Source organism: Croceimicrobium hydrocarbonivorans (assembly GCF_014524565.1).
Classification (GTDB): Bacteria; Bacteroidota; Bacteroidia; order Flavobacteriales; family Schleiferiaceae; genus Croceimicrobium; species Croceimicrobium hydrocarbonivorans.
This window is the reverse complement of record NZ_CP060139.1, coordinates 633,864-691,534: the sequence shown is the minus strand read 5'-3', so window position 1 is coordinate 691,534 and position 57,671 is coordinate 633,864. Positions and strand designations below refer to the sequence as shown.

General features: G+C 43.1%; 49 protein-coding genes and 5 tRNA genes (2 of these 54 cut by a window edge). 38 read left to right on the top strand and 16 right to left on the bottom strand.

Annotated features, from left to right (window positions below; genetic code table 11):
- Nucleotides 1-1,691, top strand: the 3' portion of a protein-coding gene (locus H4K34_RS03130; protein WP_210759376.1) for a M48 family metallopeptidase. The gene continues 343 nt to the left of window position 1, outside the view; the window shows 1,691 of its 2,034 coding nt (coding positions 344-2,034); the start codon falls outside the window, past its left edge; the stop codon is at nucleotides 1,689-1,691.
- Nucleotides 1,692-1,718: 27 nt separating this feature from the next.
- A complete protein-coding gene (locus H4K34_RS03125) occupies nucleotides 1,719-3,293 on the top strand; it encodes a hypothetical protein (protein ID WP_210759375.1) in 1,575 nt (524 codons plus the stop codon).
- Between the two features lie 84 nt (nucleotides 3,294-3,377).
- Here the strand turns inward: H4K34_RS03125 and meaB are convergent, their stop codons facing one another.
- The 8 genes from meaB to H4K34_RS03085 all read right to left on the bottom strand — a co-directional run bounded on the left by meaB (nucleotide 3,378) and on the right by H4K34_RS03085 (nucleotide 15,585).
- A complete protein-coding gene (gene meaB / locus H4K34_RS03120; protein WP_210759374.1) occupies nucleotides 3,378-4,397 on the bottom strand; it encodes a methylmalonyl Co-A mutase-associated GTPase MeaB in 1,020 nt (339 codons plus the stop codon).
- On the bottom strand, nucleotides 4,398-4,706 hold the full coding sequence (locus H4K34_RS03115; RefSeq protein ID WP_210759373.1) for a YbaB/EbfC family nucleoid-associated protein: 309 nt from the start codon (nucleotides 4,704-4,706) through the stop codon (nucleotides 4,398-4,400).
- Nucleotides 4,706-6,850: a methylmalonyl-CoA mutase gene (scpA, locus tag H4K34_RS03110; protein WP_210759372.1), complete on the bottom strand. Its 2,145-nt coding sequence runs from the start codon at nucleotides 6,848-6,850 to the stop codon at nucleotides 4,706-4,708. Before scpA ends, H4K34_RS03115 begins: the two co-directional genes overlap by 1 nt.
- Before the next feature lie 2 nt (nucleotides 6,851-6,852).
- On the bottom strand, nucleotides 6,853-8,238 hold the full coding sequence (locus H4K34_RS03105; protein ID WP_210759371.1) for a methylmalonyl-CoA mutase family protein: 1,386 nt from the start codon (nucleotides 8,236-8,238) through the stop codon (nucleotides 6,853-6,855).
- A 62-nt stretch (nucleotides 8,239-8,300) separates the two neighbouring features.
- Nucleotides 8,301-11,378, bottom strand: coding sequence for a WD40/YVTN/BNR-like repeat-containing protein (locus H4K34_RS03100; RefSeq protein WP_210759370.1), 3,078 nt, complete (start codon nucleotides 11,376-11,378; stop codon nucleotides 8,301-8,303).
- Between the two features lie 62 nt (nucleotides 11,379-11,440).
- Nucleotides 11,441-11,767 carry an FtsB family cell division protein gene (locus tag H4K34_RS03095; RefSeq protein WP_210759369.1) on the bottom strand — a complete coding sequence of 109 codons (327 nt, stop codon included), beginning with the start codon at nucleotides 11,765-11,767 and terminating at the stop codon, nucleotides 11,441-11,443.
- A gap of 201 nt (nucleotides 11,768-11,968) precedes the next feature.
- Entirely contained in the window at nucleotides 11,969-13,747 is a 1,779-nt protein-coding gene (locus H4K34_RS03090) for an ABC transporter ATP-binding protein (RefSeq protein WP_210759368.1), read from the bottom strand.
- A gap of 44 nt (nucleotides 13,748-13,791) precedes the next feature.
- Entirely contained in the window at nucleotides 13,792-15,585 is a 1,794-nt protein-coding gene (locus tag H4K34_RS03085; protein ID WP_210759367.1) for an amino acid carrier protein, read from the bottom strand.
- A gap of 149 nt (nucleotides 15,586-15,734) precedes the next feature.
- Between H4K34_RS03085 and H4K34_RS03080 the strand changes: the two genes are divergently transcribed.
- The 20 genes from H4K34_RS03080 (at nucleotide 15,735) to H4K34_RS02985 (ending at nucleotide 33,045) form a co-directional block, all read left to right on the top strand.
- Entirely contained in the window at nucleotides 15,735-16,823 is a 1,089-nt protein-coding gene (locus tag H4K34_RS03080) for a ComEA family DNA-binding protein (RefSeq protein ID WP_210759366.1), read from the top strand.
- A gap of 8 nt (nucleotides 16,824-16,831) precedes the next feature.
- Nucleotides 16,832-18,001: an acyl-CoA dehydrogenase family protein gene (locus tag H4K34_RS03075; protein ID WP_246452187.1), complete on the top strand. Its 1,170-nt coding sequence runs from the start codon at nucleotides 16,832-16,834 to the stop codon at nucleotides 17,999-18,001.
- A 58-nt stretch (nucleotides 18,002-18,059) separates the two neighbouring features.
- Nucleotides 18,060-18,251, top strand: coding sequence for a 30S ribosomal protein S21 (gene rpsU / locus H4K34_RS03070; RefSeq protein WP_210759365.1), 192 nt, complete (start codon nucleotides 18,060-18,062; stop codon nucleotides 18,249-18,251).
- A gap of 68 nt (nucleotides 18,252-18,319) precedes the next feature.
- A complete protein-coding gene (locus tag H4K34_RS03065) occupies nucleotides 18,320-19,228 on the top strand; it encodes a tyrosine-type recombinase/integrase (RefSeq protein ID WP_210759364.1) in 909 nt (302 codons plus the stop codon).
- On the top strand, nucleotides 19,225-19,530 hold the full coding sequence (gene hpf, locus H4K34_RS03060; protein WP_210759363.1) for a ribosome hibernation-promoting factor, HPF/YfiA family: 306 nt from the start codon (nucleotides 19,225-19,227) through the stop codon (nucleotides 19,528-19,530). The genes H4K34_RS03065 and hpf overlap by 4 nt, the downstream gene beginning before the upstream one ends.
- A 98-nt stretch (nucleotides 19,531-19,628) precedes the next feature.
- Nucleotides 19,629-19,702: transfer RNA gene (locus H4K34_RS03055), tRNA-Thr, on the top strand.
- 49 nt (nucleotides 19,703-19,751) lie between these two features.
- Nucleotides 19,752-19,836 (top strand) — tRNA-Tyr (locus H4K34_RS03050).
- Between the two features lie 19 nt (nucleotides 19,837-19,855).
- Nucleotides 19,856-19,929 (top strand) — tRNA-Gly (locus tag H4K34_RS03045).
- Between the two features lie 67 nt (nucleotides 19,930-19,996).
- Nucleotides 19,997-20,068, top strand: a tRNA-Thr gene (locus tag H4K34_RS03040).
- 67 nt (nucleotides 20,069-20,135) lie between these two features.
- Nucleotides 20,136-21,323: an elongation factor Tu gene (gene tuf, locus H4K34_RS03035; RefSeq protein WP_210759362.1), complete on the top strand. Its 1,188-nt coding sequence runs from the start codon at nucleotides 20,136-20,138 to the stop codon at nucleotides 21,321-21,323.
- A 70-nt stretch (nucleotides 21,324-21,393) separates the two neighbouring features.
- Nucleotides 21,394-21,466 (top strand) — tRNA-Trp (locus tag H4K34_RS03030).
- A 14-nt stretch (nucleotides 21,467-21,480) separates the two neighbouring features.
- Nucleotides 21,481-21,672: a preprotein translocase subunit SecE gene (gene secE, locus H4K34_RS03025; RefSeq protein ID WP_210759361.1), complete on the top strand. Its 192-nt coding sequence runs from the start codon at nucleotides 21,481-21,483 to the stop codon at nucleotides 21,670-21,672.
- A 9-nt stretch (nucleotides 21,673-21,681) separates the two neighbouring features.
- Complete coding sequence (gene nusG / locus H4K34_RS03020; protein WP_210759360.1) at nucleotides 21,682-22,233, top strand: transcription termination/antitermination protein NusG; 552 nt, start codon at nucleotides 21,682-21,684, stop codon at nucleotides 22,231-22,233.
- Between the two features lie 85 nt (nucleotides 22,234-22,318).
- The gene (rplK, locus tag H4K34_RS03015) at nucleotides 22,319-22,756 is read left to right on the top strand and encodes a 50S ribosomal protein L11 (RefSeq protein WP_210759359.1); all 438 of its coding nucleotides are present in this window, start codon (nucleotides 22,319-22,321) and stop codon (nucleotides 22,754-22,756) included.
- A 13-nt stretch (nucleotides 22,757-22,769) separates the two neighbouring features.
- Nucleotides 22,770-23,462, top strand: coding sequence for a 50S ribosomal protein L1 (gene rplA / locus H4K34_RS03010; protein WP_210759358.1), 693 nt, complete (start codon nucleotides 22,770-22,772; stop codon nucleotides 23,460-23,462).
- Between the two features lie 17 nt (nucleotides 23,463-23,479).
- A complete protein-coding gene (gene rplJ, locus H4K34_RS03005; RefSeq protein ID WP_210759357.1) occupies nucleotides 23,480-24,004 on the top strand; it encodes a 50S ribosomal protein L10 in 525 nt (174 codons plus the stop codon).
- 62 nt (nucleotides 24,005-24,066) lie between these two features.
- Nucleotides 24,067-24,444: a 50S ribosomal protein L7/L12 gene (rplL, locus tag H4K34_RS03000; RefSeq protein WP_210759356.1), complete on the top strand. Its 378-nt coding sequence runs from the start codon at nucleotides 24,067-24,069 to the stop codon at nucleotides 24,442-24,444.
- A gap of 128 nt (nucleotides 24,445-24,572) precedes the next feature.
- Nucleotides 24,573-28,367 carry a DNA-directed RNA polymerase subunit beta gene (gene rpoB / locus H4K34_RS02995; protein WP_210759355.1) on the top strand — a complete coding sequence of 1,265 codons (3,795 nt, stop codon included), beginning with the start codon at nucleotides 24,573-24,575 and terminating at the stop codon, nucleotides 28,365-28,367.
- A 25-nt stretch (nucleotides 28,368-28,392) separates the two neighbouring features.
- On the top strand, nucleotides 28,393-32,703 hold the full coding sequence (rpoC, locus tag H4K34_RS02990; protein ID WP_210759354.1) for a DNA-directed RNA polymerase subunit beta': 4,311 nt from the start codon (nucleotides 28,393-28,395) through the stop codon (nucleotides 32,701-32,703).
- 3 nt (nucleotides 32,704-32,706) lie between these two features.
- Nucleotides 32,707-33,045: a DUF3467 domain-containing protein gene (locus H4K34_RS02985; protein WP_210759353.1), complete on the top strand. Its 339-nt coding sequence runs from the start codon at nucleotides 32,707-32,709 to the stop codon at nucleotides 33,043-33,045.
- Nucleotides 33,046-33,131: 86 nt separating this feature from the next.
- On the opposite strand, the gene H4K34_RS02980 is transcribed toward H4K34_RS02985, so the two are convergent.
- The 3 genes from H4K34_RS02980 to H4K34_RS02970 form a co-directional block, all read right to left on the bottom strand.
- Nucleotides 33,132-34,433: a M56 family metallopeptidase gene (locus H4K34_RS02980; protein WP_210759352.1), complete on the bottom strand. Its 1,302-nt coding sequence runs from the start codon at nucleotides 34,431-34,433 to the stop codon at nucleotides 33,132-33,134.
- The gene (locus tag H4K34_RS02975) at nucleotides 34,430-34,804 is read right to left on the bottom strand and encodes a BlaI/MecI/CopY family transcriptional regulator (RefSeq protein WP_210759351.1); all 375 of its coding nucleotides are present in this window, start codon (nucleotides 34,802-34,804) and stop codon (nucleotides 34,430-34,432) included. The genes H4K34_RS02980 and H4K34_RS02975 overlap by 4 nt, the downstream gene beginning before the upstream one ends.
- A 264-nt stretch (nucleotides 34,805-35,068) precedes the next feature.
- Nucleotides 35,069-35,758, bottom strand: a complete 690-nt coding sequence (locus H4K34_RS02970) for a zinc metallopeptidase (protein WP_210759350.1) — start codon at nucleotides 35,756-35,758, stop codon at nucleotides 35,069-35,071.
- 84 nt (nucleotides 35,759-35,842) lie between these two features.
- On the opposite strand from H4K34_RS02970, the gene surE reads away from it, so the two are divergent.
- The 13 genes from surE (at nucleotide 35,843) to H4K34_RS02905 (ending at nucleotide 48,569) form a co-directional block, all read left to right on the top strand.
- The gene (surE, locus tag H4K34_RS02965; protein ID WP_210759349.1) at nucleotides 35,843-36,613 is read left to right on the top strand and encodes a 5'/3'-nucleotidase SurE; all 771 of its coding nucleotides are present in this window, start codon (nucleotides 35,843-35,845) and stop codon (nucleotides 36,611-36,613) included.
- Nucleotides 36,614-36,644: 31 nt separating this feature from the next.
- The gene (locus H4K34_RS02960) at nucleotides 36,645-36,932 is read left to right on the top strand and encodes a hypothetical protein (RefSeq protein WP_210759348.1); all 288 of its coding nucleotides are present in this window, start codon (nucleotides 36,645-36,647) and stop codon (nucleotides 36,930-36,932) included.
- Between the two features lie 66 nt (nucleotides 36,933-36,998).
- A complete protein-coding gene (gene lpxB, locus H4K34_RS02955; RefSeq protein WP_210759347.1) occupies nucleotides 36,999-38,108 on the top strand; it encodes a lipid-A-disaccharide synthase in 1,110 nt (369 codons plus the stop codon).
- Between the two features lie 22 nt (nucleotides 38,109-38,130).
- Entirely contained in the window at nucleotides 38,131-39,273 is a 1,143-nt protein-coding gene (locus H4K34_RS02950; protein WP_210759346.1) for a SpoIID/LytB domain-containing protein, read from the top strand.
- Between the two features lie 213 nt (nucleotides 39,274-39,486).
- Nucleotides 39,487-41,424, top strand: a complete 1,938-nt coding sequence (locus H4K34_RS02945) for a polysaccharide biosynthesis protein (protein ID WP_210759345.1) — start codon at nucleotides 39,487-39,489, stop codon at nucleotides 41,422-41,424.
- Nucleotides 41,421-43,013, top strand: a complete 1,593-nt coding sequence (locus tag H4K34_RS02940) for a hypothetical protein (RefSeq protein ID WP_210759344.1) — start codon at nucleotides 41,421-41,423, stop codon at nucleotides 43,011-43,013. The genes H4K34_RS02945 and H4K34_RS02940 overlap by 4 nt, the downstream gene beginning before the upstream one ends.
- Nucleotides 43,013-43,600, top strand: coding sequence for an exosortase family protein XrtF (xrtF, locus tag H4K34_RS02935; protein ID WP_210759343.1), 588 nt, complete (start codon nucleotides 43,013-43,015; stop codon nucleotides 43,598-43,600). The genes H4K34_RS02940 and xrtF overlap by 1 nt, the downstream gene beginning before the upstream one ends.
- Nucleotides 43,593-44,063: an exosortase F system-associated membrane protein gene (locus H4K34_RS02930; RefSeq protein ID WP_210759342.1), complete on the top strand. Its 471-nt coding sequence runs from the start codon at nucleotides 43,593-43,595 to the stop codon at nucleotides 44,061-44,063. Before xrtF ends, H4K34_RS02930 begins: the two co-directional genes overlap by 8 nt.
- A gap of 98 nt (nucleotides 44,064-44,161) precedes the next feature.
- Nucleotides 44,162-44,848 (top strand): YceI family protein, encoded by a 687-nt coding sequence (locus H4K34_RS02925; RefSeq protein WP_210759341.1) that lies wholly within the window; start codon nucleotides 44,162-44,164, stop codon nucleotides 44,846-44,848.
- 68 nt (nucleotides 44,849-44,916) lie between these two features.
- Nucleotides 44,917-45,615, top strand: coding sequence for a RadC family protein (gene radC, locus H4K34_RS02920; RefSeq protein ID WP_210759340.1), 699 nt, complete (start codon nucleotides 44,917-44,919; stop codon nucleotides 45,613-45,615).
- A 52-nt stretch (nucleotides 45,616-45,667) separates the two neighbouring features.
- Nucleotides 45,668-46,948, top strand: a complete 1,281-nt coding sequence (locus tag H4K34_RS02915) for a polysaccharide deacetylase family protein (protein WP_210759339.1) — start codon at nucleotides 45,668-45,670, stop codon at nucleotides 46,946-46,948.
- The gene (locus tag H4K34_RS02910; RefSeq protein ID WP_210759338.1) at nucleotides 46,945-47,865 is read left to right on the top strand and encodes a GNAT family N-acetyltransferase; all 921 of its coding nucleotides are present in this window, start codon (nucleotides 46,945-46,947) and stop codon (nucleotides 47,863-47,865) included. The genes H4K34_RS02915 and H4K34_RS02910 overlap by 4 nt, the downstream gene beginning before the upstream one ends.
- A complete protein-coding gene (locus H4K34_RS02905) occupies nucleotides 47,862-48,569 on the top strand; it encodes a YjjG family noncanonical pyrimidine nucleotidase (protein ID WP_210759337.1) in 708 nt (235 codons plus the stop codon). The genes H4K34_RS02910 and H4K34_RS02905 overlap by 4 nt, the downstream gene beginning before the upstream one ends.
- On the opposite strand, the gene H4K34_RS02900 is transcribed toward H4K34_RS02905, so the two are convergent.
- Nucleotides 48,514-48,927: a hypothetical protein gene (locus tag H4K34_RS02900; RefSeq protein WP_210759336.1), complete on the bottom strand. Its 414-nt coding sequence runs from the start codon at nucleotides 48,925-48,927 to the stop codon at nucleotides 48,514-48,516. The two genes, H4K34_RS02905 and H4K34_RS02900, sit on opposite strands and share 56 nt — an antisense overlap.
- A 131-nt stretch (nucleotides 48,928-49,058) precedes the next feature.
- Here H4K34_RS02900 and H4K34_RS02895 point away from each other — a divergent pair, with 131 nt between their 5' ends.
- Entirely contained in the window at nucleotides 49,059-52,529 is a 3,471-nt protein-coding gene (locus H4K34_RS02895) for a methylmalonyl-CoA mutase family protein (RefSeq protein ID WP_210759335.1), read from the top strand.
- A 33-nt stretch (nucleotides 52,530-52,562) separates the two neighbouring features.
- Here the strand turns inward: H4K34_RS02895 and H4K34_RS02890 are convergent, their stop codons facing one another.
- Genes H4K34_RS02890 through H4K34_RS02875 form a run of 4 tightly spaced genes read right to left on the bottom strand, consistent with a single transcriptional unit; the run spans nucleotide 52,563 to nucleotide 54,650 of the window.
- Nucleotides 52,563-53,297, bottom strand: coding sequence for a hypothetical protein (locus H4K34_RS02890; RefSeq protein WP_210759334.1), 735 nt, complete (start codon nucleotides 53,295-53,297; stop codon nucleotides 52,563-52,565).
- A gap of 33 nt (nucleotides 53,298-53,330) precedes the next feature.
- Nucleotides 53,331-53,744, bottom strand: a complete 414-nt coding sequence (locus H4K34_RS02885; RefSeq protein ID WP_210759333.1) for a hypothetical protein — start codon at nucleotides 53,742-53,744, stop codon at nucleotides 53,331-53,333.
- Nucleotides 53,741-54,103 (bottom strand): hypothetical protein, encoded by a 363-nt coding sequence (locus tag H4K34_RS02880; protein WP_210759332.1) that lies wholly within the window; start codon nucleotides 54,101-54,103, stop codon nucleotides 53,741-53,743. Before H4K34_RS02880 ends, H4K34_RS02885 begins: the two co-directional genes overlap by 4 nt.
- Nucleotides 54,104-54,155: 52 nt before the next feature.
- Nucleotides 54,156-54,650: a GbsR/MarR family transcriptional regulator gene (locus tag H4K34_RS02875; protein WP_210759331.1), complete on the bottom strand. Its 495-nt coding sequence runs from the start codon at nucleotides 54,648-54,650 to the stop codon at nucleotides 54,156-54,158.
- Nucleotides 54,651-54,781: 131 nt separating this feature from the next.
- Here H4K34_RS02875 and H4K34_RS18135 point away from each other — a divergent pair, with 131 nt between their 5' ends.
- Together H4K34_RS18135 and H4K34_RS02865 are read left to right on the top strand one after the other, a co-directional pair.
- Entirely contained in the window at nucleotides 54,782-56,950 is a 2,169-nt protein-coding gene (locus tag H4K34_RS18135; protein ID WP_210759330.1) for an AAA family ATPase, read from the top strand.
- Between the two features lie 229 nt (nucleotides 56,951-57,179).
- Nucleotides 57,180-57,671 carry the 5' end (the start) of a TonB-dependent receptor gene (locus H4K34_RS02865; RefSeq protein ID WP_210759329.1) on the top strand. The gene runs 2,181 nt beyond the window's last position, so the window shows 492 of its 2,673 coding nt (coding positions 1-492); the start codon lies at nucleotides 57,180-57,182; its stop codon lies off the right edge, out of view.

Sequence of the window (57,671 nt, the reverse complement as noted above, 5' to 3'; positions counted from 1 at the left end):
TCTATCGAAGTTCATCGCCCATTGGTTTTTGCTTGGGAAACGGAATCATAGGTATAGGCCCAAATCTTATAGCCCATTTACAATCAGAGGATGAGTTGGCTTTTGTTATAGCTCATGAGATTGCCCATTATAAGCTGAAGCATAGTTTTGAAAGCTTTGTCCAGAACCGGATAGAAAGAACGGATTTGGATCGAGTGGAGTACCTTGAATCACTGGTTCATCGATCTAAGAATCAGGAACTAGAAGCGGATTCTATCGGAGCAGAAATTTTTCAAGCCGCGGGTTATCAATTAGAAGCTGCGGAGGAATGCCTGGTTCATTTACATGGAACCTATCACCCTTTTGGTCGTTGCCATCTAGATACCGATCTATTTGAGTTAGGTGACTTTCCTAAAGTACCAAGCTATTATTTGGAGGGGGCTAATGATTCTGTCTCTACCGATTATGAGTATGTCGATGATAGTCAATGTCATCCCAATATTCAAAAGCGTATAGGTCAGATTCAGCGTCAGCCCAAAGTGTCAAGTCAATCAAAAACTGCTGCCATAGCTTCATTCGAGGAATTTAAACTTCAATGTTCATTCGAGGCCATACACTGGCAATTATTGGAGCAGGACTATGCTGAGGCATGGTATAATATTGCTTGCTTAAAAGAGCAATTCCCTTCCAACCAATTTTTAATCCGTGGGGAGCTAAGGGCTTTATATGGCTTGGCAGCCTTTAAATCCTCGGCAGCAAATTATTTACAGGAAAAAGAGCCTCGATTAAATCAAGGTCCGGTGCAGGCTTTTTATTTATTCCTTAGAAGAGTCTCATCCAAGCAGTTTACGGCAATAACCCGTCGCAAGATTTTGAATTACCTCGAATTAAATCCCAATGATTTGGAGGCACAAATGATGATGAAAGACTTAAACAGAATGTTTTTCGCGCATAACAACATTCTTGATCCTTACCGAGAATTTTTAAAGCCATTGCCGGATTTGCATTTTGAACCGGATAGTACTTTGAGTCCAAGAAGAAGGGAAATGGCTTTAAAGTATCACTATGTTGATTACTACTTACATCTAATACCAGAGTTGAGGGATAGTGCAGCAATAGAGGCTACAATGCTTGAGGACCAATCTTATCTTGAAAAGGCAAAGCAAGGTTTCTCTGCTAAAAATGTTGAAAAACCAGAGGTTCCCTATCCATTGGATTCGGTTTTAGTTTTGGAACCAAGGATAATCCCCTATTCTAAAGATTTATACCCCGCCGATTTTAGAACCTGCAGAGAAGTAGGGATTAAGGTATATTCATATATGGTTCGGATGAAAGATAAATTTAGTTCCGGCACGGACCCTCTTTTTCGAGCTGATTGGGATACAACTGCATTGCACGAGTACAATTTAGGAACTCAATTTAATGCCTTAATAAGAGAGGCTTATTGGATGCGGAAAACAGGTTTTAGCACTTGTCGGAAGTATGTCCCTGGCAGCATGGATCCACTCAATTATAACTACTTGTTTGGTGTTATTGCCGTCTACAATTTAGAAGACGATGATCCTTACTACTGCTATTTAATCAATTTACAAAACGGAGATATCCTTTATAAACGAGATGAAACTTATGGCATCAAGATTTCCGCCTACGAAATTGATCGTGAGATGCGCTATGATTTGCGCCAGATTGGAGCCATGGAAGGTAGATTTTAAACTAAACACAAGAAATAAATTCAACTAATGAACCTGAAAAGAAATGCTTTTGTAGCAATAGTTTTATTGCTAGGCACTGCACTAAACCTTAGATCACAAAGTAAACCGCAGTTTGAAAAAACTATTGAATTGCCGAAGGCCCTGAATAAGACCATGATTAATGAGACCTATGAGCTGGGTACTTCATACGCATTTGTGGCTAGAAGATGGGCAAAAGGTAATCAGCTATTTATAATTGATAAATCCAGTGGAGAGGAACTTTATGAATCGGAATATGATCTGGGTTCAGATGGGTTTATCACTGAGGTTGCAGCTTACAATGGAAAACTTCATGTTTTTGTACATAAAAAGGTTGATGAAAGTGTAATGGAAGACATGGGGGGCTATCCCCAAGAGATCTGGGAGTGGATTATTAATGATCGCGGTGAAGTTGTTTCTAAAAAGCCATTTATATCATTTGAAAGTTCCCCTATTAAAAATCCATATGCCTTTGTTTCAAGGCCGGATATAAACCGCTTTGTAATCCTAAGTGGCTACATTGAGGGGACTGGTCAAAACCGCATTATGCTTGCCGATTCACTTGGAAACATCCTGCAATCTGGGACCATTGAAGTGGCTAATTCTGCATTAGAATTTATTAAAATGGCCAGAAGATTTCTTAATGTCCATTTAAGTTACATCGATTTTGAAGGGAATTTTTATGTTTCCAGTAAGGACTCATATTTCACCATCTATCGAAGAGTAAATAATTTTGAATCTGAAAACTTCAACTTACCTGAAGATGAATTACCAGTTGGCTGTGCCTTTAGTGGTACTCAGATAATGGAGTTGAATGAGGATACTATATTAATTACCACCGATGTAGTTAAATTGGAAGACAATGATGTTGGGGAAAACTCGACATATGCACAGACTTATTTAAATAAGAAAAAAGAGGTTTTAATTGGAAGTATGACTATGGTATTCTCTCAAATTGAATCCAGAGTATTGTCACATAGTTTCACCTTTTTTAATGCTGAAAATCGGGAGTACAGTTTTCCGACTGTAGCGGAGGTGGATGATAATAAGATTGTACTTGAACAATATGTGTCCTCTAAAACCTATCTATTGCCAAATAGTAAGTTTTTGAAGGTTACAGAAATGAATTTGTCAACCCCCTATAATTATTATGCTGATTACTTGGTTCTCGCATGCTATCACGCAGATGGTTCCTTGCTATGGATCCGCCCGGTTGATAAGTGGCAAGGGAAATATTATGCAATGGCAAGTAGGGAGACATTCGAAAGTTATGATCTGTCATTAAGAGATGGCAAATTGATACTATTATTTCAGCAGGGCAATGTTCCAAAAAGTGAAATAGGGAAGTTAAAAGGGCATGTCTCAACCAAAAGACTGGTAAAAAAGGCCAATTTAAAAATGTACAGTCTTGACCTCAAAACAGGAGAATTCTTGGCCGAAAATTCATTTAGTCAAGAGGCTTGCTCTCCTTATTCTCTAATGCCAACCTATGGGTATTTTGGAAAACCAAGATTTAAAGAGCTGTTTCTCTTTTATGATTGGGAGGCCAAGCGTAATGTATTGGGCCGATTGAGTTTTAATTAAGACAGTATTTATAAAGCTAGCCCTAGTATTTAGTCCTATTAACGACTAAACACTAGGGCTATCTTCTGTTTTAGGGTTCTTTTTTTATGCAAACAATTTCTCCACCAAGCGATGCGCAGCCACACCTGCTTCTAGCTTCCCTTCCTTAACCAAACTTTGTATTTCCTGAAAAGCCGCCTGATAATTGCTGCCAGATCGTACCTGTTCCAATACCAGTTCTCCAATGCTTTCCTCGAACCAAGCCAAGGACTGACGCTGTCTTTCGGCCTCGAAATAGCCCTTGTTCTTTTGCTGATTTTCAAAACTTAAAATCACTTCCCATGCTTCGGCGATTCCACTTTTCTGAAGTGCTGAACAGGCCTGTACCTTTGGAATCCATTCATTAGGATTAGGCGGGAAGAGATGCAAGGCTCTTTTGTATTCGCCCATGGCAAGTTTAACCCGGGGATCTTTAGGGTCATCCGCCTTATTGATCAAGAGTAAATCGGCCATTTCCATGATTCCCCTTTTGATGCCCTGTAATTCATCTCCGGCACCCGCCAGCATCAGCAGCATAAAAAAGTCGACCATGTTCTTCACCGCCGTTTCACTCTGGCCAACGCCTACGGTTTCGACTAGAATTACATCATAACCTGCTGCTTCGCAGAGTAAAATGCTTTCTCGGGTACGACGCGCCACTCCACCCAATGAACCTCCAGAGGGGGAAGGACGAATAAAAGCACGGGTATCTTGCGATAGCTCATGCATGCGGGTTTTATCCCCCAAAATGCTACCCTTGCTGCGACCGCTACTAGGGTCAATAGCTAATACCGCTAATCGGTGTTCAGCCTCAATCAGCTCCTTGCCAAATGCTTCGATAAAGGTGGATTTCCCCACTCCAGGTACCCCTGTAATCCCAATGCGAATCGAATTCCCAGTATGCGGCATTAAGCCTTGCAAAAGCTCTTCGGCCAATTCGCGGTGTTGCGCTAGCTTACTTTCACATAGAGTTAGGGCCCGGCTTAGAGAAGCCCGGTCACCCTTTAAGATGCCCGCTTTAAGCTCGGCCGGATTCAAGGATCGCTTGCCTGCTCGGGACCGGAAATTGGGATTGATGGAATCCATCTAATTGAACATATCCAGGCCCGGCATCATGCCAGAGGCCATTTTCTTCATTTCAGCATCATGCAGGGCTTCCGCCTTTTCAAGGGCTTTATTGAGGGCTAAAAGTAATTTGTCTTCCAACTCCTCCGCATCTTGAGCCAGGGCAGGATCAATTTTTAGATCCCGCAATTTTCGATTGCCATTTATTACTATTTCAATTCCCTGAAAGCTTTCTTTTATTTCAATTTGCTCCAGGCGATCTTTCATGTCCTTAGCTTGGGCTTGCGCTTCTTGAAGCTTGCCCATCATATCCTTAATATTCCCGAACATTAACTCTGTTTTTCAGTGGATTGCTCTTCCAACATGATTTCTAAAATACGAGCAGCGGCATCGGCAATCACCGTTCCAGGGCCAAATACTCCTACTACTCCAGCATTGAAGAGGTATTCATAGTCATTAGGCGGAATTACTCCACCGGCAATAACCAAGATATCTTCACGCCCCAGCTTTTTCAATTCTTCGATTACCTGAGGTACCAAAGTTTTATGACCGGCCGCTAATGAGGAAACTCCTAAGAGATGCACATCATTTTCTACCGCTTGCCTGGCAGCTTCTGCCGGTGTTTGGAATAATGGACCTATATCCACATCAAAACCTAAATCAGCAAAGGAAGTAGCCACTACTTTGGCTCCACGATCGTGACCGTCTTGCCCCATTTTAGCGATCATAATCCGAGGACGGCGACCTTCCACCGCTTCAAATTGATCGGCTAAATCCTGAGCCTTTTTAAATTTATCGTCCTGCTTCATCTCATTACTATATACGCCGCTAATGCTACGAATGGTAGCGGTATATCGACCGAAGGCTTTTTCTAAGGCCAAGCTAATTTCCCCTAAGGTAGCTCTTTCACGAGCCGCGTCTACCGCTAAGGCTAGAAGGTTTCCTTCACCACTGCGGGCCGCTTCTTCTAATTTGGCCAGGCAATTCGCTACCGCCTCAGTATTGCGGTTTTCCTTAAGCTTATTAATGCTCTCAATCTGCTTGCGACGAACCTCAGCATTATCTACTTCCAGGAGTTCAATCGCCTCATCCTTTTCATTGCGATAGCTATTTACACCGATAATCCATTCCTTACCGGAATCAATACGAGCCTGCTTTTTAGCCGCGGCTTCTTCAATGCGCATTTTAGGAATACCAGTTTCAATAGCTTTGGCCATTCCGCCTAATTCTTCTACTTCCTGAATTAGCTCCCATGCCTTAGTAGCAATTTGATCGGTGAGGTATTCTACATACCATGAACCACCCCAAGGATCGGCACTGCGGTTAATGCCCAACTCATCTTGCAAGATTAATTGGGTATTCCGGGCAATACGGGCAGAGAAATCCGTTGGCAAAGCAATTGCCTCATCTAATGAATTGGTATGCAAGCTTTGAGTACCTCCAAAGGCGGCTGCCATGGCTTCGATAGTAGTTCGCGCCACATTATTGAAAGGATCTTGCTCCGTAAGGCTGTAACCACTGGTTTGACTGTGGGTACGCAAGGCCATAGACTTGGCATTCTCCGGATTAAACTGTTTTACCAATTTCGCCCACAGCATTCGGCCGGCGCGCATTTTAGCAATTTCCATAAAATGGTTCATGCCGATGCCCCAGAAGAAAGATAAACGGGGGGCAAAATCATCAATCTTTAATCCCGCTTTTAAACCGGTTCGGATGTATTCTAATCCATCGGCCAGGGTATAGGCCAATTCAATATCGGCGGTAGCTCCCGCTTCATGCATGTGGTATCCACTAATGGATATGCTGTTGAAGCGAGACATATTATGACTGGTAAACTCAAAGATATCGGCAATAATGCGCATCGATGGCAATGGTGGGTAGATATAAGTATTCCGCACCATAAATTCTTTGAGGATATCGTTTTGGATGGTTCCCGATAATTGATCAGGACTTACTCCTTGCTCCTCGGCTGCCACAATATAAAAGGCCATCACAGGGATTACCGCTCCGTTCATGGTCATGGAGACCGACATCTTATCTAAGGGAATTTGATCGAAGAGAATTTTCATGTCCTCAACACTGTCGATGGCCACGCCTGCCTTACCCACATCACCTACCACACGCTCATGATCAGAGTCGTAACCCCGGTGAGTCGCTAAATCAAAGGCCACCGATAAACCCTTTTGACCAGCCGCTAAATTGCGACGGTAAAAGGCATTCGATTCCTCGGCAGTACTAAAGCCAGCATATTGGCGAATAGTCCAGGGGCGAATGGTATACATACTGCTGTAGGGACCCCGTAAATAAGGGGGGAGTCCGGCTACAAATTGGGTATGCTGTAATTTTTCAAAGTCTTTTTTATTGAAGAGACTGGGGATTTCCAGTCCTTCGGGCGATTGCCAATAATGACGTTCCGCTTGGGGAGCCTCATAGGCTTGGGCCTGATAGTTTGAACTAAATTTATGACGGCTCATAACTAGGCTTTTTCAAGTATGATTTCCTTTTCCAGTGATTCGGCCAGGCGCTTGGCTTCAATAGGCTGAACGATGCCATTTTTCTCGGCCTTGGGTCGAGCTAAGGCATTGCGTACTTCTTCACTAAACTCTTCCTGATCCTTACGGTAGATGTTTACCCCGATCATTTTCAATTCGCCAGAATCGAAGCGATCTTGTTCTGCCTGGGCCATTTCAGAAATTTGATTTTGCAACCAATTCGATTTTAAGGCAGCCACATAACCACCTTCGGCCTCAATTTCCTGGAAGAATGCCCAGCCTTTTTCGGCAAGAGCATCCGTTAGGTTTTCCACCCAATAGTTGCCAGCTCCCATATCTCTTACCTGGTCGAAGCGACATTCGTGCTGCAATAGATTAAGCTGGTTTAAAGCTAAACGACGAGGGAAAAATCCTAAATCTTCCAAAGGTTCGCCAAAGCCTTTTACGCAAACTTCGGTGGCACCACCAATCACTGCGGCCATAGCTTCGGCTGTGGTACGAATCAGGTTATTGTATTTATCTAGCAAGCTCTTATTGCGAAGGCTGGTTTCGGCATATATGCGTACTTCCTTTTGTTCGAAGCCCAATTCGGCTTGCCATTGTTGCCATACTCTGCGGAAGGCCCGCAATTTGGCGATCTCTGAAAAATAATCGGAACCAATGGCGAAATTGATCCAAAAGCCACGACTGTTTTTTAGGTCCAAGCGATACACATATTCGTAAGCCATAGACAGGGCAATACCAATTTGCTGGGCAGGACTGGCTCCGGCATTAGCAAACAGATTGGCATTAATAGCCAAACTGCGCATGCCTTTAAACTCAGCTTGCTGTAAGGCTTGTAAAGCTTGGAAATCGCTTTCCTCGTTCTGAAACCAATTCCCAGTGCGAGCTAGGTTTTCCAGGGGATCAAAATTGAAGCTTCCTTCTAATTCTTCCTCATCCAAAGCTCTTTCAGCTATTAGTTGTTGGAAGGAATCGCGGTAATACTCTGTATGTCCTTCAATCACAAAATTGCTGCAGATGTATTCCAATTGAATGTCCTTCAACAAGGTTTTCAAATCAACCTTTCCGGGTAGATAAAAGAGGAGGGAAGTAGCGCCGCGATTTAGATAATTCAAGGCTTCCTCATTAGCTTTCTCGGCATCCAGAACTAAGATCTCAATCACATTGTCCCATTTGGGATGCTCCTTTAAAGCTTGTTGATGGATTTCGGTACTTTCTGTACTATAGATTGGTTGAATGGGAATTCCATCCGGACTCATCCGCACTAGCTCTTCATAGGCTTTGCCACGGAGGTCTTTTTCAATTTTTGCTTTCCACTCGGCTTCCGTACTGGCCGAGAATTCCGAAAACAGCTTGGTTTCAGACATGGTCTAAAAATTTACACAAAGGTCTTAAATATTGCTCGTTTGACTTATGGACAATTGTCAGTTTACCACTTTAAAATTTCAAATTCACTGGCCCTTAATTCAGCATTCAGGCTGGCGACTTCCTTTTTCAAGGCATTCCATTCTTGCAATTGCTCATTAATGGCTTGATTAAGTTCGGCTTCAACGCCTAACATGGCTTGCGTAGGTGCTTGAAAACCAATTCCCGCCAAGGCTCCTAAATGTCCGTACTTGTTATTGAGTCGAATAGGGAAATTTAAAGGGTCTTGTGGACTGCGGTTTTGAGTTTGATAGAGTGCCTTTTCAATGGCCTCACTGCGATCCAATAAATTTTGGATTTTCGAAAGAAGTGCAGAATCTTCCACTCGTTCTTGGGCTCTTTGCAAATCACCTCTCAAACTGCGAATTTCTTGGATGCATTGATTAGTGCTATCCAAACCATCACGAATCCGAAGCATGAATTCTTGCTGGGCCTTTAATTCGGGCATTCCGCTTGAAACGCGCGGATCCAAAACCAGTACTAGATCTTGAGTCAAGGTATCTGCGGGAGTGATCAATTGCGCCTTATAATTACCAGGTAGGGCATAGGGACCATTACGCAGTACGAACCAAAGTATCATGCCTTCTAAGGGCTCGAAGCCTTTTAAGCGCATGTCCCAAACAAAGCGATGGGCCCCGGCTTCTGGTTTCCAATTTTCTTGCTTGTCTTTGGATTGTGAGCTGAACTTCCGAATGAGATTCCCTTCAGAATCCGATATCAACCACTGATAGTCGAAGCTTGAATCGATAGCTTCCAAATAATAATTGAAGATGGCTCCATTGGGGTGATTTTCCCCCGCGCTCTTGGATTTGCCACCATATCCCGCCTGCATCAAATAGCTGTCTTTAGGATGGTAGAAATGTTCGCTGCTTTTAAAGCCGGGTTTCATTTCATACAGGGGACCGATATCGTCCAAAATCCAAAATCCTCGCCCTTGGGTGGCGGCAATTAGATGCTGGTCTTTAATGGCCAGATCAGTAATGGGACTCTGGGCCAGGTTATTTTGAAACGCTTGCCAATGCTGACCACCATCCACCGAAAGGTAAAGGCCATACTCAGTACCAACGAATAGCAATCCCTCCTGATGGGGATCACAGCGAATTACCCGACTAAAATGATTGCGATCAATGCCTTTATCAATTCGCTTCCAGCTTTTACCATAATTGGAGCTGTAGTAGAGGTAGGGACTAAAATCGCCCCATTTGTAGCGTGTTCCGGCCAAATAAAGTCCACCGGCATTAAATGGATCGGCCTCCATGCTATTTATTTGGGTAAAAGGAGGGAGGTCCTTAGGTGTTACCTCCTGCCAGTTTTTTCCGTGGTCTCTGCTGATATGCACCTTGCCATCATCACTACCGGTCCACAGCACGCCGGCTTCCAATATGGATTCGGCAGCAGCGAAAATGGTACAATAGTATTCAACTGCCGTATTGTCTTTGGTGATGGGGCCGCCGGATGGACCTTGTTTCGTACTGTCATTGGTAGTTAAGTCACCGGAAATAGTTTCCCAACTGCGACCCAAATCCTTGCTGCGATGCACATGATTGCTAAAGGCATAAAGCAATTCGGGCTCGTGTTTCGAAAAGAACATGGGATAATTCCATTGGAAGCGGTATTTCATGTTTTCCACACCATGCCCGAGTGGATTATTAGGCCAAACATTGGTAGCTTGAATTTCATGGGTACGATGGTTCAAGCGCATCATAAAGCCACCGTATTCGCCACCGAATACAATGTCTTCATCGGCAGGGTAAATAGCGTGATGACCAGCTTCTCCACCGGCGGTTTCTTCCCAATCATTCTCGGTGATAAAGGCCCCGTCGCTTCTGTGTTTGATGCGTATGGAGCTATTGTCTTGTTGGGCGCCATAAATCCGGAAAGGGAAATGATTATCTACCTTAACTCTATAGAATTGAGCGGTCGGTTGATTGTAGTAGGTAGTCCAGTTTTGACCGCCATCGAAGCTAATTTGTGCTCCGCCATCATCACCGATAATCATGCGCTCCGGAGCAGTGGGATCAATCCATAAATCATGGTGATCGCCATGGGGTGCATTATGAGGAGTAAAGCTTTTACCGCCATCCTTGGAATGATGGTAGCGTACATTCATCACATATAATTGATCGATATCGGTAGGGTGGGCATAAATGCGGGTATAGTACCATGCTCTTTGGCGTAAGGCCCGCTGATTATTCACTTGCTTCCAACTTTGGCCTCCGTCTTCACTGCGGTATAATCCACCATCCGGTTCATTCTCTACTTGGGCCCAAACTCTTTGATTGTTCACTGGAGAAACGGCAATGCCGATAATTCCTTTTAGTCCTTGAGGAAAGCCTTCTTTGCTGGATAGCTCTTGCCAATTTTGACCTTCATCCGTGCTTTTCCACAATTTAGATCCAGAACCTCCACTGGATAAGGAATAGGGAGTTCTGCGGATGGTCCAGGTACTGGCATATATGGTACGATAATTTTGAGGGTCGATAAGCAAGTCAATGGCACCACTGCCTGCATCGGAAAATAAGATTCGCTGCCAGCTTTTCCCTCCATCGATTGATTTATACACTCCTCTTTCTTCGGTATCTCGATAGAGATTTCCGAGCACAGCGGCATAAACGATGTCTGGATTTTTAGGGTGTACCCGGATGCGGGTAATATGACGACTTTCCATTAAACCGATGAACTGCCAGGTTTTTCCGGCATCGAGGCTTTTCCACATTCCAAAGCCGGAACTCACATTCCCGCGAACGGTTTCTTCCCCTTGACCAACATATATAACATTTGGATCACTGGGTGCTATGGCGATGGCTCCTATGCTTCCTCCGAAATAGCCATCGGAAATGTTCTCCCAGCTGTTTCCGGCATCAGTAGTTCGCCAAACCCCACCGCCGGTACTGCCAAAATAAAAGAGATTGGCCTGCCCGGGAACGCCAGTCACAGCGCAAGAACGACCGCCTCGCCAGGGACCAATATTTCGCCATTCCAGACTTTGTAAATAAACACTGTCGATTTGAGCCTGTAAGGGGGCATAGAACAGAATGAGCCCCAGCCCTAATAGGCATAGGCGGACTTTCCTTAGATTCATGTTTGGCTTGTTTGAGCCTAAGGTACGAAGCAGAATATAAGTGAGAGCGAGCCCTTTAGAAGCTAATCTTCCTTTTTAGGAATTTCGATGAGGTAAATTTCTTCGCCTGGTGCACTGAGGTAGTATTGTTCTCGGGCAAATTTTTCCAGGTTTTCGGGTCCGGAATTGAGTTGCTCTAACTGCGCTTCATCTTTTTTAATTTCCTCCTCGTAGTAGCGAATACTGGTTTGCAGATCATCGATTTCCTGATTGAGTTCGCGATGAATGAGCCAGGAGTTTACATCCAGAAAACTCATCCAAACTCCAAATACAATCAAGCTTAATACAAAGCGATTGCTCAGGATTTTGAACCAGGTACGATGACGTAGATTTTCCCAGAATTGACGCATATTCAAATGTAAACTAAAGCAGTATTAGTGCGTATTCGGCGAAAGCCAAGAAACGAACAGGGGGCTGTTTAATAGTAGTTGGTAGTTGGTAGTTGGTAGTTGGTAGTTGGTAGTTGGTAGCTTGTCGCTAGTAGTTGGTGACAAGGGACTTTAGACGATAGTTAGGGAAGACAAGAAAGATTGTTTGGTTCTGGATACAGATTAAGTGTTGAACTGTAGCTGACTTAGATTTTGATAAATACCATCCTCTTTTTGGATAAGTTCTTCGTGAGTACCCATTTCCACTAATTCGCCATGATCCATAACCAGAATACGATCGGCAGCGCGCACTGTTGCTAAACGATGCGCAATAACCAAGGAAGTACGTCCTTTCATTAGGTGATCAAGGGCATCTTGCACCAAGCGTTCACTTTCCGAATCCAGAGCGGAGGTTGCTTCATCTAAAATCAGAATTCGAGGATCTTTTAAAATAGCACGCGCAATGGCCACTCTCTGGCGTTGGCCGCCGGATAATTGCACCCCACGTTCACCTACCAAAGTATCGAGGCCTTCAGGAAATTCTTGAATAAAGCTCCAGGCATTGGCTTTTTGGGCGGCTTCAATAATTTCTTCCTCACTGGCTCCTGGCTTGCCATAACTAATGTTCTCGCGAATACTACCTCCAAAGAGGAATACATCTTGAGGTACAACGGCCATATGATCGCGAAGGGCAGAAAGCTGGTAGTCGGTAGCTGGACGTCCGTCAAAAAGCAGTTCACCACTTTCGGGCTGGTAGAAATTGAGGATCATCGAAACTAGAGTAGATTTACCTGCTCCACTGGGACCAACCACTGCAATTTGCTCACCGGCTTTAACCTCGAAGCTTAGATTATTCAGCACCTTGGTATCAGGACGATTGGGATAGCTGAAGCTAAGGTTTTTGAGTTCAAATTCGCCTTTGAAATTCGGAAGAGGCTCACGATCTTCTTTAGCTTGTAATTCTTCTTTACCCTCATCAAAAATATCCATAAGAGCCTCTGTGGCTCCAATAGCCTTTTGCAGGTTTGCATAAACGCTGGCTAAACCACCGATTGAGCCACCAATAAAGGCCGTGTAAAAGAGGAAGCTCATTAATTCGCCCGGTTGCAGTTCATTATTGGCCATCAGGTTTACCCCTTGCCAAATCACTGCCACCATGGCGCCAAACATACCTAGTACCATAAATGAACTGAAGGCTCCGCGATAAAGACCACCTTTCATCCCCAGGCGGGCAACTTCATCAGTACGCTTGCGATAACGAGCAATTTCGAAGAACTCATTGGCATAGGCCTTTACATTAAAAATACCTTGCAAAGTTTCCTCTACAATAGTGTTTGAATCTGCTACTTCATTCTGCATTTTCTTAGCATAGCTGCGAATGAATCGGCCGAAGAAAACCGCCAATACAATTACTAGTGGCACCACCATTAACATGAAGAAAGTTAATTGCGGAGAAGTCACTAAGAGGATGGTGATACCACCAAAGATCACTATGATCTGACGAATAAATTCGGCTAGGGTAGTGGTAAAGGTTTCCTGTAGTAAAGAGATGTCTGAAGAAATACGACTATTTAATTCACCCACTCTTTTGCGGTTAAAGAAGCTGATGGGTAACTGAATTAGATGCTGGTATGTTTCTTGGCGAAGATTAGCGAGGGTCTTCTGGGTTACATTTACAAAGAGCAATACCCGAAAGAAGGAGACCACCGCTTGAGCCACTAAAATGATGGCTAAGATGAGGATGATCTCATTAATCTTTTCGAAGATATCCTCGGATTTAGTGGCGTCTACTAGATCACCTAAATACTTCGGGAAAGCAAGGTTCGCAGCAGAACTCAGCACTAAGAATATTAAGCCAATCGCAAACTCACCACGATAAGGCTTAACGTATTTATATAGTCGAAATGATTTTTTAAGGGCTGCTTTACTAATGCCCTTTCGTTTTTTCTTCTCTTCCGCCATGAATCAAATTCTGGGCGGCAAAGTTAAACTGAATATTGGACCGCTTATTTGGTATTCAGAATTTCTCCTTTTTTGATTTTACTCCAATAGTCTTTTAGCTCAGCACGCACCTCGCCACTCAGCAATAATAAGCCGATGATATTAGGGAAGGCCATGGCTAAAATCATCATATCCGAGAAGTCGAGTACCGCTCCCAAGCTTACGCTGGATCCGATAATGATGAACACACAGAAGATTACTTTGTAGATAATCTCGGTCATCTGGCTACGACCAAAAAGGAAAGTCCAGGCGCGTAAACCGTAATAACTCCAGCTGATCATAGTAGAGAAAGCAAAAAGGAAAATTGCGATTACTAAAACATAGGGGAACCAAGAAATCACGCTTCCAAAGGCTTGAGAAGTTAATTGGGCTCCACCCATACCACCATCGTCATAATATCCGGTGAAGATCAATACTAAGGCAGTAAGAGTACATACCACAACGGTGTCGATAAAGGGCTCTAAAAGGGCCACAAAACCTTCGCTTACGGCATGTTTAGTTTTGGCGGCGGAGTGGGCAATTGCGGCACTACCTACACCAGCTTCATTAGAGAAGGCGGCACGACGTACCCCTTGAATCATTACACCAATAAAACCACCCAGCATGGCAGAGGGCTTAAAGGCACCATCAATAATCAAGGCGAAGGCCTCACCAATATTCCCGAAATTACGGAAGATGATCACTAAGGCTGCAATGATATATAGACCAGCCATAAAGGGTACGATCTTCTCGGTAACCTTGGCAATAGATTTAATACCACCTAAAATTACGGCGCCCACTAAAATGGCTAAAACAAATCCGAAGATGCTGCCTTTCCCTTCCATGAAAGCAAATTCTCCGGAGAGGATTTCAAAGGCTTGATTGGCCTGGAACATATTTCCACCACCAAAGCTTGCGCCGATGGCCAGTACGGCAAATACCACCGCTAAAGTTTTACCAAGGCCAGCCATTCCTTTGTTGGCAAGGCCTTTACGTAGATAGCGCATCGGACCACCTTCTACTACACCATCTTCGCCAATATCACGGTATTTTACCCCAAGGGTACATTCGGTGAATTTGGAAGCCATGCTTAATAGGCCCACAACAATTAACCAGAAAGTGGCTCCTGGTCCACCCACAGAAATAGCAACCGCTACCCCGGCAATATTTCCTAAACCTACGGTGGCACTAACAGCAGTAGCCAAGGCTTGGAAGTGAGTTACCTCTCCCGGAGCATCTTCTTCATCGTATTTACCGCGCACTAATTTGATAGAGTGACGCCATCCCCAGAAGTTTACAAAACCCATGCGGATGGTAAAGAAGATGGCTCCGAAGATGAGCCAGATTACAATGAAGGGAATACTATTGGTGCGAACATCTCCATTGGGATGTTTGGCTAAAACGCCATCGTCATTGATTACGCGATTGTCGTAAAGACCTAAAGCATAGAAAGGGTCCCAGAAAATTACTGTGGCGATTCCATCTACCACCGGTTTCATGGTTCCATTTAAACTCTCAGCAATGGATTCTGAAGGAATTTTAAAATCTTGCTCGATGCTATTACCAGCAGCGTCGGTAATGATCAAGGAATGTGACATGCCTTCTACCAATCCGTTAGAAGTGCGAGATAGGGTGTCGGTACCTTGATTACTCCACTTAAAATGGTAGGGGGCCATTCCACCACTAACGCTTACAGAAGCCCTTCCGTCGTTAATCTCGGAAGAGGGGTTGCTGATTTCAAAATTGTCGATTTTCAGATTTCCCTGGGCGATTGCACCCAAACTGATCAGGCTAAGTAGAAGAACTAATCCTTTACGCATGTATTGCTGATGTTTTTAGAAGCCACAAGTATCGCAAAAAAATGGCAGTTAGTAAAATAAGTCACTAGCGGATAAAAGGTTTATAAATGCTTTTTAAATACTTAGGATTTGCAGGCTTCATTGGATTCTGAATTCTTTGTCCTAAAAAGATGTATCCCAGCACAGAAAGGGCTTTGATTTTTCTCTTGGTGATCCTTTTGATTCTGTCGGTATTGGATTGGAATTATTATACCTGGTTTCCACCTGAGAGTCATTATAGTGAAAGTGAAGTTGAGGCTATAAAATTAAGCTGGCGGCAAGAGGAGGAGGCTGCAGCATTAAGGTTTGAAAAAGCTTTGAGTAATTTTGATCCTAATCAGCCTGATTCGATGCAATTAGCAGATTTGGGTCTAAAACCATCACAAATTCAGGTATGGAAGAATTACTTGGAAAAGGGAGGTCGTTTTCGTAGACCAGAGGATTTACATCGTCTTTATGCTTTAGATAGCAGTTGGATAGCTCAGGTAATAGAACATGTAAAAGTGAGGCCTGAAGCTGGTTCGGGGAAAAATGAGGAAAGTACCTACACCTTGAAGCTGCATTTTTTCAATCCTAATGAGGTAAGCCAGGATGAATTATTGGCAATGGGTTTACCAAGTTCAGCATCGCGTGGAATTATATCCTTTCGGGAAAAGTACCGGCCCTTTCAAAGTCGGAATGATATATATAAGGTCTATACCATAGATTCGGCATTGGCTCGAAATCTTCATGCTTATATAATAGGTTTAGAAAAAGAGGGGCAAGACAGCATTCCAATGAGATTGGAGCCGGTAGCAGTAGAAATTAATCTAGCTGATTCGCTCCAGCTGCTGGTTTTACCAGGGATCGGGCCATTTAGAGCGCAAAGAATTTTGGAATGGCGACAGCGCCTGGGAGGTTTTCACAGTATAGCACAATTGCTGGATCATCATTTAATTGACAGCCTTTCCCTAGATCAATTGGAACTTTATCTTCTTTTTAACGTTGCTCCTAAGCAACTGAGTTTGAATTACGATTCGATGGAAAGCTTACAAGGCCATCCCTACATTAACTATTACCTAGCCCGCAGTATTATTGACTTTCGGGAACAGGTACGGGCATTTAAATCGGTGGATGAGCTCAAGAACATCGAATTGGTCGATGCCGTATTATTCAGTAAACTTGCACCGTATTTGAAAGTGTCTCAAAAGGGCACGAATGCCGCAAACCTCTCTAATTAAAGCACCGCATGGATACACTTGCAAACCCTTCGGTGGGCCTAGATTTTGCCCAAACCGAAACCCAAAAAATGATCGCGGAATCAGTTCGTGATTTTGCTGAGCAACATATTCGTCCAAATATTATGACCTGGGACGAAAGTCAGGAATTCCCTATTCACATCTTTAAAGAATTAGGCCATTTGGGCTTAATGGGGGTATTAGTACCCGAAGAATATGGTGGTTCAGGTTTAGGATATTATGAATATGTAACAGCCATCAAAGAACTCTCTAAGGTTGATCCTTCGATTGGCTTAAGCATGGCAGCGCATAATTCTTTATGCACCAATCATATATTAACCTTTGGTAATGAAGAGCAAAAACGCAAGTATTTACCCAAATTGGCTACCGCTGAGTTTATTGGTGCTTGGGGTCTTACTGAGGTTGGAACCGGTAGCGATGCGGGGGGTATGAATACCGTTGCAGTGCGTGATGGAGATGACTGGGTGATTAATGGTTCGAAGAATTTTATTACCCATGCCATTAGTGGCGATGTAGCGGTGGTAATTGTGCGGACCGGTGAGAAAGGAGACTCCCATGGGATGTCGGCTTTCGTTATTGAAAAAGGTACTCCCGGATTCCGCGGAGGACGAAAGGAAAACAAGTTGGGAATGCGCGCTTCCGAAACAGCGGAGCTTATTTTTGAAAACTGTCGCGTTCCCCATGCTAATATGCTGGGTGAAGAAGGAGACGGATTTATCCAGGCTATGAAAATCTTAGATGGAGGTCGGATTTCGATTGCGGCGCTGTCCTTAGGTACCGGCTTTGGCGCATTGGAAGCAGCAGTTAAATATTCCAAAGAGCGCGAGCAATTTGGAAAGCCTATTTCAAAATTCCAGGGCGTAAGCTTTAAGTTGGCGGAGATGGCCACTCAATTGGAGGCTGCCGAATTATTGACTTTCCAGGCTTGTGATTTAAAGAACAAGAATCAGAAGGTGACAGTGGCTGGAGCCAAGGCAAAAATGTACAGCTCGGAAGTAGCAGTAAAAGCCTGTAACGAAGCAGTGCAAATTTTTGGCGGGTATGGCTTTACCAAAGACTTCCCGGTAGAGAAGTTTTACCGTGATGTAAAGCTTTGCACCATTGGAGAAGGAACCACTGAAATTCAAAAGTTGGTGATTTCCCGAGAATTGATGAAATAAGCTTTGTAAGTATGAATTAATGGCTATATTTGCAGCCCGAAAAAATTAAAAGCGAAGAATGTTAGTTATTTCCGTAAAAGAAGGTGAGTCTATCGATCGCGCGTTAAAGCGTTACAAGCGTAAATACGATCGCACTGGGGTGATGAAAGAGATTCGTTCCCGCAAGCAATTCGTAAAGCCATCAGTGGCTCGTCGCAAAGAGATCATCAAGGCTGCCTACATTCAGCAGATCCGTCAGGAAGAGGAGTAGGACTCCCGTATTCTGATACGTAATATTTCAGCAAGGGTTTGTATATATTTACATTCCCTTGCTTTTTTATGTCCTATACTCAGCAATTTTTGGACTATCTCCATTTTCAGAAACGCTTTTCTGAACATACTCTTTTGGCTTATTCAAAGGACCTATCCTTATTTGAAGAGTTTATTAAGGAAGAGTTTGAAGAGGAGGATTTGCGTGAAGTCCACCATAGTATGATCCGTTCTTGGGTGGTGCATATGGTAGAGCAAGATTTAGCCCGTACCTCCATCAAGCGAAAGCTGAGTGCGCTAAGATCCTTTTATAAGTATTTACTGCGTCAAGGTCAGGTTAAGAGTAATGTGGCCGCGCAAATTGCCGTACCTAAACCTCCAAGGAAACTTTTAAGGGTGGTTCCGGAAGAGGATATGCTGGCTTTATTATCATTAGATATCGATGAAGAGGACTATTGGATGTTTACCCAATCCTTAATACTAGATCTCTTTTATCAATGTGGTCTTCGCTTGAGTGAATTGATAAACCTGAGGTTGGAAGATTTGCGTTTGGAGTCTTCTTATATTAAGGTGATGGGGAAGGGGAGTAAGGAGCGTGAGATTCCCATTACCTCGGAATTGAAAAAGCGTCTGAACTTTTATTTAAATCATCATCGTTCGAGCTTCGGGGAGCAAAGTCACGCTGCGCCTGTATTCCTTACACAGAAGGGGAAAAAGCTCTATCCAAAGCTTGTTTACAATTCGGTAAATGCCTATCTTAGTTTAGTCAGTGGAGTGGACAAGAAGAGTCCACACGTGCTACGGCATTCATTTGCCAGTCATTTGCTAAACAGGGGTGCCGATTTGAATTCTGTAAAAGAATTATTAGGCCATTCATCATTAGCAGCGACCCAAGTTTATACGCACAATTCCATTGACCGTCTGAAATTGTTGTATAATCAGGCTCATCCACGAGCCGCAAAATCTGATGACATATGAAAGCTACCTTTCAGTCTGTAAATTTCACCGCAGATGTGAAATTGATCGATTTCATCCAAGGTAAATTGGATAAATTAGAGTTGTTTAATGACAGCATTATTAATGGAGAGGTGTATCTAAAAGTGGTGAATACTTCCTCAAAAGAGAATAAAGAGGTTGAAATTAAGCTACATATACCCGGACATGAACTGGTGGTTAAGAAGTTGAATCGCTCCTTTGAGGCAGCAGCGGATATGGCTACTGAGGCCTTACGCAGACAGTTAATCAAGCATAAAGATAAGCCCCGAATGGTGGCTTCGTAAAAATTTCTTTCTTGCCTATTGTGGCAATCAAAAAACATCTTACATTTGCAGTCCGTTTCAAAAACGGGCTGTTCTTTTATATAGAGGAGCGTTTAAAAGCCTGTGTAGCTCAGTTGGCCAGAGCAGCTGATTTGTAATCAGCTGGTCGGGGGTTCGAATCCCTCCACAGGCTCTGAATTTTTTTAGGTAAGCGCTTAAAAAGTTCTTTTATTAATGATTTTGGGGAGATACTCAAGCGGCCAACGAGGACAGACTGTAAATCTGTTGGTTTTACCTTCGCAGGTTCGAATCCTGCTCTCCCCACCATGTAGACCAAATTGTTTAGGCGGGAGTAGCTCAGCTGGCTAGAGCATCAGCCTTCCAAGCTGAGGGTCGCGGGTTCGAATCCCGTTTCCCGCTCTAAATAGAAAGGTCACGGTGGTGATATACTGCTGTGCCTTTCTTTTTGTGGAATATAGTTCCATAAGCCGATGTAGCTCAGGGGTAGAGCGTTTCCTTGGTAAGGAAGAGGTCAGGGGTTCAAATCCCCTCATTGGCTCTAAGTGAAAGACCAAGGTGGTCTCGCTTATATATGTTGCAAAGTTTTAATTTTTAAGACACAAACCATGGCAAAGGAAACTTTTGTTCGTTCTAAACCGCACTTAAACATCGGTACTATCGGACACGTTGACCACGGTAAGACCACTCTGACTGCCGCCATCACTAACGTTTTGGCTAATGCTGGTTTTTCCGAAAAGCGTGATTTTGATTCTATCGACAACGCTCCTGAAGAAAAAGAGCGTGGTATCACTATTAACTCTGCTCACGTAGAGTACGAAACTGCTAACCGTCACTATGCTCACGTAGACTGTCCCGGTCACGCCGACTACGTAAAGAACATGGTAACTGGTGCTGCTCAGATGGATGGTGCTATCTTAGTAGTTGCTGCTACTGATGGTCCCATGCCACAAACTCGTGAGCACATCCTGCTTGGTCGTCAGGTAGGTATTCCACGTATTGTTGTATTCCTCAACAAAGTGGATATGGTAGACGACGAAGAATTATTAGAATTAGTTGAGATGGAAGTTCGTGAACTTCTTTCTTTCTACGAATATGACGGCGACGAGACTCCTGTAATTTCAGGTTCTGCTTTAGGTGCATTGAACAATGAGCCTAAATGGGTAGACACTGTAATGGAGTTGATGAACGCTTGTGATACTTGGATCGAGGAGCCAGAGCGCGACAACGAGAAGCCATTCTTGATGCCTATCGAGGACGTATTCTCTATTACTGGTCGTGGTACTGTTGCTACCGGTCGTATCGAAACTGGTGTTGCTAACACTGGTGATGCTGTAGACATTATCGGATTCGGTGACGAGAAATTAACCTCTACTATTACTGGTGTTGAGATGTTCCGTAAGATCTTAGATCGCGGTGAAGCTGGTGATAACGTAGGTATCTTATTACGTGGTATCGAGAAAAAAGATATCCGTCGTGGTATGGTAATCTGCAAGCCAGGTTCAATTACTCCTCACAAGAAATTCAAAGCTGAGGTGTATATCTTGAAGAAAGAAGAAGGTGGTCGTCACACTCCTTTCCACAACAACTACCGTCCTCAGTTCTACTTACGTACTACTGACGTAACTGGTGAAATTCAATTACCAGAAGGTACCGAAATGGTAATGCCTGGTGATAACTTGACTATCCACGTTGAATTGATCGCTCCTGTAGCTATCAACAAAGGTCTGCGTTTCGCTATCCGTGAGGGTGGTCGTACCGTAGGTGCTGGTCAGGTAACTGATATTATCGAGTAATTACTCGGTAGAAATAAATTTGAGTAAAAGGTGTCTCGGCCTCCTAGCCGAGATACCTTTCTCACTAAATACGGGTGTAGCTCAGCTGGTAGAGCAGCGGTCTCCAAAACCGAAGGTCGTGAGTTCGATCCTTACCACCCGTGCAAAGACTTAAGGAATGAGTAAAGTAAAATCTTACTTCCAGGAATCATACGAGGAACTGGTTCAGAAAACCAGCTGGCCTACTTGGTCAGATCTGCAGAAAACTTCAGTTTTGGTAGCAGTATCTTCAGTAATTATTTCCCTGGTTATTGCGGCGATGGATAAAAGTATCAGCGCTATTTTAAAGACGATTTACGAAGCATTCTAAGCAGCCCTTATGAGCGATAGTGGAAAGAAATGGTACGTTGTTCGCGCAATTTCCGGGCAGGAGAATAAGATTAAGTCTTACATAGAAAGTGAGATCGAATACGCCGGTTTGCAAGATTATTTAGGACAAATACTTGTACCTACCGAGAAAGTATTCCAGATCCGCAACGGAAAGAAGATCAGCAAGGAAAGAAATTACTTTCCTGGATATATTATGATTGAGGCCAACCTGGGCGGTGAAATGGTGCACACCATTAAAAACGTACAGGGGGTTATCGGCTTTTTAGGAGAAACCAAAGGTGGTGATCCTGTGCCATTGCGTCAGAGCGAAGTAAATCGAATGTTAGGTAAGGTGGATGAGCTTTCTGAAACCGAAGAGAAAATCAACATTCCTTATATCGTTGGCGAAACGGTTAAAGTTATTGATGGTCCATTTAATGGATTTAATGGAACCATTGAGAAGGTGTATGAAGACAAACGTAAATTGGAGGTTATGGTTAAAATCTTTGGCCGTAAAACTCCTTTAGAGTTGTCTTACATGCAGGTTGAGAAAGAGAGTTAATAAAATTGTGAGCTCAAAATAGGGTAATTACCCGGTGGGAAGCTTCCAACCCACTTATTTTGATTTTTTAAAGATAAATAGAACAATGGCTAAAGAAGTAAGTGCACTTATTAAACTCCAGGTTCGTGGAGGTGCTGCTAACCCTTCTCCTCCCGTTGGTCCCGCGCTTGGTGCGAAAGGGGTTAACATCATGGAGTTCTGTAAGCAGTTTAATGCGCGTACACAAGATAAGCAAGGGAAGGTTCTTCCGGTTGTTATTACCGTATATTCTGACAAGTCTTTCGACTTTGTTATTAAGACTCCTCCCGCCGCCGTTCAATTAATGGAGGCAGCTAAGATCAAGAAAGGTTCACAGCAATCTAACCTTCAAAAGGTAGGTAAAGTAAGCTGGGATCAGGTACGTGCTATCGCAGAAGATAAAATGGCCGATCTGAACGCCTTTACCATCGAATCAGCTATGAGCATGGTTGCTGGTACAGCGCGCAGTATGGGTTTAACAGTAACTGGCCCAAAGCCTTTCTAAAGCGATTCTAAAGATGGCAACAGTAAGTAAGAAACGTAAAGTGGCATTGGAAGCCTTCGATCGTAAGAAATCCTATTCTTTGACCGAAGCCAGTGCTATCGTAAAGGAAATCTCTACCGCTAATTTCGACGCCTCAGTAGATTTGGCAGTTCGTTTAGGCGTAGATCCTCGTAAAGCTAACCAAATGGTACGTGGGGTTGTAACCCTTCCTCATGGAACCGGTAAAGATGTAACTGTATTAGCATTAGTAACTCCCGATAAGGAAGCTGAAGCTAAAGAAGCAGGTGCAGATTACGTAGGTTTAGACGAGTACATTGACAAGATCAAAGGAGGCTGGACCGACGTAGATGTGATCATTACCATGCCTAGTGTAATGGGTAAAATTGGTCCTTTAGGTCGTGTTTTAGGTCCACGTGGTTTGATGCCTAACCCTAAGACTGGTACTGTAACTATGGACGTTGCAAAAGCGGTTAATGAGGTGAAAGCAGGTAAGATCGACTTTAAAGTAGATCGTTACGGAATCATCCACGCTGGTATTGGTAAAGCGTCTTTCGAAGCTGACAAGATCAAAGAAAATGCTGAAGAGCTGATCAAAACTTTGATCCGTATGAAGCCTACCGCATCTAAAGGTACTTACGTGAAGAGTATTACTCTGAGCAGTACTATGAGCCCAGGTATCAGCATTGATGCAAAGTCCGTTTCCTAATTCCTAATTTTTGAGAAATGACTCGCGAAGAAAAGAATAAAGAAATTGAAGTATTATTAGAGCGTCTCGAGAACTCTGATGTACTTTATATTACTGATATCGAAGGATTAAACGCTGAACAAACCAGCAACCTTCGTCGTACTTGCTACAAAGCAGGTATCAGTTTAAACGTGGTTAAGAACACCTTGCTTAAGAAAGCTATGGAGCGTAGCTCTAAAGATTTCGAAGCATTGTATCCAACTTTGAAAGGTTCTACAAGTATCATGTTCGCCGAAGCCGGTAATGCACCTGCTCGTTTGATCAAGGATATGCGTAAAAAGAAACAGAGCAAACCTGTTATCAAAGGAGCCTTCATCCAAGAAGCGGTATTTATTGGTGATGATCAATTAGAAGTACTGAGCTCACTTAAGAGCAAAGACGAATTGGTTGCCGATATCATCGCTCTACTGCAATCTCCTGCCAAGAATGTTATCAGCGGCCTGAATGGTGCCGGTGGCAAATTGGCTGGTCTTTTAAAGACCTTAGAGGAGCGCGCAGCTTAATGAGTACGCACTCAGCTTCCATATATTAAGTGTTGTAATTAAATTTTTTAAAGATTCTAAAAATGGCAGACATTAAAGAATTAGGAGATCAGTTAGTAAATCTTACCGTTAAAGAAGTAAGCGAATTAGCTGACTACCTGAAAGAAGAATACGGTATCGAGCCTGCTGCTGCAGCTGTTGCTGTTGCTGGTCCTGCTGCTGCAGGAGACGAAGGCGGTGCTGAAGAGAAAACCGAATTCGACGTAATCCTTAAAGCTGCTGGTGGTTCTAAATTAGCCGTTGTAAAATTGGTTAAAGAATTAACCGGATTAGGACTTAAAGAAGCTAAAGCTCTCGTAGACGAAGCTCCTAAGCCTTTGAAAGAAGGTGTTGCTAAAGACGAAGCCGAAGCTTTGAAGTCTCAGCTTGAAGAAGCTGGTGCTGAGGTAGAAATCAAGTAAGCACCCTATAGCCCCCGAGGCTAAATTATTAAGGTTAAGGTCTTTGGGAAAGCCCCAATAGACCTTAACCCTTTTGTGTTTGTATAATTTATATCCGCATTTTGAGTAACCCGGTACCCGCAATAGGAATGGAAAGAGTCAATTTTGCATCCATCAAGAATCATTTCGATTACCCCGATTTTCTGGCTATTCAGATTCAGTCTTTTAAAGACTTCTTCCAGTTGGAAACCAAGGCGGCCGATCGAGCTGATGAAGGTTTATTCCGAACCTTTTCTGAAAATTTTCCGATTACCGACTCGCGTAATCAATTCGTACTGGAGTTTATCGATTACTTTATCGATCCTCCCCGCTACTCTGAAGAAGAGTGTATAGAGCGCGGACTTACTTTCAGTGTTCCACTGAAGGCTCGTCTGAAACTGTACTGTACAGATCCTGAGCACGAGGATTTCGAAACTATCGTGCAGGACGTTTACTTAGGAACAATCCCTTATATGACCCCTCGTGGTACCTTCGTTGTGAATGGTGCAGAGCGAGTTATTGTTTCTCAGTTACACCGTTCTCCTGGCGTATTCTTTGGTCAAAGCTATCATGCTAATGGTACCAAATTATATTCGGCTCGTGTAATTCCTTTCAAAGGATCATGGATCGAATTCGCCACCGATATCAACTCGGTGATGTATGCCTACATTGATCGTAAAAAGAAATTACCGCTTACTACCCTCTTGCGTGCAATTGGCTACGAGCGTGATAAAGATATTCTTGAAATCTTCGACCTTGCTGAAGAAGTTAAGGTTACCAAAACAGGTTTGAAGAAAGTGGCTGGTCGCAAATTGGCGGCTCGTGTGCTTAAAACCTGGATTGAGGATTTCGTAGATGAAGATACAGGTGAAGTAGTTTCTATCGAGCGTAACGAAGTTGTACTCGATCGTGATACCATCCTTGAAAAAGAGCATATCGAAGAAATTCTCGATGCTGATGTGCAAACTATCCTTCTGCACAAAGAGGACATCGAAGCTTCAGAATATGCTATTATCCATAATACCTTACAAAAGGACCCCACTAACTCTGAGAAAGAAGCAGTGGAGCACATCTATCGTCAACTGCGGAATGCGGAGCCGCCAGACGAGGAAACTGCCCGTGGTATTATCGATAAGCTCTTCTTCTCTGAGCAACGTTATAGCTTAGGTGAAGTAGGGCGTTACCGAATTAATAAGAAGTTAGGTCTGGAAATCGAAAGCGATGTTCAGGTATTAACTAAAGAAGATATTCTCAGTATTGTAAAATACTTGATCGAATTGATCAACTCTAAAGCAGAAATTGATGATATCGATCACTTGAGTAACCGTCGTGTACGTACCGTAGGTGAGCAAATGTCTAACCAGTTTGGTGTAGGTCTTGCTCGTATGGCTCGTACTATTAAAGAACGGATGAACGTTCGTGACAATGAGGTATTTACTCCGATCGATTTGATTAACGCGAAGACTCTTTCTTCAGTAATCAACTCTTTCTTCGGTACCAACCAGTTGTCTCAGTTCATGGACCAAACCAACCCTCTGGCAGAGGTTACGCACAAGCGTCGTCTTTCTGCATTAGGACCTGGTGGTCTTTCTCGTGAGCGTGCCGGTTTTGAGGTTCGAGACGTACACTACACCCACTATGGTCGTTTGTGTCCGATTGAAACTCCGGAAGGACCAAACATTGGTTTGATTTCTTCTATGTCGGTTTACGCCAAGGTGAACAAAATGGGCTTCTTGGAAACTCCTTACCGTGAAGTTAAAGAAGGTAAGATTGATTTCGCTCAGGATCCTATTTACTTAAGTGCTGAAGAAGAAGAACAGAAGGTAATTGCTCAGGCCAATGCACCTGTTAAGGACAGCGGTGAGTTTGTGAACGACCGAGTTAAGGTTCGTGATGAAGCTGACTATCCTTTGGTAGAGCCTGAGAAAGTGGATTATATGGACGTGGCTCCTAACCAGATTGCCTCCATTTCCGCTTCTTTGATTCCTTTCTTGGAGCATGATGATGCGAACCGTGCCTTGATGGGATCAAACATGATGCGTCAGGCTGTTCCATTACTTCGTCCCGAGGCTCCTATCGTAGGAACCGGTCTTGAGAAGCGCGTGGCTCGTGATAGCCGTGTTCTTGTTAATGCTGAAGGCGACGGTGTAGTAGAGTATGTAGATGCTCAAAAGATTATTATCAATTACGATCGTACGGAAGAAGAGCGCCTGGTGAGCTTTGAAGATGACTTCAAAACTTACAACCTGGTAAAATTCCGTAAGACAAACCAAAGTACTTGTATCAATATCCAACCGATCGTTAAGAAAGGTGAGCGGGTATCAGAAGGCCAGGTATTATGTGAGGGTTATGCTACCGAAAGCGGTGAATTAGCACTTGGACGTAATATGTTGGTAGCCTTCATGCCTTGGAAAGGTTACAACTTTGAGGATGCGATTGTAATTTCAGAGCGCGTTGCCCGCGATGATGTCTTCACCTCTTTGCATATCGACGAATACACTCTAGATGTTCGTGATACCAAATTGGGAGTAGAAGAACTAACCGCCGATATTCCTAACGTAAGTGAGGAAGCTACTAAAGATCTTGATGAAAACGGTTTAATCCGCATCGGGGCTGAAGTGAAGCCTGGCGATATTCTGATTGGTAAGATTACGCCTAAAGGTGAATCTGATCCTACTCCAGAAGAGAAATTATTACGTGCAATCTTCGGTGATAAAGCCGGTGATGTTAAGGATGCCTCTTTGAAAGCTTCACCTTCATTGAATGGTGTGGTGATTGACAAGAAGCTCTTTGCCTTAGCTCGTAAAGACAAAAAGACTCGTTTACAAGACAAAGAAGAGATCGAGAAATTAGATCAGGAATTCAACATGCAAGTTGAAGTACTGCGTCAGAAATTCCTCGAAAAACTTTCAATCCTGGTTGCTGGTAAAACCAGTCAGGGTGTTGAAAACGATCTGAATGAAGTAGTAATTCCAAAAGGAACCAAGTTTACTCAGAAGATTCTAAACGGAATCGATGATTATACTCGTGTGACTGGTGGAGTTTGGACTACCGATACTGATAAAAATGAGTTGATCGCAACCTTGTTGCACAACTTTAAAATTAAGTACAACGATTACCTGGGTGCTTACAAGCGTCAGAAGTTTACCATTAGCGTGGGAGACGAATTACCTTCAGGTATTGTGAAAATGGCCAAAGTTTATATCGCTAAAAAGCGTAAGCTGAAAGTAGGTGATAAGATGGCAGGTCGTCACGGTAACAAAGGTATTGTAGCACGTATTGTACGTCAAGAGGATATGCCATTCCTCGAAGACGGTACTCCGGTAGATATCGTACTGAATCCATTGGGTGTACCTTCACGGATGAACATCGGTCAGATTTATGAGACCGTATTAGGATGGGCCGGAAAACGCTTGGGTCGCAAATTTGCTACTCCGATTTTCGATGGTGCCAGCTTAGACGAGATCAATAAATACACTGATGAGGCTGGAGTTCCACGCTTCGGACATACCCACCTGTATGATGGTGGTACCGGAGAGCGTTTCCACCAGGCGGCTACCGTAGGGGTGATCTATATGATCAAATTAGGTCACATGATCGACGACAAAATGCACGCTCGTTCTATTGGACCTTACTCCCTCATTACACAACAGCCATTGGGTGGTAAAGCTCAGTTTGGAGGTCAGCGTTTCGGAGAAATGGAGGTTTGGGCACTTGAGGCCTTCGGTGCTTCCAATATCCTGCGCGAGATCCTAACTGTTAAGTCGGACGACGTTGTTGGACGTGCCAAGACTTACGAAACCATCGTTCGTGGTGATGCAATGCCAGAGCCCGGAATTCCGGAGTCTTTCAACGTATTGTTGCATGAACTGAATGGATTGGGACTGAAAGTTACCCTCGATTAATTAGTACGAATTTAATTCCTGGAAGATGTCATTGAGGAAAAACGATAAAAGCACATTCAACTCCGCCTTTAAGAGCATTACCATCAGCTTGGCTTCGCCCGAGTACTTGTTGGAGCGTTCTTTCGGGGAGGTGCTCAAACCTGAAACCATTAACTATCGTACGCACAAACCAGAGCGCGATGGTCTTTTCTGTGAGCGTATTTTCGGTCCAGTAAAAGATTATGAGTGTGCCTGTGGAAAGTACAAGCGTATTCGATATAAAGGAATCGTTTGTGATCGTTGCGGTGTGGAAGTTACCGAGAAAAAGGTACGTCGCGAGCGCGTAGGTCACATCAACTTGGTAGTACCAGTAGCTCATATCTGGTACTTCAAATCATTACCTAATAAAATTGGTTATCTCCTCGGCTTGCCTACCAAGAAGTTGGAGATGATCATCTACTACGAGCGTTATGTAGTTATCCAAGCTGGTAACGCTACTAAGGAAGATGGTAGCCCCATGACTTACATGGAATTCCTTACTGAAGAGGAATACCTGGATGCATTGGAGCGCCTTCCGGTAGAAAACCAATATTTAGAAGAAAGCGACCCCAATAAATTCATCGCCAAAATGGGTGGTGAAGCCTTGATCGACTTATTAAGTCGTTTGGATTTGGATTCACTTTCATACCAATTGCGGAATAAAGCCAATACTGAAACTTCTCAGCAACGTAAGCAAGAAGCTTTAAAACGTCTGGTTGTTGTAGAAGCTTTCCGTGATGCCAATACCCGTATCGAGAACCGTCCGGAGTGGATGGTAGTGAAAGTAGTTCCGGTAATTCCACCCGAATTACGTCCATTAGTTCCTTTGGATGGTGGTCGTTTCGCTACTTCTGACTTGAACGATTTATACCGTCGGGTAATTATCCGTAACAACCGTTTGAAGCGCTTAATGGAGATTAAAGCTCCTGAGGTGATTCTTCGCAACGAGAAACGGATGTTGCAGGAAGCTGTAGATTCACTTTTCGATAACACTCGTAAGGCATCTGCAGTTAAAACGGATAACAACCGTGCCTTGAAATCTCTTTCTGATTCATTGAAAGGTAAGCAAGGTCGTTTCCGTCAGAACTTACTCGGTAAGCGTGTGGATTACTCCGCTCGTTCGGTTATCGTTGTAGGTCCTGAAATGAAATTGCATGAATGTGGTCTTCCAAAAGATATGGCCGCAGAACTGTATAAGCCATTTATCGTTCGTAAGCTGATTGAGCGCGGTATTGTAAAAACCGTAAAATCGGCCAAGAAGATCATCGACAAGCGCGAGCCAGTTGTATGGGATATTTTGGAGAACGTAATGAAAGGTCATCCGGTATTATTAAACCGGGCCCCAACTCTTCACCGTTTAGGTATTCAGGCTTTCCAGCCTAAGATGATTGAGGGTAAGGCTATTCAATTACACCCATTAGCCTGTACCGCATTTAACGCGGATTTCGATGGTGACCAGATGGCGGTTCACTTACCTTTAGGTTCAGCGGCTGTTTTAGAAGCACAAATGTTAATGTTGGCTTCTCACAACATCTTGAACCCAGCAAACGGATCTCCGATTACTGTACCTTCTCAGGACATGGTTTTGGGTCTGTACTACATGACCAAGATGCGTGTAAGTGATGAGACCCTTACTGTAAAAGGTGAAGGTCTAACTTTCTACTCGGCTGAAGAAGCGGAAATCGCTTTCAACGAAGGTCGTGTAGAATTGAACGCTAAAGTTCGTGTTCGTGCTCGCGTAGAAGAGGACGGCGAATTGAAATACAAAGTGATTGAGACCTCTTTCGGTCGTATCCTCTTTAATAAGGTGGTACCTGAGAATGTAGGTTATATCAACGAAGTATTAACCAAGAAAGCTTTACGCGGAATTATTTCCGATATCCTGAAAGCAACTGACGTGCCTACCACTGCAGACTTCCTGGATAATATCAAGCAACTTGGGTTTATGACTGCATTCCGTGGTGGTTTATCCTTCTCCTTAGGTGATATCATTATCCCACAAGAGAAAGACGAGCTGGTAAGCAATGCAGAGTCTCAGATTGAAGAGATCTTAGGATCTTATAATATGGGTCTTATTACCAACAACGAACGTTACAACCAGGTAATTGACGTATGGACCAACACCAATGCTCGTCTTACCGAGCGTGCCATGCACTACCTGTCTTCGGATCGTCAAGGTTTTAACCCAATCTACATGATGCTCGACTCCGGAGCACGGGGATCTAAAGAGCAGATTCGTCAGCTTTCCGGTATGCGTGGTCTGATGGCTAAACCTCAGAAATCTGGTTCCTCAGGTGGTGAGATTATCGAGAACCCGATTATTGCGAACTTTAAAGAAGGTTTGTCAATTCTCGAGTACTTTATCTCTACTCACGGTGCCCGTAAAGGTTTGGCGGATACCGCATTGAAAACTGCGGATGCAGGTTACTTAACTCGTCGTTTGGTAGACGTAGCTCAGGATGTGATTATCACCGAAGAGGATTGCGATACCTTACGTGGATTAGAAGTAACTGCTCTTAAGAAAAACGAAGAGGTTGTAGAACCATTATTCGATCGTATTATCGGTCGTACTTCTTTACATGATGTGGTTGATCCGATCACCAACGAAGTGTATGTGAAGTCTGGAGCTATGATTTCGGAAGATGAAGCTCGTCGTATTGAGGAATCTCCAATCCAAATGGTAGAAGTACGTTCTGCACTTACTTGTGAGAGCAAGCGCGGTATTTGTGCCAAATGTTATGGTAGAAACTTAGCGACTGGTAAGAAAGTTCAAATGGGTGAGGCTGTAGGTGTAATTGCTGCACAGTCGATTGGAGAACCAGGAACACAGCTTACACTGCGTACTTTCCACGTAGGGGGTACCGCGGGTAACGTTTCGGAAGAATCTTCGATCAAAGCCAAATTTGATGGTACTGTAGTTCTGGAAGATGTTCGTACTGTAAAAGGTGAGGATAACGAAGGAAACCCTGTGGATATCGTAATTGGTCGTACTGGTGAATTCCGCTTGGTAGACAATAAGACCGGTATCAACTTGATGACAAGCAATGTGCCTTACGGTTCATTCTTGCACAGACAAGATGGAGATAAAATTAATAAGGGCGATGTGGTATGCCAATGGGATCCATTTAACGCGGTTATTATCTCCGAAATTTCGGGTACCATTAAGTTTGCTGACATTGAGCAAGGCTTTACTTATCGAGTAGAGATTGACGAGCAAACAGGTTTCATGGAGAAAGTAATCTCAGAAACTCGTAACAAGAAAATGATTCCAACCATTGCCATTCTTGACAAAGAAGGAAATGAGTTGAAGCATTATACCCTACCTGTAGGAGCCCACATTATTGTGGAAGATGGCGATAGCATTAAATCGGGTAAAACACTGGTTAAGATTCCACGTAAATCTGCGAAAGCAGGTGATATTACCGGTGGTCTGCCACGTGTAACCGAATTATTTGAAGCACGTAACCCATCTAACCCTGCAGTTGTATCTGAAATCGATGGTGTGGTATCTTATGGTAAGATTAAGCGTGGTAACCGCGAGATTATCGTAGAGAGCCGTACCGGTGAATTGAAGAAGTATCTGATCAACTTAAGTAAGCAGATTCTGGTACAGGAGAATGATTATGTTCGTGCAGGTATGCCACTTTCAGAAGGGGCTATTACTCCAGCGGATATCCTCGCTATCCAAGGACCAAATCGTGTACAGGAATACTTGGTGAATGAAATTCAAGAGGTATACCGCTTACAGGGTGTGAAGATTAACGATAAGCACTTCGAAACTATCGTTCGTCAGATGATGCGTAAGGTAGATATCCAAGATCCAGGTGATACCCTGTTCTTAGAGAAAAGCCTGGTACACAAGAATGACTTTATTGAGCAAAACGACTGGATCTTCGATAAGAAGGTAGTAGTGGATGCAGGTGAATCTGATACCTTACAAGCAGGTCAGATTATTACTGCTCGTCGTTTACGTGATGAAAACTCATTATTGCGTCGTGCCGACAAGCAATTGGTAGAAGCGCGTGATGCTAATCCAGCTACCGCTAAACCCGTATTGCAAGGTATTACCCGTGCATCTCTACAAACGAAGAGCTTTATCTCTGCTGCTTCCTTCCAGGAAACCACTAAGGTGCTGAACGAAGCTGCAGTGAACGGTAAGCGTGACTTCCTTGAAGGTCTGAAGGAAAATGTGATCGTAGGTCATAAGATTCCTGCCGGTACCGGTATGAAGGAGTACGAGCGTATTATCGTAGGCTCTAAAGAAGAGTATGAGAAATTGAAGTCCATCCAGGATTTGAACGTAGAAGAAAAAGTTTAAATCATGGCTGAGGATTCTAATAAGGCTTCAATGCAAGCCCAAGCCCAGGAAGGGCAAATTAATGTGGAATTGAGTGAGGAGATTGCGGAAGGACAGTATTCCAATCTGGCGATCATTAATCACTCACCCAGTGAATTTGTAGTGGACTTTATCCGGGTTATGCCTGGTGTGCCTAAGGCAAAAGTGAAGTCGCGGGTAGTTTTAACTCCCCAGCACGCAAAGCGATTATTACGCGCCCTTGGCGATAATATCGCTCGCTACGAAGCCCAACACGGAGAAATTCGTGATATGGAATCACAGACCTTTCCCATGAATTTTGGAGGACCTCAAGGACAAGCCTAAATCGGATTAAACGAAATAGGAATAGAATTAAAAAGCCCGACCATTAGGTCGGGCTTTTTTGATTGTAAGATGTTAAGACATCCAGTTCATTTCAATTTCAGTTGAATTGGAATGATCATTTTTAAACGTACCGCTTCCTGATTTTTTTTAGCCGGGGCGGTAAAGCTTGGAATGCTTGCAATCAATGATTTGGCTTGCGTTTCAGCTTGTTCTCGAGCGCTTTCTTCCGCTTCGGAACTGGTACTTAGGCTACGCACAATTTCTACTTCGTTGATGCTACCATTTTTCTCAATAACAAAGGCTACAAAGATTTTACCTTCTAAGCCTTCGGATTTGGCCAATTCTGGATAAGTGAAGTTGTTAATGATATGCTCAGAAATGGTTTGAAAAACGCAGGCTTTGCGATCTTCAGCACTGGAGGCTTCACTACAGTTTCCTGCAATAGGCAGTTCATCAACCTCGGCTAGGTCTAAACTCTTTTCTTCTACTTTGGTGACTACCGCTGCATTGGAGTCATCAGTTTTATTACAAGCGAAAAGACTCATGCTAATGGCCAATGGGAGAACTAGGGTGTATAAAGCTTTACGCCAGGGCTGACTTTGATTTGAATACATCATGGTAATTCGGGATTTAATTAAGGATGAATTAAAAAAAGGACTGGGAGCGAGGGCCTTTTCCGGAAATTTAAGGTCGGCACCCAGGGTGCTGCGGAGCAGCGTATGCGCATAATCTTCAATATTTTGATTTTGAATAAGGTCGGCATCCACTTCGTACTCATGTACCTGGCGCAGTTCTCGGGCCATGGCATGTAGAAAGGGATCGAACCACAATAGGGTATTTAAGACTTTATAATAGAGACGGTCCCAAACATGCGCCATTTTTTGATGACGGATTTCATGTTCGATAATCAAGGCTAAATCCTCTCGGTCCTTGAAGGAGAGCGGTAGGAAGATATATGGACCAAAGCAAAAGGCTGAAGAGATAGCCGAAGTCCAATACAGTTTGTAGGACTCCCTATCCTGTACTTCAGAGGCTTTTAAGATGCGCCGTAATTGGAATAGGCCCGATGCAAAATAGATGAGCGATAAGCTGATGCCTAATAAATAAATGAGGGTCCAGGTAGAAGGGATTTGGCGCTGCGCTGCTTCTTGAAGGTTAATTCTTTGGCCTTCAATTTGGATTTCGGGCAATTGCCAAACGGGTAGGCTTTCTGGACTGAGGCTTAAACTAAATTTTGGAGCAATTAAGGCGATCGACAGGGCAGTTAAGGGGAGAAGCAGTAATAGAATGCGATTCAACCGATGGAAGCTTAGACGGGCAAAAAGCAGTCGATAGAGCAAGTAAAAAAGACCGCTGAAGAGCAAATAATATAGAATGCTGAGTATCATGATTGCTTGCGATTTTTCTCAATGATCTTGAGAATATCATCCAGTTCATTGCTGTCTAGCTTTTCCTTTTCTACAAAGAAGCTCACCATTTTACTGAGGCTTCCGCCGAAATAGGACTTCATGAGTTTATTCATGGAGAACTTTTGATATTCCTCTTTACTGATAAGAGGAAAATATTGATAGCCTCTGCCTAGGGGGCGATGGTCTACAAAGCCTTTTTGCTCCAAAATGCGCACGATGGTAGAAACAGTATTGACGGCAGGTTTGGGTATATCCATTTCGGCAATGATTTCTTTTACGCTGGCGGCTTCGAGTTGCCATAAGAAATGCATGATTTCTTCTTCAGCTTTAGTTAATTCTTTTAAAGTCATGCTAGCAATTTGATACAAATAAACTAAAAATATAGTTGAAACTAAAATTTTAGTTGAAAAAGATGATTTCCGCGGCCGGGATAGAAACGGAAAACCCGCAGGACTGGGGCTGATGCAGCCGCAGGATGAGGAGCCGCAGGGACTAAGGCCCCGCAAGACCTTGCGGATGCTAGCACCAGACCGAGGATTTGGAGTGGATAGCCCGCATGCCGCCCAAAAAAAAAGCCACCCCGTAGGATGGCTCATAAATAGAAATAATAAAACTTAATCATCGCCGCCTCCTAAAAAGGAGAGGTAGTAGGCCAATTGCGTAATAGAAGCTAAGGCTCCCACCACATAGGTATTGGCGGCAGAGTTTAGTGCATCTTTAGCCATGGCATGTTCTCCATGACCAGTTATACCTTTTTGTTGCATCCAAGCCAGGGCTCGATTGCTGGCATCGTATTCTACCGGTAGGGTTACCACACTAAATAGGGTGATGGTGGCTTGCAAGGCAATCATAGTATAGATAACATATTCGAAAGGGAACATGTTAACAACAAAGGCTCCCAAGAGCATAGCAATAAAAATGTATTGCATAATCCGGGAGCTGAAACTTACAATAGGAACCATGGCAGAACGGAAACTTAACCAGCTATATGCTTTAGCATGTTGAACGGCATGGCCAACCTCATGGGCTGCAACTGCTGCTGCAGCTACCGAGCGTTGATCGAAAACCCAGTCACTTAAGTTTACCGTTTTGTTCTTGGGGTTGTAGTGGTCGGTTAATTGACCAGGCGTGGAGATTACCTGAACATCGTAGATGCCATGATCATGTAACATTTGCTCTGCGATTTCTCTACCACTTAGGCCATTGTGCAAGCTGATTTGGCTGTATTTCTGAAATTTAGCTCTCAGGCGGTTCTGCACTAGAAAGCCGATGAACATGAAGCCAATAATTATTATCCAGTACATTTTAGTTCAATTTATAAGAGCTTAATGTGCAAAGCCTATGCCCGGTTTAATGAATAGTAATAGCTTTGGGTATAATTTGAAGAAATGGCAGAAAAACCCTTGATTCTGGTTTGTAATGACGATGGAATTACGGCCCCCGGTATTCGCAATTTGATTAAGGTGATGAATGAATTGGGGGATGTAGTGGTGGTAGCACCGGATAGTCCTCAAAGTGGAATGGGGCATGCAATAACTATTACGGGTATTTTACGCTGTGATCCAATTCGAATTGATGAAGGTCCGCAAAGTGAATACAGCTGCAGCGGTACACCGGTAGACTGCGTCAAGTTGGCAGTGAATGTGGTTTTAGATCGTAAACCTGATTTGGTGGTAAGTGGAATAAACCATGGTAGTAATGCCTCCATCAATGTTATATATAGCGGAACCATGTCGGCCGCCATGGAAGGTTGCCTGGAAGGAATTCCTTCGATTGGCTTTTCACTGTGCGACTTTGCCTGGGATGCCGATTTTAAACCGGCCTTACCTTATATCAAGAAAATTGCGGCTAAGGTTTTAGCGGAAGGCTTACCTCAAGATGTGGTCTTGAATGTGAATATCCCAAAATTTACGGGGGAGCCTTATAAGGGAATTAAGATGACCCGTCAGTCGCGCGGTAATTGGGAAGAAGAATTTGATTCGCGCAAAGATCCTCGCGATCGTAATTATTATTGGCTAACTGGAAAGTTTGTGAATTATGATGCGGCCAAAGATCATGATGAGCAAGCCCTGGCTGATTACTATATCAGCGTGGTGCCGGTTAAAAGTGATTTAACCGCGCATGAGCATTTAAATCGATTAGTCTCCTGGGAGCTTTAATACTAGTCTCCGAAAAACACGTTTTAGTAGTATGAAATCTAAAGGGACTCTGATTGCCGGCTTTATAACGGGTTTGCTGGTACCTCTTTTAAGTATGTATTTGATCGCTCAGTTCCGACCCGAACTTATGGCGATTCAGCGATTTGATTTTAGTGAGGTTAAGCATTTAAATATGCAATTGATGACCATCACCATGTTGCCCAATGCTGCCTTGTTTTTTGTAGCGCTTCGTTTTGAAAATGAGGATTTTGGTCGTGGTTTAATAAGTGCCACCATGCTGCTCTTAGCTGCGGTGTTTATCTACAGATTCTTGTTGTAAAGTTTTCTGAACCCTTTGAAAGTCAGTAAAACAGATCCGTAATTTTGGGTCCAAATTGAGCTCTACTTGAAGTACTATATCATTGCAGGGGAGGCCAGTGGCGATCTCCATGGAAGTAATTTAATCAAAGCCTTAAATAAGAAGGATCCGCAGGCAGAAATTCGTGCTTGGGGTGGAGACCTTATGGAGGCCCAGGGCGCTCATTTAGTTAAGCACTATCGTGATTTGGCCTTTATGGGCTTTGTGGAAGTGTTGATGAACCTTCGCACCATTTTGCGAAATCTTAGCTTTTGTAAAGCGGATATTGATAGCTATAATCCGGATGTTTTGATCCTCATCGATTATCCGGGCTTCAATATGCGAATTGCTGAATATGCCAGGCAGAAAGGCATAAAGGTGGTCTACTATATTTCTCCTCAAATTTGGGCCTGGAAGCAAAGTAGGGTTCATAAGATTAAGCGAGATGTAGGCTTAATGTTGACCATCTTACCCTTCGAAAAGGAATTTTACCAGCGTTTTGATATGGAGGTTTCCTTTGTGGGACATCCATTATTAGATGCTATTCAGAATCGTCCGGACTTTAATCCGGCTGAAAGAAGAGCAAGCCTGGGATTAGGCGAATCTCCATTGATAGCCTTATTGCCGGGCAGTCGTAAGCAGGAAATTCGAGCCATGCTTCCTTTAATGATCAAGACGGTAGAGTCCATGGGGCTTAACTGGGTTGTAGCAGGTGCTCCTTCTCAGGATTTAGCTTTTTATGAAGAGGTGAGTGCTCGCAAGAATCTGCCGATCATTTTCGGAAAGACCTATGAAATTCTGGAAATCGCCGATGCTGCTTTGGTGACATCTGGAACGGCTACTTTGGAAACCGCTTTGTTTGAAGTGCCGGAGGTGGTATGTTATAAAGGATCACGCATTAGTTATGAGATTGCCAAGCGCCTGGTGAAGATTGATTATATCTCATTGGTAAATCTGGTGATGAATCGGGAAGTGGTTACTGAATTAATTCAGCATGATTTTAGGGAAGATCGTCTAAAGGCTGAATTGCAGAATTGTTTGAAGGAAGATAGCCGCTCGGCAATTTTGGCGGATTATAAGGAACTAAAGGAAAAGCTCGGGGGAGCTGGGGCTTCAGAGAGAGCCGCGGAGGAAGTAATAGAGTATGCGAGTGCATAGGTTTTTAGTGTGGGTACTTCTAATGCTGGCTTTCACGAAGGCTGAAGCATTAGATTTAAAAGTTAGACTGTATTCTGATCAGGCGATTCAACGCTTTCTGATAACCCCGGATAGTGCCAAATTTAAATTGTTGGCTTTGCATTCGGATGGATCGGTTTTGGATACGATCTATGATATTTACCCTAAGGATCCTTCACGCACCTTTGTGGTTTCAGTAAAAGGCAAAAGGCTGCAATTAAAGCTTGGCGATGAAAGCTTAGGTGAGTTTGAAGGTCTGTATTTCGAAGGAGTAGATAGCTTGCATCAATTCAGAATTACCGCTAATAAGCGCAACCGCAGCTATTTTGGTGGCGTACGGGCCTTGGTTCGCGGTGGGCAAATGCAGATCGTTAACATCGTTAACCTGGAGCATTACGTTGCTGGAGTGGTAGAAAGTGAAGCGGGCCATGTTCCAGAATTGGAATTCTTTAAAGCACAGGCGGTTTTAGCACGGACTTTTGCTCTACGTAACCTGGGTAAGCATGAAGCCGAAGGCTATAATCTAAAGGATGATGTGAGTTCGCAAGTGTACTTTTCTAAGGCTCATTATACCCATCGGGATTTAATTCTTAAAGCAGTTGCTGCGACTCATGATACGATATTGGTGAACAAAGATTGCAGTTTGGTCCTTAGTGTTTTTCATGCGAACAGCGGTGGGATGACGGTAAACTCAGAAGATGTATGGCTAAAGCCAGTGCCCGAGTTAAAGTCGAAAATCGACAGTTTCAGCATTGGGGTTGGATCTTATTCATGGGAGAAAAGAATTAATTCGCAGCGTTTCTTTTCCTATTTCGCGAGGATGTTTGGCGTTAAGAATGATGCAGAATTGCAAAAGGCCTTATTGAACTTTGAACAAAAGGAAAGACAAAAGAACTTCACATACAAAGGAAAGAGTCTAAAGCTTACCACTGTTAGACATGATTTTAAGCTTCGTTCAACTTATTTCACAGTTGAATTAGACGGAGAAGATGTGCTATTAAAAGGCAAGGGTTTTGGTCATGGGGTTGGTCTTTCGCAAGACGGAGCTATTGAAATGAGCAAAAGAGGCTATAGTTATAAGTCGATTTTAAGTCAGTACTTTTTTGAAGTAGAACTTGAAAATAAAGACCACATTTTAGTCAATTGATTAGTAATTTTGCTGGCAAAACCTAAACCTTGGAGTAGTCTAATATTGACTACTAAATAAGCCGCAGTTAAGCTTGTTTTAAGTTTTCAGAGCTATGGATTGTATTAGTGTGAAATATTCTGAATCAAGCGTGGAACCAAGGAGAAGCTTATTTTTTTTCCTACCTTTGACCTCGGTTAGGGGAAAGGAGATTAGAAATTAACGGCCAAGCCTATGATTAGGAAGTTTATCCTACGGAATTCGGATCGGTTTCTCTCCAGATGGATAGTTCTTGTCTTCGATTTATTTATTGTCATTGGTACCTATGTTGCCTCTGTCATTCTCCGTTTCAACTTTGAGTATCTCGATATTCCCAAGGGAATCATCGGTGATAAGATTCCCGTAATTGCCTGTGCGTATCTAATCGGATTTGCAATAGCTCGATCCCATATTGGTGTAATTCGCCATACGGGGGTTAGTGATGCTTGGAATATTTTCAAAGGTTCCTTTATTGCAGTAATTATACTCGGAGCCCTCTCCACCTTAAGTCTTAATTTCTTTCAGCCCTTTAGCGATTTTTTAGCGGTATCTAATTCCATTTTGTTAATCCACTTTTTATTGAATGTGGTGATTCTGATTGGAACACGATTTTTAGTCAAATTACTCTATGCACGCTTTCAAACCTCTCATGAGGTTAAGGCTACTCGGGTAATGATCTATGGGGCCGGAGCATCAGGTATAATTACCAAGAATACTTTATTCCACGATACCAGTCGGGAATACCAGATTGTGAATTTCATTGATGATAATCCCAGTAAGGTGGGTAAGTCGATTGAGGGAATTCCAATTATTTCCAATGAAAAGGCTTTCTCTATAGGTCATTTAGAGAAAAACCTGGTAGATCAGGTGATTATCTCTATTCAATCAGCACTTCCCAATGCTCGCCGCAATCAAATTGTAGATCAGTGCTTGCAACAAAACTTGCAGGTGAAGGTAGTACCGCCAGTTAGTAGTTGGATTCAAGGGGAACTAAGTACTAAGCAGATTAAGCCAGTTCGTATTGAGGATCTATTAGAACGTGATCCGATTGTACTGGATAGCGAAAATATTAGCCGTGAATTACGAGGTAAAAGAATCCTTGTAACGGGAGCGGCTGGATCTATCGGTAGCGAAATTGTACGTCAGTGTTTACATTACCAACCTGAGCAAGTAGTTCTTTTAGATCAGGCGGAGTCTGCTTTATATGAACTGGAACTGGAGCTGAAAGGTAAATTCAAAAATTTCGCAGATATAGCGAATTGTGTAATTGGCGATGTGCGAGATTTTAGCCGGATGCGCAGAATCTTTGATGTGTTTAAACCCAATATTGTATTTCATGCTGCTGCCTATAAGCATGTACCTCTTATGGAGGACAATCCTTATGAAGCGGTTGGGGTTAATGTTTTAGGTACCAAGAACGTGGCTGATCTGGCCGTTGAGTTCAATGCGGAGAAATTCGTGATGGTAAGTACCGATAAAGCGGTAAACCCTACTAATGTAATGGGTGCTACTAAGCGAACTGCAGAACTGTATACCCAAAGTTTAGGAAAGAAGGTAGAAGGTAAAGGAACACAGTTTATCACTACTCGCTTTGGGAATGTATTGGGATCTAATGGTTCGGTTATTCCGGTATTCCGCCGTCAGATTGCAAAAGGAGGTCCTATTACAGTTACACACAGAGAGATTACCCGTTATTTCATGACTATTCCTGAGGCCTGTAATCTGGTTTTAGAAGCAGGTTGCATGGGCCGTGGAGGTGAGATATTTGTATTTGATATGGGCGAATCCGTAAAGATTTATGATCTCGCCAAGAAAATGGTGAAGCTTTCGGGATTGGATTTGGGTAAAGACATCGAAATTGTAGAAGTGGGTTTAAGGCCTGGAGAGAAGTTATACGAAGAGCTTCTTACTGGTAAAGAAAATACCTTACCTACCCACCATAAGAAGATCATGATTGCCCAGACGCAAACCTTGAATTATTCACAGTTGCTTCTTGCCTTAGATCGTTTGGGAGCTGCGCATCAAGGCAGTGATAATCTGGAATTGGTTCGGGCTTTAAAATCAGTGGTTCCAGAATACATCAGTAAAAACTCAGTATTCGAAAGTCTTGACCTCAAGACCGCTTTAAAATGAGATTAGCCCTTAGGCTGCTATTAGTATTGGCCTTTCCTGGTCTACTCTCAGCACAATATCAGTTTCGTCATCTTAATAATTTTAATCACTTAACAGAAGATAGTCGCTTGTATGCGCAAGATTCTGTTTTTCATACCGGCATTCGCCCTTTTAACCGACTTCAATTGGGAATTTCCAATGAGCTTAAAAAGGTTCGGACTGAAAAGGGCTGGTGGCATCGAAAGCTATGGCAGGAAAGGCTCATCACCGTTAGTGATCAAGATTATTCCTTCAGTATAGATCCCTTAGTAAATTTCCAATACGGCTATGAGGAGAATGCTGATTATCGTTTCATCAATACCCGTGGTTTTATACTCGAAGGTCGAATAGGTCAGAAGTTCAGTTTCTATTCCACTTTCTTAGAAAATCAGGCACGTTTTCCTACTTACATCTCGAACTATGCTCAATTGAGAAGGGTGATACCTGGACAAGGATCTTTAACTCGTCCTTTTGGGGCAGGGGGCTATGATTATAGTTTTTTCACCGGGGAGTTATCCTATCAAGCCAATAAGTATTTCACCTTTACGGCAGGTCAGGGACGTAACTTCTTTGGTGAAGGATATCGATCCATGCTATTGTCGGATGCCAGTTTTAGCTATCCCTTTTTTAGAATTGAGACTAATGTTTGGAAGTTTAAGTATGTAAACCTCTGGGCTCAATTGTACGATACCCGAAAGGAAGCCCAGGTCAATGAAGGCATCCTGGCTAAAAAGTACTTGAGCAGCCATTTACTGAGTATCGCAATTAATGATCGTTGGAATTTAGGTCTGTTTGAATCGATCGTATACGGGGATACCAATCAGCTGCAAGGATTAGATGCCAGTTTTTTTAACCCCATCGTTTTTTATCGCCCAGTTGAGTTTGCCGTGGGTTCCCGTGGTGGAAATGCTCTAATGGGATTGCAGACTTCCTATAAGTTCAATAAGGCCCGAATGATCTACGGTCAATTTATTCTGGATGAATTTCAACTGTCTTCCATAACCGCTGGTGAAGGTAGTTGGGTGAATAAATACGGTTGGCAACTCGGATTTAAGGACTACGATGCCTGGGGAGTAAAGGGACTTTTTCAAAGGCTGGAGTACAATGCTGCCAGACCTTATACCTATTCACATCGGGTAGTACTCACTAATTATGCCCATTATGGTAGCCCATTGGCGCATCCTTGGGGGGCGAATTTTCATGAGCTGGTATTTCAAAATATTTACAAGAAGGCTCGCTGGGAAGGGGAACTACATCTTAGCTATGGCATACGAGGCAATGACCCAAAGGGTGAGAACTGGGGTTCGGATGTTTACCAGAGCTATGAAAGCCGCATGCAGGATGAAGGGAATCAGATTGCACAAGGTGCAAAAGGCGATTACTTTTTCCTCAATTTCAGGGTAGCTTATGTGGTAAATCCAGCCAGTGGATTAAAGCTTGAAACGGGTTTTAGGTTTCGCAGTTTCGAAACCGAACTGGGAAATACGGTTTCACCGATGCTGGAAGGGCAGAGCTTGTTATTTATCTTTGGTTTAAGAACTGATTTGTATAATTCCTATTACGATCTCTGATGTGGAAGGAATTTAAACCTACCATTTTATTTCTGATCAAGTTTATCAGTATTTACCTGGTGGGCAGTGGCTTGTACGGCTATTATATATCCAATTACGATCTTCAGGAAAAGCTTGACCCTATTACCCGCTGGGTTACCTATCAATGTGCCGGAACAGCAGGAATGTTTGGATATGATTCAGAAGTGGTGCAGAACGACCACCTAGCACGGGAAGAGAATGCCGAACAAACCTATGATAGCCTTTGGCTGGATAGAACCTATGCCATTTCAGTGGAAGAAGGTTGTAATGGTATTAACATCATGATACTCTTCGTCGCTTTTGTGATTGGCTTTGGCGGAAAGTTTTTGAATACACTTTTGTTTATCCCAGCCGGATTGCTCTTTATTCACTTTGCCAATTTGGGGCGTCTTATGCTACTGAGCGTGCTGAATGTGGATTTTGATGGAAAGGGATTTCACTTCTTTCATAAGTATGGCTTTACGGCTGTATTATACCTGGCCATATTGATTCTATGGTATTTCTGGGTCATGCATTGGAATGGTAAGAGCCGAAGCCTCGCCAAAAAATCGGAGAAAGATGCTTAGGCAGATCCTGAGAAGTCCAAAAAGACTTTTACTCCTGTTGGTAGGTTGTTTAGGATTATTCCTGGTTTATTTCTTTCAGCATTATCTGGATTTCTACCATTTATTTCAAGGCAAGGCTCCACAGGAATTGAACTATAGCAGTGATTTTATTGAAGTCGATCCCAGGGTCTTTTCCGTTAATAAGGTAATCCGATACCTTTTGAACGACCTTTTTGCCATGGCTCTTATCAGTGCACTCTTTCCGCAAGGACGCTATGTTCGCTTTGCACTTTTTGTGCTGATGTTTGGTTTGTTTATCCTGGTTCCTATTTATTTATGGCTGTATCTATCTCAGCCTGTTGGCTTCAGTTCATTAATCGGGCATTTACATCGACTGGTAATGAATCCGGTACTAATGATGCTTCTGATCCCTGCATTCTTCTATCAAAAGCGCTTGATTGAAGAGCAAGTGCAAGAGCCCTAAAATTTTTTTTAAAAATGAACAAGCTAGCTATTGCTAGGTTATTTCTCTGTTGTACTTTTGTTCAGTGTTTAAACATCAATTTCAAAAAAAGATCAAAAATGAAAATCGCTAAACAAATCTTTGCATTGAGCGTAGCAGCTAGCATGGTGGCTTGTAATAATGCACCTGAGGCCAATGTTCAAGCTGAAGACGCAAAACAAGTAGATGAAACAAAATCTGCTGAAGCTGTTACTTATGCTGCATTAACCGACGCTGATGAAATTAGCTGGAGAGGTTACAAAACTTATTCTAACAGTGAGCACACTGGTGTAATCCAAGTGACTGAAGGTGAGTTTAAAGTAAAAGAAGGTCAATTAGTAGGTGGTGAGTTCACTATCGACATGAATTCTATCCAGAATTCTGACGTTGAAAGTGATGAGTACCGTGCTAAATTGGAAGGACACTTAAAGAGCCCTGACTTTTTTGCGGTTGACTCTTTCCCTACTGCTACTTTCGTTATTACCGAAGTAAGTCCTGCTGATGCTGGTGCCGAATCTGGAGCTACTCACAATGTAACCGGTAACCTTACCTTACGTGGTATTACCAAGAGCATTACCTTCGGAGCTAAAGTAAGTGTTGATGATAATAATGTTAGCCTATCCGCAACTAAAGTAATCATCGATCGTAGCCAGTGGAACGTTCGTTTCCGTTCTACTTCTTTTGCACAATTTGCAGATATCGCTAAAGAAGAAGCTATCGACAACAGCATTGAATTGAACCTGAATATTCAGGGAGCAAAGAGCTAAAAAAGCGTTTCTTAAATATATAAGGCCTCTGTTATCACAGGGGCCTTTTTTATTTTCGGACAAAAGATATGGGCAGCTCCGTTTATGGTCGTGCAATTAAAGATTGGTCGGAAGATGATCAGCCCAGAGCTAAAATGATTAACAAGGGCCCATCTGCATTAAGCGATGCTGAGCTACTCAGTATATTAATGGGTAGTGGAAAAACCGGGCAATCGGCCCTAGATATTTCACGCCATATATTAGAATCGGTGAGCCATAATCTTTTGGAGTTTTCACGCTTGAGCATAGATGATCTTGAAGGCTTCGAAGGAGTGGGACCGGCCAAAGCAGTGCGATTGCAAGCAGCGCTCGAATTAGGCAGGCGCCGCGAATTGGCAGGCGCCCTGCAAAGAAAAATGGTATCCTCAAGCTCAGATGCTTATTCTGTACTTAAATCGAAATTGTCGGATTTAAGGCATGAAGAATTTTGGGTCCTTTTTCTCAATAATCGCAATCAGGTCTTAGCTCAACAGCGTATTAGTAAAGGAGGCTTAAGTGGCACCACCGCTGATCCTCGTGAGGTGTTTCAGATTGCCTTGAGATTGCAGAGCACTGGGATTATTCTGGCTCATAATCATCCTAGCGGAGCACTCCGTCCCAGTGCTTCAGATGATCGCTTAACTCAACAAATGAAAGCCGCCGGCGAATTATTGGTTATTAAGGTTTTAGATCACTTGATCATAACCGAATCAGGATATTTCAGTTATAGTGATGAGGGGGAGCTTTAATCCATAATCACCTCCTTATCTTTGCTGCATGATCCTCTTATACACCACCGCAATGAGCCCGCGTATACGCTATGTAGCGCGACTTGTATTCCAGAATTTGCTGGGCCTCGAATTGCGTTTTACTCATGATAAAGAGGAATATCTTCTATCCACTTTACCGAAAATCAACTACTCAAGAGATTTCTTGCAGAGTGGAATTTATTTGCAGTGCGCTCATCTTTTGTTTGAAACCGATATTTCCGAACAAGAGCTTAAACCAGGGCAATACAAGGGAGTGCCAACTCTGTTTCAAAGCTCTCAGCAATCTCATTTACCTTTCGATCCTTTAGCTGCCTCCTTTTATTTGGTGAGTCGCTATGAGGAGTATATGCCTTTTATACCGGATGAGCATTTGCGTTTTCCAGCCCAAGAGTCTATTCTCTATAAAATAGATGCCTTATCCATTCCTCTGGTTAATGCCTGGGCCGAAATAATTGCCGATCTTCTCAAAGAGCAAAACCCCAGTATTGAGTTTAAGAAACCCCAGTATCAGTTTTACAATTCGGTAGATATTGATAATGCAGCGGCCTTTTTAGGGAAAGGTATCTTTAGAGCTTTGGGAGGCTATCTTCAGGATATTATATCTCTAAATTTCAGAAGAGTACTGGCCCGCAGTCGTTGTATTTTTATAGGGGAGAAGGATCCATTTGATACCTTCGATTTTGTACTCTCTTTACAGGAGAAGTATAAATTCCAAACTATATACTTTGCCTTATTTGGGCGAATGGGCCAATACGACCGTAGTCTCACTCGCTATAGTACCCGCTTGCAACGCTATTTGAAGGGAATAGCAGATTTCTGCGAAATGGGCATTCATCCTTCTTACCGTTCTAATGATAATTACGATTGGCTGGAAGAAGAAATAACAGCCTTGCAAAGAGTACTGAAAAAGGACATTACCAAGAGTCGCCAGCATTTCCTAAAACTCAAATTCCCTAGTACCTATCGGAATCTTTTACAATTGGAATTAACGGATGATTATTCCATGGGCTATGCCTCGGAGCACGGCTTTAGAGCTGGAATTTGTACCCCCTTTCGTTTTTACGATTTGGAGCAGGAGATTGAAACCCCACTGCTTATTCATCCCTTTCCTTTTATGGATGGCACCTTTATTTATTATCTCAAGCAAAAGCCAGCCGATGCCTGGCCCATTATTGAATACTATATCGAAACCTATCGTAAATATGGTGGTGAGCTAATTCCTATTTGGCATAATCGTATTTATAGTGAGAAAGAAGCGGAATGGGAAGGCTGGAATGAGATTTTCGAAAAAATGGTGAAAGCGGCAGTATGATTCAGTTGCGCTCGCAATCTTATCTCGACTTAAAAAAGTACGATAGCTGTGTACAAAGAGATGCCTCCAGTTTGCCCTATGCACATTCCTGGTATCTCAATTCAGTATGTGAGCAGTGGGAATGCTTGGTTCTCGACGATTACGATGCCGTTTGGCCCTTGCCCTATCGCCGTAAATGGGGGCAGAAATATTATTACCGTCCCTATGGCATCCAACAATTAGGAATTTACAGCAAGAAGGAATTAAGTGATGAGGTAATCGCTTCCTTTTTAGCCGAATTATCACGACAAGTTCGCTTTGCGGATATCTACCTCAATGAAGGCCAGAAATTGGAGATCAACTCCAAAACCAGTTGGCAATTTCAAGCCCAGCCCAATTTGCTCTTGGAAATGGGGCGCTCCTACGAAAAGATCTACCAGGGCTTTAACACCAATCTTCGGCGTAAGCTCAAGAAAAGCTCCAAGGAGAATTTTGAGTTATTTGAAAACGATGGACCGGATGTTTTACTCAAGCTCTTTCGCGAAAATCAAGGTGAGGAATTAAAACTGCCGGAAGCCTTTTATCGTGATTTTAAAAAATTGCTCTTTCAATTAATGCATAAGGGCCTTGCTCAGATTTATACCCTTTATGGTGGTCCTAATCAATTAGTGGCAGGGGCTTTTTTCTTGCAGTATCGCGAGCGAAGCATTTTCCTTTTTTCCGCTACTTCAGACTATGGGAAAAACTCCAATGCCATGGCGCATTTAATTAATGAGTATATAATCTTCCATTCCGAGAAATTTAAGATCCTGGATTTTGAAGGATCGAAGCAAGCAGGATTGGCGCGTTTTTATGCCTCTTTTGGTGCGCAGGAAGTTCAATATCCTCGTTTGTATTTAAACCGTTTACCCTGGCCTTTGTCCAGCTTTCGCCGATGAAAAGCAAATACCAACATCTCTTTTTTGATTTAGATCACACCCTTTGGGACTTCGAAACCAATTCGCAAGAAGCATTGCTGGATTTATACCAACGCTATGATTTGGAGCATCAGCTTAATGCGCCGGTACAGGATTTCTTAAAGGCCTATTATCAAATTAATGATGCCCTTTGGAAATTGTATCGCGAAGGAAAAGTGAGCAAAGCGGAATTACGCCATCAACGTTTCCAAAAGGCCTTTCACAGTTTTGGACCCTTAGACGAGCTGGTCATCGCTAAATTTGAAGAGGAGTATATGAGCCTGGCTCCCCAAAAAACGGCCTTAATGCCAGGTACCTTAGAGATGTTAAGCGAATTGAAAGAGCATTTTACTATGCATATCATTACCAATGGCTTTGAAGAAACCCAAAAAGTGAAATTGCAGGGTAGTGGCTTGGCGCCATTTTTTGAAGTTTTAATGTGCAGCGATACCTTGGGGGTTAATAAGCCCGAGTCCAAGATTTTTGTAAGTGCATTAAAAGAGGCCGGTGCCAATCGAAAGAATTCCCTGATGATAGGTGATAATCTCCAAGTGGATATATTAGGCGCCCGCAATACGGGAATAGACCAGGTTTATTATAATCCCCAAGGGGAAAGCCATAATGAGAAACCTACTTTGGAGATTCGTCATTGGTCAGAGCTTCCTGCCTATTTGCTTCAGGCTTAAGCCGAGATCGGTTTTTATAATGATAAGCAGTGTATTGATAACTGCCATTTAATGGGCTGCGCTTTACACTGATCCGAACGCTAATTTCATCACCCGCACCCACACCTGGGAAGGTGGCTAAATCACTCTTAACAGCCTGTGTGCTCCAATAAAAGGTGAATAGAAGCGTATCACCAATTTCAATTCCATAGGGGTTAGGATCTACTTTTTCTATGCGTAGAACCGCACGATCGTCTGTGCCTTGCAAGGTGAACAGCACCTTCGCATTTATAGGAAAGGTTTCAATAGGAATTACCTGTCTTTCTTGTCCTTTTAGGCCTAAACCCAGGAGAAGAAAGACTAAAAGCCAAACACGCATGCCTCGAATTTTTCTCAAAGGTAGCAGGGAACTCAAGAATAGCAAGCGCTCATGAGCAAAAGCGATGTTTCAATAAGTATGATGCTGCTCCCCCTTGCTTTATTAAATTTGCGCTACTCAAAAAATGCGCTATGCAAGACATTGCTCCATATACTCCTAAAAACAAAGTTCGCATTGTAACTGCGGCCTCATTATTTGATGGTCATGATGCAGCTATCAATATTATGCGACGGATTATTCAAGCTACCGGCTGTGAAGTAATCCATTTAGGCCACGATCGCTCGGTTGAAGAAGTGGTGAATACCGCTATTCAAGAAGATGCACAGGCTATTGCCATGACTTCCTATCAAGGTGGACATATCGAATATTTCAAGTACATGCACGATCTCCTGAAGGAGAAAGGTGCGCCACATATCAAGATATTTGGTGGTGGCGGTGGAGTAATTCTACCCGAAGAAATCAAAGAATTGCACGAATACGGAATTGACCGTATCTATTCTCCGGATGATGGCCGTGCCTTAGGATTGCAAGGCATGATCAATGATATGATCCAACAATGCGATTTCCCCACCGGAACAAAGCTTAATGGTGAATTAAATCATCTTAAGAGTCAATCGAAACCGGATATTGCCCGCCTTATTTCCGCTGCAGAAAACAATATGGATCTACATCGTGATGTATTGGATCAAGTAGATCAATTAGCAGCAGAATCGAAAAGCCCCGTATTGGGAATTACTGGAACCGGTGGTGCAGGTAAGAGTTCTCTGGTGGATGAATTGGTACGTCGCTTCTTGATGGACCATCCAGAAAAAACCATGGCCATTGTATCGGTAGACCCTTCCAAGCGGAAAACCGGAGGTGCTTTATTGGGCGACCGTATTCGTATGAATGCCATTCGTAATGACCGCGTTTATATGCGCTCCCTAGCTACTCGTCAAAGTAATTTGGCATTGAGTAAACATGTGCAGGAGGCTATTAATATTTTAAAAGCGGCTGACTACGATTTAATCGTATTGGAAACTTCAGGTATCGGACAAAGTGATACTGAGATTTTGGAACACAGCGATGTTTCATTGTATGTGATGACTCCTGAATATGGAGCCGCTACCCAATTGGAGAAAATCGATATGCTCGATTTTGCCGATCTGATTGCTCTAAACAAATTTGATAAGCGAGGAGCACTGGATGCTTTGCGCGATGTGAAGAAGCAGTACCAGCGCAACCATAACCTTTGGGATAAAGACCCAGATGATATGCCGGTATTTGGTAGCATAGCTAGCCAGTTTAACGATCCGGGAACCAATGCTCTCTATCGTGCTATAATGGATGCATTGGTAGAAAAAGCGGGCGCTAAGCACTTAAAAAGCGACTTCAAGAGCAGTGGTGAAATGAGTGAGAAGATTTACATCATCCCACCCAATCGCACGCGCTACCTATCCGAAATTTCAGAAAACAACCGCGGCTACGATCAAAAGGTGCAGAAAGAAGCGGAAGTGGCCCAGAAGCTTTATGGATTATATCAGGCAATACTCAGCTTTGGCGGTCCTAATTTACTGGCAGATGAACACGCTACAGTAGATACAGAGGGTACCTTAAAGGAGTTAGTGGATAAATTCCAGGAGATCAAGAAGGATTTGGATCCCCATAATTGGGATATCATTAAGGCTTGGGAATCCAAAGTGAAGCGCTATAAAGATGAGGTGTACTCCTTTAGCGTTCGTGGAAAGGAAATCCGCATTGAAACTCATACAGAATCTCTCTCTCATAATATGATTCCAAAGGTTTCACTGCCACGCTATCAGGCTTGGGGCGATCTATTAAGCTGGAATCTTCAGGAAAATGTTCCCGGAGAATTCCCTTATACCGCGGGCATCTATCCTTTTAAAAGAACCGGAGAAGATCCTACCCGAATGTTTGCTGGAGAAGGAGGTCCTGAGCGTACTAACCGTCGATTCCACTATGTGAGTCAGGATATGCCGGCCGCTCGATTAAGTACCGCCTTCGACTCGGTTACTTTATATGGTAATGATCCGGATTACCGTCCGGATATTTACGGGAAGATTGGTAACTCAGGGGTAAGTATCTGTAATTTATCGGATGCTAAAAAACTGTATTCCGGCTTTAATTTAAGTGAGCCTACTACTTCCGTAAGTATGACCATTAATGGTCCGGCGCCCATGCTTTTGGCTTTCTTTATGAATGCTGCCGTTGACCAGCAATGTGAAATTTACATTCGCGAAAATGGCTTGGAAGCTCAGGTAGAGGCCAAGTTTAAGGAACTTTACGATGATCAGGGTATAAGCCGACCATTTTACGAAGGACTTCCTAAAAACAGTCCCAAGGATCGTATTGAAGAAAATGTACTTTCTGGAGTAGCGGTAAAAGGTCATCTGCCAAAAGGCAATAATGGTCTGGGATTAATGCTTCTAGGCCTTACGGGCGATCAGGTATTAGATCCTGAGGTGTATGCTGGCATTCGAGCCAAGACCTTATCCGTGGTTAGAGGTACGGTGCAAGCGGATATCTTAAAAGAAGATCAAGCTCAGAACACCTGTATATTCTCCACCGAATTTGCCTTAAGGCTGATGGGTGATGTGCAAGAAAGCTTCATCAATAATAAGGTTCGGAATTTCTATTCGGTATCCATCTCTGGCTACCACATTGCTGAGGCCGGTGCCAATCCGATTACCCAATTGGCCTTCACCTTGGCCAATGGCTTTACCTATGTAGAGTACTATTTAAGTCGGGGTATGGACATTAACGATTTCGGCCCAAACTTGAGTTTCTTCTTCAGTAATGGAATTGATCCTGAATATGCCGTAATCGGGCGTGCAGCTCGTCGGATATGGTCTAAGGCCTTAAAGCATAAGTACGGGGCAAATTCTCGTGCTCAAATGTTGAAGTATCACATTCAAACCTCAGGTAGATCGCTCCATGCACAGGAAATTCAGTTTAATGATATCCGTACCACCTTACAGGCCCTGTACGCGATTTATGATAACTGTAATTCACTGCATACCAATGCTTATGATGAGGCCATTACTACTCCTACCGAGGAAAGTGTTCGTCGGGCCATGGCCATTCAGTTGATTATCAACAAGGAATTGGGATTAGCGAAAAATGAAAATCCGATTCAAGGAAGCTTCATTATTGAAGATTTAACTGATTTGGTTGAAGAAGCGGTATTGAGCGAATTTGATCGTATTACCGAAAGGGGAGGCGTATTAGGCGCCATGGAAACCATGTATCAGCGCGGTAAAATCCAGGAAGAAAGCTTGTACTACGAAACCTTGAAGCATAATGGCGAAATGCCCATTATCGGGGTGAATACTTTCTTGAGTTCAGAAGGATCTCCAACCACTACTCCAGGAGAGGTAATTCGTGCCACCAAGGAAGAGAAGGAGCAGCAGATTCAAAACCTGAATGAATTGCATGAGCGCAATGCAGATCAGGCAAAAATCTGGTTATCGAAATTGCAACAAGCGGCTATCAATAATGAGAATATGTTCGAGGTATTGATGGAAGCTACTAAGTTCTGTAGTCTGGGACAGATTACTACTGCCTTATTTGAGGTAGGTGGACAGTACCGCAGAAATATGTAAGAAAGGATTATCGACTATTATCTAGAGCCCGCATTAGCGGGCTTTTTTTTGTTTGCTAATCTCCAGTTTTACTAAGGTGTTATTATGGGTTTCAAAATGAATCATATCCTTCCCCAATTGAAGGTCATTGTAAAGTATACCCAGGCTATCCACCGTTTCTTGGGAATTTCGGTAAGGGAGTTCCTGATATAATTTATCCAGGCTTTGACCTGGTTTTAAATGAATGAGTTCCCTGAGGAAAATTTCCCGCTGTATTTCTTTGGGCATATAGGGGAATGCCGCTTGTGGACTGATATGGGGAAAGGCCCAGTAATACAAAAAGCAGAATAGCACAGGAGCGAGTAGGGCGGTAAAGCGCAATCGGGGAGACTTGTTTAGTAAGTCCTGCAAAGCGTTCCACTCCAATAGACCTTTAAAAATAAGCCCTGTGAAAAGTCCACCAAGCAGAGAGGAGTAGAAGAGATCAAAATTGCCAGACTCGAAAATAAGTGCGCCAAAGAAGCTAAAGCCAATGAGGGCCGCATGCAAAAGTGAATACCAAAGCACATTCCATTTTCGATAGAAGCCTGACTTTGTGGGAATCAGAAGAAGTGGCCAGGAAACAGAAATGAGCCAGGTAAAAATGACAAAGGCTCCTCCAATTAGAGGAAAATAGGCAATCAGGATTTCCTCTTTATCTGCAAGAATGAAGCGATTCAGAATGGCGGTGATAAAAGTGGAAAGGATCATGGCCACAAAGGAAAGGGCGACCCGAAATCTTCGGGCCAACCTTTCATTTTGAGAAGCAGGGCTAATCATGGTTTACACTTGAGGCTTAAATTGCTGCTGACGTTCCCGAATCTCACGATTAATTCGAGCCGCTTTTTTTCCTCTGAAGAAAAGGAAGAGATTGAGGAAGAGAACTACCCCTAAATAGATGCTAAAGCCACCTACTTTTTGACTGAGAGACTCTACTAAATCGCGGGTAGAGTCGAGATAGTGCATTTCCAGAATCCAGAGTGCAAAGCCAATATTGAGAAGGTAGAAACCGGTTTCAAACAAGCGGTTAGTGCTTAGGGCTAATTCCTCACGACCGTGAAAGATATCGCGCATATAAACCAAACCGTTTTTAAAGAGCTTTCGAGAAACATAGATGGTAAGTGCTACGGTAACAGGAATGGAAATACCATAGGCCCAAAGGGTATAGAAATCGGGGTTTTCGATAATAGGAGTCATGATTGTGGATTTTGAGATGATAAACTTGAGTTTGAAATAGCGTAGAGAACGATGAGATTAGAGTAATGGATGCTACCTAAGATTAGGCAGAGGAGGCCAATGTTTTCGGCCCAGAGCCTGATGAGATCAGCCCAGCTATCGATGCTTTCATTTTGGACCAGGTTATATATGGCGAAGCCTAGGTTTAAAAGGTAATAACCGGTTAGGAGCATGCGATTGATAAAGCGGTCCAAATCTTTTTCAGGGTATAGGGTTTTTAGGAAAGGGGCTCCATTTCTAAAGAGGTGGCTGCCTACCGCGAAGATGATCCATACCGCGGCCAGGAGATAAAGGAAGATGTAAATCCATTGCCAGTTCATTTTGTTGTTTTTAAACTTTCAAAAAATATTGAAACATATATTGAAAAAAATATTAGCTAATAAGTTTGATTAGTTTTTTGAAGAACCAATTGCGATCGCTCTGTTGGAAACGATCCATAACATTGGTAAGGGTAGCGGTAAATTCGTGCATATCTTTTAAGAGAGCGCTGAACTCCGGATCACTTTGATCTTCGGTTTCTTTAAGGTGACCTATCACCTCTAAAACGGGACTTAATTCCCGACGTTTGCGTTCGGAGGCAATTTGGCGAGCAATTTCCCAGATGTCTTTTCCCGCTTCAAAGAACTCTTTTCTTTCGCCAGGGATAAAGCGTTTTTTTACTAAGCCCCAATCAATCAAAGCCCGAATATTCATATTGGCATTGCCTCTCGAAATTTGGAGCTCTTCCATAATTTCTTCGGTGCTTAATGCCTTAGGACTACTCATAAGCAAAGCATGAATCGAAGACATGGTACGGTTAATTCCCCAGCTACTGCCGAGGCTGCCCCATGCCTGAATAAATTCTTTTTTCGCTTCACTGCTTTTCATAGTTCAAATGTATATAATAAATATCAGAACTTTCAATAAATATTGAAAATAATATTTTCTGATTTTGAAATGCTTATAAATGGCTGGCTCAATCAGGATGTTTTAAATTGCCGGAAATCTGAGAATTTACCGTGGATCCCGCTCAAATAGCCCAGCAGTTTTTAAATTATAGTTCCCGTAATGTATTTCTCACCGGCAAGGCAGGTACCGGGAAAACTACCTTTTTGAGGGAATTGGCCGAACATTGCCACAAGAGTTTTATCGTAGTGGCTCCAACCGGGGTAGCGGCACTAAATGCAGGAGGGGTAACCATTCATTCTCAGTTCTTATTTCCATTAGGTTCCTTTTTACCTGAGGGCTCAGCCACGCAATATCCCAATCAGAATTTTTTTGATCGCTCTGCTCTGAGTCGCAGACATCCCTTAAATGCGGCCAGAAAACAAGTCTTACAGGGTATTGACCTGCTGGTTATTGATGAAGTAAGTATGTGCCGGGCGGATTTACTGGATGCTATTGATCAGAGATTAAGACAAGCTAGGCGTAAGAATAAAGCCTTTGGAGGGGTCCAATTATTAATGATTGGGGATTTGTACCAACTCCCACCTATTGTATCAGACCATGAATGGCAGGTACTAAGTGCCTATTATAAGGGCATGCATTTTTTCCATTCCCGAGCTTTAGAGGCATCCGGATTTGTGCAGGTGGAATTGCAAAAGGTTTACCGACAGCAGGATGATGCTTTTGTAAGCTTGCTCAATAAAATTCGGCATGATCGAATTGAAGAGGAGGACTTGGCGAAGCTCAATGAACGTTGTATAAACGATGTGCCGAAAGATGCAATCCATTTAGTCACACATCGACATCAAGCTCAAAAGATTAATCAATCTCGATTGGATGAATTAGCAGGCCAGGTTTACACCTATTCAGCCAAAGTTCAGGGAGATTTTCCCGAGCGAAATTATCCGACCTCCGATGAGTTGAAGCTAAAAGTAGGCGCCCGAGTGATGTTTCTTAAAAACGATAGTGAGGAAGGGGCATACTACAATGGTAAATTAGCGGAAGTAACAGAGTTGGATAAGGAGGCTATTTGGGTCCAAATGGAAGATGAGGATCATTTTAAAGTGCCTTTGGACACCTGGAAAAACTCGCGCTATAAGCTGGATGAGGACAAGCAAAATTTAGAGGAAGAGGTATTGGGGCAATACACCCAGTTTCCCTTGCGATTGGCCTGGGCGATTACCATTCATAAAAGTCAAGGTTTGAGTTTTGACCAAGCGGTGATCGATTTGGGTAAGGCCTTCGCCCCGGGGCAGGCCTATGTGGCCTTAACTCGCTTGCGAAGTTTGGAAGGATTGTATTTAAGTAGTCCCTTGCAACGTTCAGCCCTCTTGATTTCTCGTGAGGCTCAGGAATTTAGTCGCATGAATGAGGACTTAGATACCTTAGCTAGTCTGGATCAGGCTCGAAGTGAGTACCAATTGAATTATTTACTCGAATGCTTTGATTGGCAAGATTGGTATTATTCCTACCGTGATTTCTTTCAGGATAACTATGAGAAGCTCAAGTTGAAAGAAACGGGATTCAGTACTCGATTTGAGCAATTGGAAAAGAATCTGGAGTTACTAATGAAACATGCCCGCAAGTTTCAAGGCCAGATATATGATTTGATGAATTCAGATCAAAGTGCGGAATTAGAGGAAAGACTCGCCAAAGCCAGGGCTTATTTCCTCCCGCATCTGCAAGATTGGTTAGTAGAGGTCCTAAGTTTAAAAGGAGAATACGGTCAGCTTAAGCGAACTAAGCAATTACTCGAGGCCATGGATCTAGTTCCGCAAAAGGCCTTTCAGTACTATTTGAGAATATTTCAGTTAAATGATCAATTGCAGTTCTTAAAAGGAAAGGGTGATTTGCAATTTGAAGATACTAGCCTGAGCAAATCGCGATTATGGGAAGAAATAAAGGCTAAAGTTCCGGAACCCAATTTGCCTAAAGCTAAGGGAGCTAAGAATCAGAAAGGGGAGACCTATAAACAAACCTATCGATTAATCGAAGCAGGTTTATCACCGGAAGCAATCGCAGAAAAACGCAGTTTAACGGTTTCCACTATTTATCGGCATTGCCAAAAAGCCTTGAAAGAAGGAATTCTAGAGATAGATGAAATCTTGACTAAGGAAAGGCTGGAGAGTCTTGAAGCACTGTTTGACCCCGGTCTGGATCGCAATGCCTATCAGTGGAGCCAGGCTCATCCACAGTATCACCAAGACCTTTGGAGGCTATTTCTTCTTTCGCGTTCCAAATAGGCAATTATATAAAGTAGCCTTTAGATCAATGTTAAATAATCCGCATTCTGGGGTCCAGTCTAAGTTTCTGGATATGAACATCTTGTTAGCATTAACGCTCTTTTAACATTTATTGGATTTTAGTAATTCATGCTTAAAATATTCTCAACCTCGTGGGAATATGGCCCGTCTACATTTGCTCGAAATGCTAAACAATCCAATCATGTTTAAAACTATTAAGACAATCTTGATGATGCTTCTGTTTGCTGGCGTGGCCAGTGCACAGAGTTTTGTTTCGGGTACCGTGGTAGACGGAGCCGATGGTAGCCCATTGCCAGGGGCGAATGTGGTGATTTCTGGAACAACTCAGGGTACTCAAACCGATGCCGAGGGTAAATTTAAATTGCGTATTCCTCAGCACAATTTCACCATTCAAATCAGCTTTATTGGTTATCAAGCTATTAGCAAAACCTTAAAGGCGAATGGCGATTTGGAAATGGGAACCATCAAGATGATGGCGGGTTCCAATGAATTGAGCGCTGTTGAAATTGTTGCTTCTCGCACAACCGCAGAGTCTCCTTTCGTATTCCAGGAATTAGACAAAAAGGAAATTGTGCAAAACTTGGGTTCTCGTGACTTACCTAATGTATTGAACGTAACTCCTTCTGTTTACTCTACCAATCAAGGTGGTGGTGCAGGAGATTCTCGAATCAATGTTCGTGGATTTGATCAACGAAATGTA

Bases quoted from the DNA above. Each gene is read 5' to 3' on its own strand.
- H4K34_RS02905 (WP_210759337.1), top strand. From the start codon at position 47,862: ATGAAAAGCAAATACCAACATCTCTTTTTTGATTTAGATCACACCCTT.
- H4K34_RS02930 (WP_210759342.1), top strand. From the start codon at position 43,593: ATGCTTAGGCAGATCCTGAGAAGTCCAAAAAGACTTTTACTCCTGTTG.
- scpA (WP_210759372.1), bottom strand. From the start codon at position 6,850: ATGAGCCGTCATAAATTTAGTTCAAACTATCAGGCCCAAGCCTATGAG.
- H4K34_RS03090 (WP_210759368.1), bottom strand. From the start codon at position 13,747: ATGGCGGAAGAGAAGAAAAAACGAAAGGGCATTAGTAAAGCAGCCCTT.
- H4K34_RS03115 (WP_210759373.1), bottom strand. From the start codon at position 4,706: ATGTTCGGGAATATTAAGGATATGATGGGCAAGCTTCAAGAAGCGCAA.
- secE (WP_210759361.1), top strand. From the start codon at position 21,481: ATGAGTAAAGTAAAATCTTACTTCCAGGAATCATACGAGGAACTGGTT.
- meaB (WP_210759374.1), bottom strand. From the start codon at position 4,397: ATGGATTCCATCAATCCCAATTTCCGGTCCCGAGCAGGCAAGCGATCC.
- H4K34_RS03075 (WP_246452187.1), top strand. From the start codon at position 16,832: ATGGATACACTTGCAAACCCTTCGGTGGGCCTAGATTTTGCCCAAACC.
- rplL (WP_210759356.1), top strand. From the start codon at position 24,067: ATGGCAGACATTAAAGAATTAGGAGATCAGTTAGTAAATCTTACCGTT.
- H4K34_RS03100 (WP_210759370.1), bottom strand. From the start codon at position 11,378: ATGAATCTAAGGAAAGTCCGCCTATGCCTATTAGGGCTGGGGCTCATT.
- H4K34_RS02945 (WP_210759345.1), top strand. From the start codon at position 39,487: ATGATTAGGAAGTTTATCCTACGGAATTCGGATCGGTTTCTCTCCAGA.
- H4K34_RS02970 (WP_210759350.1), bottom strand. From the start codon at position 35,758: ATGTACTGGATAATAATTATTGGCTTCATGTTCATCGGCTTTCTAGTG.
- H4K34_RS02875 (WP_210759331.1), bottom strand. From the start codon at position 54,650: ATGAAAAGCAGTGAAGCGAAAAAAGAATTTATTCAGGCATGGGGCAGC.
- H4K34_RS02940 (WP_210759344.1), top strand. From the start codon at position 41,421: ATGAGATTAGCCCTTAGGCTGCTATTAGTATTGGCCTTTCCTGGTCTA.
- H4K34_RS03085 (WP_210759367.1), bottom strand. From the start codon at position 15,585: ATGCGTAAAGGATTAGTTCTTCTACTTAGCCTGATCAGTTTGGGTGCA.
- hpf (WP_210759363.1), top strand. From the start codon at position 19,225: ATGAAAGCTACCTTTCAGTCTGTAAATTTCACCGCAGATGTGAAATTG.
- H4K34_RS02960 (WP_210759348.1), top strand. From the start codon at position 36,645: ATGAAATCTAAAGGGACTCTGATTGCCGGCTTTATAACGGGTTTGCTG.
- H4K34_RS02900 (WP_210759336.1), bottom strand. From the start codon at position 48,927: ATGCGTGTTTGGCTTTTAGTCTTTCTTCTCCTGGGTTTAGGCCTAAAA.
- H4K34_RS03095 (WP_210759369.1), bottom strand. From the start codon at position 11,767: ATGCGTCAATTCTGGGAAAATCTACGTCATCGTACCTGGTTCAAAATC.
- tuf (WP_210759362.1), top strand. From the start codon at position 20,136: ATGGCAAAGGAAACTTTTGTTCGTTCTAAACCGCACTTAAACATCGGT.
- H4K34_RS02985 (WP_210759353.1), top strand. From the start codon at position 32,707: ATGGCTGAGGATTCTAATAAGGCTTCAATGCAAGCCCAAGCCCAGGAA.
- H4K34_RS02925 (WP_210759341.1), top strand. From the start codon at position 44,162: ATGAAAATCGCTAAACAAATCTTTGCATTGAGCGTAGCAGCTAGCATG.
- rpoB (WP_210759355.1), top strand. From the start codon at position 24,573: ATGGAAAGAGTCAATTTTGCATCCATCAAGAATCATTTCGATTACCCC.
- rpsU (WP_210759365.1), top strand. From the start codon at position 18,060: ATGTTAGTTATTTCCGTAAAAGAAGGTGAGTCTATCGATCGCGCGTTA.
- rplK (WP_210759359.1), top strand. From the start codon at position 22,319: ATGGCTAAAGAAGTAAGTGCACTTATTAAACTCCAGGTTCGTGGAGGT.
- H4K34_RS02975 (WP_210759351.1), bottom strand. From the start codon at position 34,804: ATGACTTTAAAAGAATTAACTAAAGCTGAAGAAGAAATCATGCATTTC.
- H4K34_RS02885 (WP_210759333.1), bottom strand. From the start codon at position 53,744: ATGACTCCTATTATCGAAAACCCCGATTTCTATACCCTTTGGGCCTAT.
- H4K34_RS03065 (WP_210759364.1), top strand. From the start codon at position 18,320: ATGTCCTATACTCAGCAATTTTTGGACTATCTCCATTTTCAGAAACGC.
- H4K34_RS02880 (WP_210759332.1), bottom strand. From the start codon at position 54,103: ATGAACTGGCAATGGATTTACATCTTCCTTTATCTCCTGGCCGCGGTA.
- rpoC (WP_210759354.1), top strand. From the start codon at position 28,393: ATGTCATTGAGGAAAAACGATAAAAGCACATTCAACTCCGCCTTTAAG.
- xrtF (WP_210759343.1), top strand. From the start codon at position 43,013: ATGTGGAAGGAATTTAAACCTACCATTTTATTTCTGATCAAGTTTATC.
- H4K34_RS02980 (WP_210759352.1), bottom strand. From the start codon at position 34,433: ATGATACTCAGCATTCTATATTATTTGCTCTTCAGCGGTCTTTTTTAC.
- H4K34_RS03080 (WP_210759366.1), top strand. From the start codon at position 15,735: ATGTATCCCAGCACAGAAAGGGCTTTGATTTTTCTCTTGGTGATCCTT.
- rplA (WP_210759358.1), top strand. From the start codon at position 22,770: ATGGCAACAGTAAGTAAGAAACGTAAAGTGGCATTGGAAGCCTTCGAT.
- H4K34_RS02915 (WP_210759339.1), top strand. From the start codon at position 45,668: ATGAGCCCGCGTATACGCTATGTAGCGCGACTTGTATTCCAGAATTTG.
- surE (WP_210759349.1), top strand. From the start codon at position 35,843: ATGGCAGAAAAACCCTTGATTCTGGTTTGTAATGACGATGGAATTACG.
- nusG (WP_210759360.1), top strand. From the start codon at position 21,682: ATGAGCGATAGTGGAAAGAAATGGTACGTTGTTCGCGCAATTTCCGGG.
- H4K34_RS03105 (WP_210759371.1), bottom strand. From the start codon at position 8,238: ATGTCTGAAACCAAGCTGTTTTCGGAATTCTCGGCCAGTACGGAAGCC.
- H4K34_RS02895 (WP_210759335.1), top strand. From the start codon at position 49,059: ATGCAAGACATTGCTCCATATACTCCTAAAAACAAAGTTCGCATTGTA.
- H4K34_RS02950 (WP_210759346.1), top strand. From the start codon at position 38,131: ATGCTGGCTTTCACGAAGGCTGAAGCATTAGATTTAAAAGTTAGACTG.
- H4K34_RS03125 (WP_210759375.1), top strand. From the start codon at position 1,719: ATGAACCTGAAAAGAAATGCTTTTGTAGCAATAGTTTTATTGCTAGGC.
- rplJ (WP_210759357.1), top strand. From the start codon at position 23,480: ATGACTCGCGAAGAAAAGAATAAAGAAATTGAAGTATTATTAGAGCGT.
- H4K34_RS02910 (WP_210759338.1), top strand. From the start codon at position 46,945: ATGATTCAGTTGCGCTCGCAATCTTATCTCGACTTAAAAAAGTACGAT.
- radC (WP_210759340.1), top strand. From the start codon at position 44,917: ATGGGCAGCTCCGTTTATGGTCGTGCAATTAAAGATTGGTCGGAAGAT.